This is a genomic window from Kosakonia sp. S57, assembly GCF_016516575.1.
Classification (GTDB): Bacteria; Pseudomonadota; Gammaproteobacteria; order Enterobacterales; family Enterobacteriaceae; genus Kosakonia; species Kosakonia cowanii.
The window spans coordinates 114,920-171,787 of the sequence record NZ_JACVUL010000009.1; the positions used below are offsets into that span (position 1 = coordinate 114,920).

The window sequence follows — 56,868 nt, forward strand, 5'->3', positions numbered from 1 at the left end:
AGCGTGCTGAGGCGTCCCGGATAAAGGCGCTAAGGGGGTATGTTTAATTTTTTTATACAGTAGCAAAAAAAAGGTCGCCACCGGGAGCGACCTATTTTAGATGTTTTTTCAGGCATCATTTCCTTCGATGCCGTTTACGCTTCAGGTATCCATGTATCTGCTTCGCTGTCATCCGGGTAATAATAGCCATTCGGTACTGATTGAAGCTCTATCAGGCTGCCCCATGGAGTCTGGAAGTATACGCTTGCATTATCTTCAGTATCTTCATGACGCGAGTTTCCGTGTATTTCTGAAAGAAATTTCCCTCCTGCTGCTTTTACCCTTTCCACCGCGTAATATATATCGTCCACGTAAAGTGAAATGTGGTTCCAGCCAATATCCTGCAGTCTTACGGGTTGTTCCTGCTCCCTGCTTACTATCTCAAAAAGCTCCAGATTTGGACCATTACCAATCCTTAGTAATCGTTGTCTGATAATCATTGAGTCAGGGCTTAAACCCAGCTGCCTCTCAGTATCCGTTCCTTTTCTTGGAGGATCGTTGTCTGTGAGACCGTTATAAACAAACCTGGCGTCCAGCGCCTTTTTCAAAAATTCAGTTGCTTGGTGTAAGTCTGGAACGGTCAGCCCTACATGGTTTATGCCCCTGCTTAGGGGGCGTTCCATTTTATTTCTCATGTTTACCCTCTGGTTAACAACCTGGATGACTCATACAGAGGGTAGTTCCTTCTCACTTAGATGCCACATCAGGTTGTTATGTTTAATGTAGAAGAGCTTCCCTGTTGCCATCATTTTACGTCCGCTTATCGCTCATAGCGGACAATAATCATTCTTTTATATAAGGTTACTTACTACCGGGAAAAGCACTTCAAAGTATAAGTAACCTTCTAACCAATTGGTTGGTTAGACGTGCGACTTCGGATTGCTTCAAGCCCAACCTGTTGCCCATAAGAAAGCTCCAGAGTATTACCATCAGGGTCAGCGAAGAAAACGTAATAACCCACAGGTTCTCCGATATCTTCAGGCTCTTTACGTAACACACCTTCATCCCGGGCCATACCTGTTTTCCTTTCAATTTCTTCGCGGTCGGCACAGGCAACGCCCAGATGGCCGAAATGACCCAAGGGGGTATCAGTCACATTGTCCGCCTGAACTAAAACCAGCGCAAATGGGCGGGTGTGGTCGCTTAGCCAAGCCACTTTACGGGCATCCGGAACATCAGGTTCGCGCCGGTGGACAACAGACATACCGGCATAGCGCTCATAGAATGCAATACTTTTATCTAATTCTCTTACGACAAAAGCAACGTGCGTAAAACCAATATCTATCTTTTTCATATCTATGATTTACCTATTCGGAGCCAAAAGCTTTACTCTAAAACCTTAAGTACACTTAAGGTCAAGATATTAAATTTTCCCCTATATATTAGATGTGAATGTCCGCTTTTCGCTGTGAGTTCAACCGATGGATGCAACACACTTATCAAACCGCTCTGCGGGTGAATCATAGTCTAGCGTTTTTCTCGGTCTTTCATTTAGCTGTCTGGCAACACAGTTAAGTCTTTGCTGGCTGTGAACGTTCCTTTTGGAGAATATTGTCTGAGTAGCCTGTTCGTATTTTCATTTGAGCCACGTTGCCATGTAGATTGAGGATCACAGAAATAAATCTGTATGTCTGTCGCTACAGTAAATCGAGTGTGGCTGGTCATTTCAGCGCCTCGATGAATCGCCACGGATTTAACAGACACCTCAGAGTCATTTAAGATGACTTACAGAGAGGTGCACATGAGCGGTAAGCGTTATCCTGAAGAGTTTAAAATTGAAGCAGTCAAACAAGTTGTTTATCGTGGTCATTCTGTTTCCAGCGTTGCAACACGCCTCGATGTCACCACCCACAGCCTTTACGCCTGGATAAAGAAGTACGGTCCGGATTCTTCCACAAATAATGACCAGTTAGATTCTCAGGCCGAGATCCGCCGCCTCCAGATAGAGCTGAAGCGGGTTACCGACGAACGAGACATATTAAAAAAAGCCGCGGCGTACTTCGCAAAGCTGTCCGACTGAGGTACGCCTTTATCCGCAACAACAGCTGTTGCTGGCCTGTTCGCTTGCTCTGCCGGGTCCTGGATGTCCATCCGAGTGGATTTTATTTCTGGCTTCAGCAGCCATATTCACAGCGTCACCAGGCAGACCAGTTGCTGACCGGGCAGATCAAACAGTTCTGGCTTGATTCTGGCTGCGTCTATGGTTATCGCAAGATCCATATTGATCTTCGTGATACCGGGGAGCAGTGCGGAGTGAACCGGGTCTGACGGCTGATGAAGCGTGCCGGAATTAAAGCTCAGGTTGGGTACCGTGGCCCACGGGCACGTAAAGGCGAAGCCAGCATCATTGCACCCAACAGGCTCCAGCGGCAGTTCAATCCGGACTCGCCGGATGTGAGTTGGGTAACGGACATAACCTACATCCGAACCCACGAAGGCTGGCTGTATCTGGCCGTGGTGGTTGACCTGTTCTCCCGAAAAGTTATCGGCTGGTCAATGCAACCCCGCATGACGAAAGAGATTGTCCTGAACGCATTACTTATGGCGGTGTGGAGGCGTAATCCTCAAAAACAGGTACTGGTTCACTCTGATCAGGGCAGTCAATACACTAGCCATGAGTGGCAGTCGTTCCTGAAATCACACGGTCTTGAAAGCAGCATGAGTCGTCGCGGTAACTGTCACGATAACGCGGTTGCGGAGAGCTTTTTTCAGGTACTGAAACGCGAACGGATTAAGAGAAAGATCTACGGAACGAGAGACGAAGCCAGAAGCGATATTTTTGATTACATCGAAATTTTTATAACAGTATGCGTCGGCATGATTCGAGCGAGCAGATGCCACCGACTGAATATGAGAATCTATATTATCAACGGCTCAGAAGTGTCTAGATTATCTGTGGCGATTCAATGCAGAGAATCACCTTGCTTGTATCTGTCCCAGATAATCGCCTTTTGTTCTGGCGTGTAGTAAATGCGAGTTCTTCGTTTCATGGCAACATCCCCCTTGATCAAGGATAGCGTTGCATCGACCCGTTGAACTCACAGCTCAAAGCAGACGCTGCTAATATTGGAATGTACTAATCTGTGGGGGGGCTGGTCACACGCCTCTGCGTTTATATTCTGTCTACGGTGCTGATACAGATTGAGGGAGTGATAAATGAGAACGGGTATACTCGGTGTAGGCGATTTGACTGAAAAAATTGTAGCCGGGTTTTACCGGGCGCAGACCGCTGCGGAAATCATCCTTTCACCGAGAAACGCTGCGCGGGCAGAAAAGTTGCGAGATGCTTATGGCTGCCAGGTGGCAAAGAGTAATCAGTCGGTGGTTGACCGGGCAGATAATCTGATCGTTGGCGTTCGGCCCGATGCTTTGCCGCAGCTGGCATCGGAGATTATTTTACGCCCCGGACAGACCGTCATTTCCCTTGTTGCCGGCGTCAGTATCCCGCATTTGCAGGCACTGTTCAGGCATGATCGTATTATCAGAATGATGCTCACCTACGCTGCTGAAATAAACCGCTCCACGGTGGTGCTTTCCGCCTATGAAAATGAGGTTGTGCGTTATTTCTCTGTGCTGGGAGAGGTTACCGTACTGGACACCGAGGATGCGTTTGAACTGGCAACGGTCAGTATGTGTATGAACGGCTGGTTTTACCATCTTGCTGACGGGCTGCAAAACTGGTTATTGGAAAAAGGGATGGCCCAAAATGACGCCCGCGCGCTGGTACTTGGTGCCATGCGCGATTGTGCAGAATATGCAGGCCACAATAGCCAAAAACCTCTAGGTACGATGCTGAAAGCTATCGCAACGGAGGGAACCTATACGGCGCAGGGGGTAGACATTCTTGAGCAGCAACGGTCGTTGCAACCCTGGATTGATGCTGCGAACAAGGTTTCAGAGTCACTAACTGCCTCTCAACTCTCGTCAAAAAAATAGTGTCAGATCCCACTTTGCGGGGGATTTATCCAGAGCCGGTGCCGGCGCTCCTCAGGGGAACAGGACAGGGCAGACGTATGGCTTTTTCAACGTCCGCTGTGTGCCAAGAGCGGACGTTAATGTCAGTGTTCTCAGGCAGAGACACATCAGAAATGACTGCCTCCTGATAAAACGGCGTTAATTTTTGCATGTTATTTTTTCATATCCGTATAAATTAATCCTACCCGACAAGTACTCACCTAAATATACCTCACTGATTTTACTAAAGCCTTTCTTTGTAACTTCAGTTTCTAACCATTCATTGTCTTTATTAAGGATTTCTAACAGATCATGATTGGCCAAACCGTCCACTATAATTGGGTAACGTATATTTTCATCGCCACTTTGTATGATGGTTAATTGCCCATTCTGTTCGAGGACGACGCGTTTTAGTTGTTCTATCTCGTAAATTCCATTTGCTCTTAATTTGAACATTAGGTCATTTGCAGAAACACCATTCCGTAAACACTCCTTAACATTAACACTGCCATTGTGTACTAAAGTAATCGGTTTTCCATCAATCATCCTTTTAATTAATCGATTGTTTTCTTTCAAGAATTTAAGAGCAAAGACCAAAAGAGTCCATATGATTAGGACCAGAATAAATTGAAGTACTGTTATAGATTCGTTGTAGATTACGCCTCCTATAATTCCCCCCAGCACATAGTTTTGAACCTGGTCCATTGCAGATGAGGGGGCCAGATTTCCTTTCCCCATAAGATTTATTTGAACAATTAAACACAGTATCCCCAGGCCCAACTTTATAATGATAGGTAAATAAATTATCACTTCCACACCTCAGTTTTTTATGATTTCTATTTCTGGGTTTACTAACGAAACTTCTACTAAGTTGTATGTTTTTTGATTCGGACTCAAATTGACGCGATAAAAAACATTACTAATTTTAACGATAATGCCATCAGAGAGTTGTACGGAACTGGAAAATATAGCATTTACATTCACATCATTTTTTTGTGCCAGCAGCCTAACAAAGTTAACCATTTGTGAGGATTGGGAATGTATATTTCGACTATCAGTATAATCAGCATACTGAACACCAGAAATGAAGAGCAAAAACAAGAAAACTATGATTGTTAAGTCACGATATTTAGTTTGCAGGCGATGACGCATATACAGGCTAAAAACAACGATCAAGATAAACAAAGTACTAAATATAACTATGTATTTTAAATAATCATTGATATTAGACTGCAGTTGTAGATAATCTATGCTATAAAATTTCATATAAGTTTAATCCCTAACCCCTCAAAACCACATTTTTATTATAGTAAAACACCGCCATTACTCGTTATGGTGTTACTTTGCAGCTAATTATTAGTTATCAGCTGAAATTTGTCATTATCCTTAAGCCAACTATAGTGACTTGTTTGTTATGACTCAAGGCATCTCAATATTATTAGGTCATGCGGTGTCCTGACGAAGTGTGAATACGCGGTACCGGTTGCGGTAATATCGGCGCGAGGCCTGGTGGCGTGTGTGCCGGGTGCGGTATAATGGCACCGGCGCTTGAGGCTTTTTGCCTGATGCCGCTGGCAGTGATGCTGGTTGTACTGAGGCAGAAAGAAGAAAGCCCCGAAGGTGTTTTTTCAATTAACCAACAGGGCCAACTCTATGTCTCGACAACATCAGAGTAGCCCTTTACCCCCCGTAAGGCAATGAGATGAGGCTATGAAGCTGACACCGAACTCTTTCATCTGGTGCGTGCTGATAGTGTGTATCACACTGCTGGTATTCACCTGGCTGACGCGTAAATCGCTCTGCGAAATTCGCTACAGGGACGGAAGCAGGGAGGTGGCCGCTTTAATGGCTTACGAATCCGGTAAGTAGCAACCTGGTGGCGGGGGAAACCCCGCCATTTCAGGGCTGATGGGTCGGGGGCCGAAAGCGCCTTTATAGTGGGGCTGTCAGTTCGCTGGCAGCCCCATTCTGTTTCTGCCACGGCGCTGAATACCAGGATGCTGGCATCAGCAACACGGATGTGCCCGACAAAAAAGACCCCTTACGGTGCAAAATCCGGTACACCGTAAGAGGGGCTAAACAGCCTTCATTACAGGAAAACCAGTGTAAATCAGTGCGTTTCGCTTGTCGCCGGAACAGGAACCATAACCGGAGAATATACTTTCAGGCGGCGTCTGGTACGCCCCGGACATTGTGGCAGAAATCAGGTGCCGGTCACACAGAACGGGTGAGGAGCAGCTATAGTCAGGGGACACGAGATCCGGATGGACACAATGCTCTGGTGAATACGCAGTTAAGGGACGGGAAGAGAGCTGCGGTGAATACCGGTACGGTGTGAAGCCAGGAGGCTTCCGGAAGGGTTCTGCGCCGGAGTGATTCGGTAAAGGGAAGAGTAACAATACCGGACAAAGTGTGAATCAGCTATTTGCTACTCCTGACCAGTCCCTGCCCGGACTGGTTTTTTTTGCCTCCCTCAGTTAACAACAACACGGAACACGCCACCTTCAGCTCCGTATCCTTACCGGCCGGGTCCTCCCCGGGCGGGGCAGTACGGTATCGGGGTCTGGAAAATCAAATGTGCAAATGGCTACCTGACCTACCACAACGGGATTTATCACACCGGGCATCGTGCATATAGAGGGGCACCTGACGACAGCCGATATAAAGGCGGCTGCTCACGCCGCTGGCGTGGATGAGCTGAACGCCGTAGGCAATGTCCCTGTTCTGGAAAAAAATGATGCGCTCACGCAGGTGCTGGAACTCACGGGTACGCCATGACTGATTATCATGCCGGTCAGGAATGCCTCGCCCGGAACCATCACTAGGCTTCACCGGTGCAGATTATGAATGCAATTTATAAAGCACATCACTGACGCGCCCGGTCCCGCCAGGCTTGCCCAACCCGGCAAAAGCAGGATGAATCCGTGCCTTTACCGGGTTACTGGTTATCTCAGATGTACTGTCATGTATCTATCGTCCGAATAGGTTCTGTTCCCATCAGGTAGCGTCTGCTTATCTGAGCCTGTTGCTCTCTGTCATGTATGACGTCCGCTGTTTGTTCCTATTGCTCTGCTTTCTGTCCGCTTCTTGTCAAAAGCGAACAATACCTGAGTCATCCTGATTTAGATGAACAAAGTCATGAATCATGGATCAGGTGTTTACCGTAGAACATCCACAGGCAAAGCTGAATGCGTAAACAGTAGTAAAATTTTTACTTTACTCATGCAATCTGTGACCTGGCCGATAACATATCTGCCACTTAATTATTACTAACAGGAAGCAATTATGTTGGGTAGATTTTTCAGAAAGCCACCGCCCATACCAGAGGTCACATTACCAGTGTTACCTGAAAAATCAGACGAAGAGTTCAGGCAACTCAGTACGTTACCTGACCGTCTGGAGAGTTTTTCAGCTCTGCTTCCAGAAATATTATGGGTATGTGAGAGTAAAGAAATAACAGACAATACTCCTTTATGGATTTCATCTGTAACACCATTTGGTTTGTCAGAAGAGAACAATGTTTCACTTACTCTCTCAGCGCTCTGCTCGCTTGTTCATGGAGAGGATAAAAGCCATTTCAGACAACTTTTACAAAACGCGCAGCGCCATATTTCTCCCGGCGCAATGCTTAAATGTCGTTTTAGAACAGCAGGCGGCAGTTATGAGTGGTTCCAGGTTACTGTAAGCCGTGAGCGCAGCCCGGACGGTCAGAATCATAGGCTGATGGGTATACTGGTGAACATCAGCGATAAGGTTGATTACGAGAGTGAGTATGACATTGTTATGACCCGCTTCAACCTGTCACGTGAAATGCTGAATGACGGGCTCTGGGATCTTCAGATTATCAATGGTGACCCTTTACATCAGAACAACGTATTCTGGTGGTCACCGCAGTTCAGGAAGCTGCTGGGGTTTGAAACCGTTGAAGAGTTTCCTGATGTTATTGATAGCTGGGCTTCGCGTCTCCATTCCGATGACAGTCAGCACACTCTGGACTCGTTTATAAAACACCTTAACGACCATTCAGGCTCAACAGGTTATGACGTTGAATACCGCATCAGGCTTAAGAACGGCAATTACCGATGGTTCCGTGCCCGCGGTCAGACCCGGCGGGACAAAAATGGTGTACCGCTGCGCGCAGTAGGAGCATTAATTGATATTCAGACGCTGAAAGACCAGGAAGTTCAGGCTACGCATGAACGTCAGCGTAAAGATGAGGCTGTAACCTCAGTCGGTGAAATTGCCGAGCTGGTCTCTGAAAATGCCAGTATAGCCGCCCAGATAAAACTCATCTCGCTGAACGCCAGCATTGAAGCCGCAAGAGCGGGCGTTCAGGGGCGAGGATTTTCAGTCATTGCCAGTGAAATACGCGTACTGGCGGACAGAACCGCTGAGATAACCGAAAACATAAGCCGCCTGCAGGTCCGGCTGGATGCTTCCTCACGCCTTTAACGATCATTGATACGCCTTTTGATTAAGTACGCACGCTTTCTGGTTTGTTCCCGGGAAGTGTGCTCTCTTGAAACCTGAATTTAATGTGCTCAGGTTTGATCGGTTGGCACACAGTCGGTAAAGTCCACTTTGTGCCAGGTGCGGACGTTGTGTGAAATACAGTGACTTATCAGATTCAGCCCCTGCATTACATTGTATGCAGGCCATGTCACAGCACTTCATGCGAATGCTATTTGTCAGACAGTAATGGCTTCATGAAGCTACGCTCGTAGCTAAGGATAAACTTTTTCTGGTTAGCTTCATTGAACAGTTCGACACATTCAGCCTTATTAAGAAGGGCTAGCCTGTACTCTTCGTACTGCGCCAGGCTATGGAAGCTGAATAAACAGTACGCTATGTTATTTGCTCCTTCTGATGGTAAGAAATAGCCGTGATGGATGCCCCCCATCAACTCCACAATTTCGATCCATTTCGAAGCATAATTCTCAAACTCATGTAATTGATAGGGATCGATAATATATTTGACGTGACAAGTGATCATTTTTTCCCTCATGTAAAAATAAGATCCTATTTTTATACACTATTCAAAGAGTAAGTAAAATTCCCATTTGCCGTGAAAACTACAACTGTCCTCTCCTCGCTCACAGCGGGCCGTAATCTCCACCGCGGTGAACCAGGAGCGGGCTCTATCCCTGCGGGTCTACCCGAGCATCCATGAGGATGTACTGCGCCGCTTTACGCGCGTACCGATCAATCAAAGGCACATGCCGGGTGAAATGCTCGCTGGCGCAGTGCGTATCAAGTGCTGCCCGATCGGGCCACTCTTCAATGAAAATAAAATGCCCCGGCTCCTTTTCATCCCGATACAAATCATAAGCAATACACAGAGGCTCTTTCTTCGTTGCTGCGACAAGTTCGCGGTAGAAAGGGAGAACGGTGTCAACGTACTCGGGTTTGATAAAATTCTCGGCGATGACCTTAAGCATACGGACTCCTTTATTCAAACAGGTAGCCATACCGGCAGGGTGTAAACAGCTCTTTGGTTTGTGTTTCAGCGTCTACCGCATGCCCGGCAGACGCCGGGCAGAGCAGGGTAGGACTTAGAATAGCAGGGAGTAGTTCAGACCAAAGGTGCGGCCACGCCCTTTGTAGTTGTACAGCGACTCAGGACCGTAGCCCGGGCTGTAGTACAGCGGCGCGCGCTGGCCCCAGACAGTGGTGTAGTCGCGATCGAAAACGTTCTCCACGCTGAAGCTGAGTTTACCCACCGGCAGCTCATAGCTACCGAGCAGATCAATCGTGGTGTAACCATCGATTTTGTAGCCCTGAGCGTCGCTGACGTCGAAGGACGTGGTGCTCTGTACGCGCAGGATCCACGGATCCGGCGCCCAGCCGATGTAGGCCGTCGCTTTCGACGGGCTCGCCACCTTCACATCATACTTTTCCCAGCTGCCGTTCACTTTAGACTCGGTTTTCAGCACGTTGAAGTTCGCGCCGGTGCTCCAGTCGGTGTCCGGGATAAAGTAGTCTACCGCGCCTTCCACGCCGTAGATACGGCGCTTGTCATCGACCACGCTGATGGTCAGATCTTTATTCGCCTGCACGCTCTTGTCGGAAATCGAGTAGTAGGCCGCGATTTGCGTACGCAGATTATCGCCGGAGTAGCGCCAGCCCAGCTCGTAGGAGTTGACCTTCACGCCTTCCAGCTGGCTGTCGTTCACATTCACGCTGTTGGTCAGCGGAAGGTGCCCGTTCACCGCTGCGCCATAGGTGCCGCGCCCGTAGTATTTACCCGGGTCCGGCAGCTCCACGCCCTGGGAGAAGTTGAACCACGTCTGCTGGCGTTCGGTCAGGTGAACCAGCAGACCGGCGTTAAACAAGAAGTTATCGTAATCGACCGACCCGCCCGGGATCGCATCGGCGGACTGCACCTTTCCGGCGGCAATCTGCTGTTGCTGTGCGTAGCCAATGAAATCATCAATCTTGTTCTCGGTGTACTGATAGCGCACGCCGCCGCTTAGGGTAAAGATATCGTTGATGTCATAGCTGGACTGCAGGAAGGCCGCCAGGTTAGTGATGTCGTACCCCGGATAGCGCCCGGTGGTGTAAATCCGCTGGTTATTCATCCCGCCGGAAGCGTTTGCGTTGGCCAGATCGAAGAACATCTGGTTAGAGGTAAAGCGCTCGTGATCCGCATCCAGCCCGTAGGTCAGCAGCAAGCCGTCCAGCGGTTTGCTGTTGAGGGTGAGCTTCGCGCCGTACTGGTCCGTGTCCTGCTGCGAGGAGGAGAACGCGCTAGCCTGCTTGTTCGCGTTGACTGTCGGGAACGGATAAAACAGCAGCGATTCGTCGCGGTAATATACCTGGCCGACCAGCTCGTGACCGAGAAAATCGCTGTTCGAGTATTGCAGGCTGATGAGATGACGCTCGGTGCCCGGAATACGGTCTGAATTCAGGCCGCTGCTGACGTATGGCCTGGTCGCGCCGCTGATTGCCGAAAAATCTTTCCCGAGGTTCAGCCCGTAATCGTCGTCACCCTTGCTTTTATAATATTGGGTCACCAACTGAAGCTGTTGGGTATCGTCGATATTCAGCATCCCGGTGCCCATCACGTCCAGACGGTCGGAATACTGTAGGCCGGTCTGGGTGTTATCGAGCAGCGTCGCGTCGCCGTTACCGTCAAACCAGCCGCCGAACTTCTGGTACGCTACCGATGCGCGCCCGGAGATATGGTCGTTGCCGCCGGAGATGGCGCTGGCAACGCGCTCATCGTGATCTTTGCTGCTGTTAAAACCGCTCTTAATCCCCGTCTCAAATTCCACCTGGGTATCCGGCTGGCCTTTTTTCGTCACAATATTGATCAGGCCGCCGGTGCTGCCGCCGCCGTACAGCGCGGTGGCCCCGGAGATCACTTCAACGTGGTCGATATTGAACGGGTCGATGGAATCGAGCTGGCGGCTGTCGGTGCGCGACGAGTTCAGACGCACGCCATCCACCAGCACGACCAGCGGACGGCCGCGCACGTTCATTCCGTAGTTGGTACGGCTCTGGCTGCTGACATCAAGTCCGGGGATCAGCTGGGCCAGCGCGTCTTTCAGCTCTTTACCGCCCTGGATCTGCTGCTCCAGTTCGGCTTTTTCAATCACCCAGGTGGTTTGCGCCATTTCCGCTACCGTACGGTTGGTGCGGTTGGCGGAAACCACCAGCGTGTCGTCGCTGCTCTGCTGCGCGACCGCGGGCGCCATCATGGCGAGCAGAAGCGGGTTAAGAGCCCAGAGCGTATGCTTTTTGGTTATCATTATCATTCCTTCACACGGGCGGAAAATGTCAGCCCAAAGATGCTGTGTAGCGAGTTAAAGGAGCAGCCTCCGGCTGCGGTTTTTCCCGGCTCCCGCTGCACCACTGAATCAGCGCGGGCGACGTACTGAGATCGAACAAATCACGCCCCATCGCGCGATTCAGAATACAGGCGGCGCGCCACGCCATCAGGCTAAGCTGCGGCTCGGCAATACCGTGGGTCTGCATGCTGGCGTTAACGGCGAACAGGTGATTCTCTTTCGGGCCGTCCCATTCAATGGTGAAATCGTCCCGCACGTTGAAATTGCATTCGTCGCGCAAAGCAATGCGCGACATCAGCGGCGACAGCATCTGCGGCAGCGCAGGGCGGTAGCCGGTGGCGAAAATCACCACGTCGCTCTCCAGCGTGTCGTAGCCTTTATCCAGATGATGCTCCAGAAGCAGCTGCCAGCCCTGGCTCCGGTTTTCAAGACCGGTGACCGACCGGCTCGGCATCAGACGGGCGTTACGCGGCAGGCCGAGCACCTCGAAGCGGTGGTACAGCTCGCGATAAATCGTCAGCAGCGACTCGGCAGTAATACCGTCAGAGGTCATTTTCTGCTCGTCAAGCATCTTCTGGCGCGCGGCGTGATCCAGCCCGACAAAGCCGGACACGTACTCCGGAGTGAAATACTCATTGGCGAACGCTGCTTCATCCAGCGCGTTAAAGTTATTGCGACGCGACACCCAGCTAATCTCTGCAATGTCGCCCCATTCCCCGCGCAGGGCGTTGAGGAACAGGTCCGCGCCGCTTTGCCCGCCACCGACCACCGTCACCCGCTTACCGCTCAGGTTGGGCTGGCGCAGGCTCATTTCGCTGGCGTGGAAGCAGGTCGGCGAGGCGCTTTTCACGCAGGCTGGCAGGTGCGGCTGCTTGCCAATGCCCAGGCAGACGTGGCGGGCGAAGGTTTCGCCCTGGCTGGTTCGCACGGAGAAAAGCTGGCGGCTATCGTCAAACGCGATGCGCTCCACCGTATTGTTGAAACGCAGGTTATCCATCCCTTCGGCGGCCCAGCGCAGATAGTCTGAGAACTCATCGCGGGAAACGGTGCGCAGCTCGGTGGTCAGGAAGCGATAAAATTTCTTGCGCTTCACCAGATAGTTCACAAAGCTGTACGGGCTGGTCGGCGCAACGGCGCTCACCAGATCTTTCAGGAACATGGTTTGCATATGGCAGTCCGGCACCAGCATACCCGGATGCCAGGCAAACTGCGTGCGGCCGTCGAAGAAGCAACTGCTGAAGTCTTCCGCTTCATGAGCTAACGCCGCGATGCTCAGGTTAAACGGACCGATGCCTACGCCAATGAAATCTACAGTGTTTGTCATGATTTAATCCTTTGTCGCCAGCCACAGCGGGTTTTGCAGATCCTCGAGGTAATTTGGCAGCATGCGGCTGCCGCCGTCCTGCTCAGGGAAGGTCAGTTTTACCGGGTTCAGCACGACGCGAATGATTTGTGGCTTGAAGAGTGAGAAAAGCGCGAAACGCGCCGACAGTTGTGGGTGCTCCTGCATGTAATCACTCAACACTGCCGCCAGCAGTTGATAAAAACGTCTCTCCGGCACGCCGAGGCGGGCCATAAGCGGCGAAACAAAGCGCAGCACCGTCACAAAGTGGCCGGTTTGCAAGTCATGAATCAGATAGTCGGCGCTCAGGCGGGCGGTTACATCCCGCACTTCCTGAGGCAGGGAGTCCATCTCCGGGAACTCATCCTTCACCAGCCGCATGTCGCCCTGAAAATCCTTCAACAGAACTCGCTGCGGCACGCCATTTCTCATGGCGAGGGTAATATTTTGTCCGTGAGCGATCAGCGCGACGCCGTAGCGGCACAGCAGGTGGTAGAGCGGCACCACCACCACGCGGAACATCTGCGACAGCCAGGCCTCCGCGTCCATTCCGGACTGGGCGATGTACGCGCCAATCAGCGGCCGGTTGTGCTCGTCGCACTCCATCAGGGTCGCCATCAGAATCGGGGTTTCATCAGGCTTCAGCCAGCGGCACGGATTCTCGCGCCAGATAACGCCGAGCATCTCCTGATAACGGTACGGGGCCTGCGCCAGCGCGGCGTAGCCCTCGTGGGAAACGTAGCCCGCCGCCGGTTCGCCGAGGATTACTGCGCCGCTTTGTTGCAGCGTCGGGTCAGCGGCAAACACCTGCTGAAGCCAGCGCGAGGCCAGCGGCCCGGCGGCGATATATTTGCCCGGGATGCCGCGATAGCAGGAGGTGTTGTAAATCGTCAGCGGCAGTTTGATATCCAGCCCGGCCTGGCGGCTGGCGTTGGTCAGGGTGCGCAGCGACTGCTGGGCGAGCCAGCGGTCGCCAAATTCTCCCAGCGACACCATGCGCCCCTCCGCCAGATCTGCGACGAAGTCGAGGGCGATTTTTTGCTGCCACTGCCACGGATGCACCGGCAAGGCGTGCCAACTCTTGTCCAGCCCGCGCGCCTGCCAGGCCTGATGGAAGCGGGCCCGCTCCTGCGGGTCCATCGCCGCCGTCAGCAGTTGCTCGCTGTCCAGCGCGCTGTCGCAGCGCCAGACCATGCTGTCGCGTTTCACCGCCAGCCAGTGAAGCTGGAAGGTACTGGCGTACTCTGGGGCATAGCGTGTCAGCGCATCCTGTCCCCAGCCGCGACGGCCCTTATTAAAGGCGAATTTTGGATGACCGCTGAGCAGGCACTGCAGCCGATCGGCATCCAGCGCGATAAGGTCTTCCGCGCTCAGGCCGCGACGCGCGTTGCGCAGCTGCAGGTCGCCCAGCAGCGTGGCGTAGAGATCCTGCATATGCTCGGCAACGGTGGCATCGCTCATCGACAACACCGACTTTAGCTGCATCAGCAACGTCTGTGCGACAACGGGCTCATCGGCACAGCGCAGCGTTGCAGGATCGATCCACAGCCAGCCCCAGATGCCGCGCTGTGCGCTGAAGTGCCACTCCGCGCCCGGCAGATTAATCGCATGACGGTCATCCCCCAGTGACTCGGCGTGAAAGACCTGTTCGTATTCCAGTTCAGCCAGCATTTTCGCCACCAGCTGGCGGTTAACAATTTCCCAGTCCGTACGATTCATCACAGACCCACCTCCGTAAAGAAGCGGGTGCGATCCGTCATCACCAGGCGCGAACGTTTATGCGGGAAGTCGAACTCTTTCAGCGTGCGGTAGCCCGCCGGATCGAAGTGGCGGAACAGGCGCTGGTTGTCGGCGCGCGGCTCCAGCACCGTGCGCTGCGTGCACGGTTCATCCAGCAGCAAATAGTGCGTCAGCCCGCGCAGCCAGCTTTGAACGTAGTGCGCGCCGCGCCAGGCCTGTTCGCCGACAAGCAGGTGCAGGCCGCGATCGTAGGGCTGCCAGGTATAGTGGCGGCCGATACGGTCTTCCGCAGCCCAGTAAATTTCAAAGTAGCTGAATGGTCGATCGTCAAAACAGCCAATCAACGGGAACGCATGTTTTCCAGTGAGCTGGCGTTCGAGATAGGCGGTCTGGAGCTCAAGGGAACCGCCTTGCTCCCAGAAATATTCCACGCGCGGATCGTTCATCCAGCGGGTAAAACGTTCGGCGTCCAGCGCCGGGTCTGCCACGCGGAAGCTCAGGGTTTTACGTACGCGCGGGTCGTAGCGACGATAAACTTCACCTTCCGGGCGCGCAGGGCGGGCAGGGAAGTAAATTTCCCGTTCTGCGTCAAAGATCATTTCGCCGGAGGCCTGTTTTGACGGCGCATTCAGCCAGAGCGGGAGCTGCCAGAACGCGGCGCGATGAATAATGTCGCTGTGCATATGCGCAAAAAGCGCCAGCGCCTGCGGCTCTTCGCGCCAGTCGGCGTAAGGCAAAATCAGCGCGGAGATGTGCGGTGCGGCGATGAAAATCTGGTCCAGCGCGTCGCGCAGCCAGCCTTCCGGCAGCGTACCCGGACAGCGCAGCACCGCGCTGTTATCCAGACCCCAGCTGAGAGTCAGCTGTGCGTCGAGTTTTTCACAGCACAGGCCGTGGCCGCTGTGAACGATATTGGCCATAGGCATTCAGGACTCCTGTGCCAGCAGCGGGTTGGTGAAATCGAAATATATAACCGATGGGTCGACGATGGTGTTTTCGTTGTGATCGTTCAGGTAACAGAAGAAGTTGCCTTTCACGTTCCAGAACGGGCTTTCCAGCACGTAGTCGAGACAGGTCTTGTGTGTCACCTGCTCGCGCACCGCGTTAAGCTGTATGCGTACCCGCGACATCAGGTTAACTTCGCTGTCCAACCCGGCGACACCCAGCGCGGCGGTAACGGCGAATGTGGAGTTCACCAGCAGGTAGTACGGGAAGTAGCGCAGTAATTGCTCGCGGGTGAAGATGTTTTCAGCCTGCGCTTCGCCGATAACATCGAGCCAGCCCGCCGCATGTGGCATAAACGCGCTGCCCTGGCAGTCGCGGTAGATAAGCCCAACGGGGAGATCCTGCTGCATCTCCACCAGGATATTTTGCTGATGCGCCAGCAGGACCAGACCGTAATCCGCTTCGGCGGTGAACAACGGCTTCAGTACCTGCTGGCAGTAGGCATCAACCCACGCGTGGGCGGCCTGCTGCGGCGCGATCCCCAGACGAGCGCTCAGGCGTTTGACAGCCGCGACCAGCAGCGAATCGCCGCCATCGGGTGCTGCCTGCGTCAAAGACACCAGGACGTTGGTCTGGCTTTGTGGCCGATCGACCAGCAGGTTTTCACGCAGGGCAAACAGGCTTTCAGCCATGATATTGCCGTGCAGATCGCGCAGCCCGCTCCAGCCGTCCTCCTGCATCACCTGAAACGTCGGGAAACGGGTTTGCAGCGTCTGCCAGCGTTCCGTTTGCGCCAGTCGCGCCAGGCGCATGCCGCGCGCCACTTCTTTCACCGACAGGGTGCGCACGGAGTTGGTCAGGCGCACGCTGAGCGAAAACTTGATCATGTCGCGGCTGGTGGCGCAGTAAAGCGAACGGGAAGAGGTGGTCGGCAGCCACAGCGTACCGGCCTCGCCCAGATCCCGCAGCAGACCCTGTTCCGCCAGATGCTGGCACCACGGCTGTTCCAGTAGATAGGTTGCCTGCCACGGATGCAGCGGGAAAAGCCACTGGCTATCGCTTAGCTCACTAAGCAGCTGCGGGGCGTTTTCGGCGGCAAAGCGCGTCAGGCGCTGTTGCAGATTCAGATGCAGGCTGTCGCCCGCAATGTGCGCTTTATCAACCGCAAACCAGCGCAGCGAGAAGTGAGGCGCGAAGTCCGGCAGGTAGCGCTCCGCCTCATGCTGGGTAAAGGGTTCATGCGATTTTGGTGCCGGATGGAACGCGTGGCCCACCAGCAGCGCCTGTTCCGCTTCGCCAAAGTTCAACGCGTGCTCGCGCAGGGCGGCCCAGTCGTGACGAGCGTCAATGGCCTGCTGCGTATGCATATGGCTTTGGGTGACGCGCTGGTAAAATGCGTCGGCGTGAGACGCGGGCAGCGACAGCGTGTGCTGGAGCGAGTCCACAATAAGACGGGAAAATGTCGGGAAATCGACAGGCTCGCGACGCGAAGCGCTCACTAACCGAGCCGGGAAGGCAAAACGGTGGTGCTGAGTCGGTGAGAAGTAGTCCACCGTGAAGTGAAGTGCCTGACGATTGTCGAGGGGGATAATCAGTTCAGCAGGCTGGCTTTCGCTCAGTCGCCAGGTTTTAGTTTCACGAATAAGCGCGTTCAGAAAGCATTGCGCAGCGACATCCCATTCCGGAGTTTTCTTTGGCAAAGTCATAATCAAACCGATCCCACTTGTTGTGATAATGCGAATTCTGACGATAATGTTTCTCATTATCAATAACAATTGTTAGAATCTATATAAATATTTTCACAAATAATCACAATTTATACATGGATTTGCAACATTGTGACTTCTCTTGAGATAGCGGACGTGCCGCAAAAATCCTTGTCCTGTTGGCCACTGGCGTTCAGCGCGGGGCTGCTTGGCGTAGGGCAAAATGGCCTGCTGGTGGCGATCCCGGTTCTGGTCATTCAGACAAACCTCAGCCTGTCGATTTGGGCGGTGCTGTTAACGCTTGGCTCAATGCTGTTCCTGCCGTCGTCGCCGTGGTGGGGAAAACAGATTGCGCGCCGGGGCAGCAAACCGGTGGTGCTCTGGGCGCTGGGGGGATACGGCGCGAGCTTTGCGCTGCTTGGCCTGGGCAGCGCGCTGCTGGCGACTCACGCCATCCCTCCGAGGGCGGGCATCGGGTTGTTAATTATCGCGCGGATTATTTACGGGCTTACTGTGTCGGCGATGGTTCCGGCCTGTCAGGTCTGGGCCTTACAGCGCGCCGGGGAAGGGAAACGAATGGCAGCGCTGGCGACCATCAGTTCGGGATTAAGCTGCGGTCGACTGTTCGGGCCGCTGTGCGCCGCGGCGATGCTGACGCTGCATCCGCTTGCACCGATGGCACTGTTGATGGTCACGCCGCTGCTGGCGCTTATTATGCTGCTACGTTTACCGGGCACGCCGCCGCAGCCCGCAGCCGATCGCAAAAGCGCGCGCCTCACACCTGCCTGCCTGCCGTATCTTCTCTGCGCGCTGCTGCTGTCGGCGACCGTCAGCCTGATGCAGCTTGGCCTGTCTCCCGCGCTCGCCCGTCAGTTCGCCACGGATACCGCAGCGATTAGCCATCAGGTGGCGTGGCTGCTCAGCGTGGCGGCGGTGGCATCGCTGATCGCCCAGTTTTGCGTGCTGCGCCCCCAGCGGCTAACTCCGATGGCGCTGCTGTTAAGCGCCGGTGCGCTCATGTTATGCGGTCTGGCGTTGATGATAGCCGTGCCGCTGTGGCTGTTTTATCCCGGCTGCGCGCTGCTTTCCTTCGGGGCTGCGCTGGCGACGCCCGCCTATCAGCTTCTGCTAAACGACAAACTTGCCGACGGCGCGGGTGCAGGCTGGGTCGCCACCAGCCACACGCTGGGCTATGGGCTTTGCGCCATGCTCGTGCCGCTGGTCTCGCAAACCGGCATCAGCGTAGCGCTGCTGGTCACGGCTTTTGTCGCCGCTACTCTCTTCACCGGGGGGGCTTGCGTTATCTGGTTCAGCCGCCGTCGTTCACCGTCTTCCGTAATCTAAGGGTAAGGAAAAGTTATGGCTGGAGTTCAGGGCTATCGCCTGTTTAACGTGCAGTTGGCGCGTAAAACCGAAATCTCACCGTCGCTGCTAAGCCTGGTGTTCAGCGGGCCGGAGGTGGCGCAGATGAAATCGGATTCGCCCGATCAGCGTATCAAAATGCTGTTTCCATCCGAAGACGGCACGCTGCCGTCGCTGTCGGGAGACGTGCAGTGGTATCAGGCGGTGCAGAGCATGGAAAAAGCCAGGCGACCGGTGGTTCGTACCTACACGCTGCGCCACGTCGACCCGGCAAGCCAGGAAGTGACCGTTGAGTTTGTCCGCCACGGCGTAGAGGGGCCCGCGTCGGCGTGGGCAATCAACGCAGCGCCGGGCGACGCGATTCAAATTGTCGCGCCGAACGCCGCCCATGAGGCGGACAGCGGCGGCTATGAATGGACGCCGCCGCTGGGGTTACGCAATGCACTGATCGTCGCAGATGAAACGGCACTGCCCGCCGCGCGCGGGATCCTTGAACGTCTGGCAGCACAGGCGAACCCGCCGCGCGTACAGGCGTTTTTCGAAGTGCCGGAAGCGGGCGACTGCGTTGATTTAAGCGCATTCTCCTTTGCGCAGATTACCTGGCTGCCGCGCAATCCTCATGGCGCAAGTCACGGCGAATGTCTGATTGATGCGGTGAAACACGCTGCCCGCGTGCCGGAAAGCGCGCATCACGTTCAGGTGCAGGAGGAAGGGGATGGCGAACTGCTGTGGGATAAAGCGACCAGCAATAGCACCGCGTTTTATGGCTGGGTAGCTGCGGAGTCCACGGTGGTGAAGCTGCTGCGACATCATCTTGTAAGCGAACGCGGCGTGGCGCACGAGGCGATTAACTTTATGGCGTACTGGGCAAAAGGACGGGATCGCTGAACGCGTTGCGCAGTGATACGGCCAGGATGACAAAACCTGAAAGAGATCGCGCAGCGAAAATTCGTTTCAATTTGGCTCGGAAGGACATAACTCCGGAACGGTGGGAACTCGACGCGCTGGCTCGTGGGGCAACGGTGATTTACGGCGATAATAAATTCAAATATCCGGCTGCTGATGAGTGGCCGGAAATTTAAATCCAAACGGAGTGGAATTGATGAACGTTTGTTTAATTCAAATGGATATTTACGGCAGGCATTAAGATATCAGTAATCCTAAAATATAGGTATCAAGCTCGGTCAAACTTCCGAAATTCCCTGCAAATATTTCACCGAAGCATACTGTATAAGTGTAACACCACCGGGGCTGAATTTCCGCTAAGCATTTATTTCTGAAGTCTGGCTGCTGCTTTTAAAGTAGCTTGCAGTCTCTTTTCAATAAATAGTGCAGCCTGTTTTTTTGCTTTTTTTAACTGTTCTTCAGAAGCTGTGCGGGGGGAGCCACATGTGAAGGGAGGCGCGGGGTCATATTCCATATGCAGCTGAATATTCTGAGCGATATAACTTCCATACATTTCTGACACGACGTTGAAAGCAAAATCTATACCTGAAGTCACGCCTGCGCCGGTTATACGGTTGCGGTCACGAACTACGCGTTCATTTATCGGTTCCGCACCTAATAATGCGAGCTGCTCCAGAGATGCCCAGTGTGTCGCTGCTTTATAACCCTCCTGAAGCCCTGTTGCGCCCAGAACAAGCAACACAGTACAGACCGAAGTTACCAACTTCCGAGTTCTTCGTTTGATGGCAGCGTCCCCCTTGATTAATGATAGCGTTGCATCGACCCATTGAACTCACAGTACAAACAGATCTTACTGTGCTTCTCTCTGGATCAATGTACTTCCTATTCCCAGTATCAGATTGCAACTGAAGAGCTTATCTTCGCGTATTGAACCAATAGCCAGCACGCTGTACTGGCAGCGGGCTCCCTGCCGCCCGCACCGGCGGCCTCCGCATTCACCGGGAACCCCGCCCGGCGAATACTGAGGAGATGGTTAAGTGCGTTTCACCGCATCGATTGCGTAGCGCAGATGTTCCTGACCAATATCCGCGTCATGACTGTCCTCTGCCATTTCCAACGCCTGCCCCACCGGCTCCTCCGTCAGTTGCTCGTCGACCGTGAGAAAATCTTCCTTCAGTCAGAACGTGCCACAGCACAGAGCGTCTGCCGGATACTGTGGCGGTGCAGGCATCGGGAAGGGGCTGCAGCCTTTCACCACGTCATCGAGTCCTCTTACGTGATCGCCGGCTTCTGTACTGGCCAGGTACCAGCCCTCTAGATAGATCGTCATTTCAGGGGTTTGAGGACCAACGGAACGAAAACGTACGCTAAGATCATAACTATATGATAAAGTTATATTTATCTATGAATCGTTACCCTGTTTTTTACATTGCTCGGTAGACAAATGTTCTGGTAGCATGACATGCATCGACAGAGGGTCTTGCCATGCCTGATAAATGTTTTCCCCATTTCCAGTCAGATTCCGATACTGTTATTCCCGTTTCTGTCGTTAGAGGGATACCTACCGGACAATGCCGTGCTGCTCTCCATCTTTTCTGGAACGCTTTTTCCAGAAAATTGCGTTTCACTCTCGGAACTGAGAAGAAGACCCTGCGATTTCTTGAGCGTTGTATCGATCCAGAGCAAACCGTATGTGCGATTGATTCTGCCGGCCAGCTTGCTGGTTTTGCTGCTATTAGGGGTTCTACGCCGGAACCGCCGAAATTTCCGTTACCCCAGTTTAAGTCCGGCAACCAGTGTATCCAGATCGATAAGTTCATTGCTGCTCTGGAAGGTGTAATGCCCGTTCAGCAAAATGTGCTGCCAGGCCACAGGTGATATCAGGGTCAGCGCCTCGACGCCTTTGGTATTATCTTCGGCTTCCAGTCTCTCCAGCAAACGTGACAGGATCGCGGAGTTGTAATAAATGATCGCGTTGGAGATCAATCGCCCACACTGGTTACTGATGTCCGTTTCAATATCATTTTTCCCTGTTAACTCTTTCTTACCGCCGACTTTGGCGACTGATGCACGTAACTGGTGATAAGATTCAACGCGGTTCTGAGAGCGACGGATATTGCGTTCCAGCTGCGGGTCACGCAGATACTTCAGCGTGTAAATACTGCGAACCAGCCGATCGTATTCAAATACCGCCTGTCTTGTCGGGCTGGCCGTAGTATATGTACATAACTTACGGATCAGCGTTCCCTGCGTCATTTCTTTCAGCCCCAGCGTGGCGACGATTCGATTTAGATTACTTTTTTCGCGGGTGATAAGGTCCAGATCAATCTGACCGGCAGGCTGGATCAGGCATTTTCTATAGGCCGATGGGGCTCGGGTACAGTACAGTTCCTGAAGTTGTTTGTTAAGGTCAGTAAAATGGGGTTCAAAGCGAAGGCCAAACCAGTGCAGGATCGCAAAGTTGGATTTGTTGATGCTGTGCATGTCACCGGTAATGGCCGTGGGTTTCACTGCTGAGGTGTTGCGGTACCAGATGTCAAATACATGATGGCCTTCGTAGTCGTTTGTGCCAATCAGGTATCCGTTGACTGGAATGTGGTTGCACAGCAGCGTGTAGGCCACCATGCCTTTACCACGACCAAAATATTTACGTGAATACCGTGCTTTCACTGTCGGACGCTCAACACCAAATTTTTGCCCGTCAACGGCTCCATAAAGCGTCTCCGGATCAAACGAATAGAGCGGAAAAACCGGTAGTGCTTCTATAGCATCAGTTATACAGTCATTGGCCGTGAGCAGAGACGCTAGACGAAGGTACTGTTCGTACGTGGTCTCCAGAACATGGAAAGGTATATCGCTGGTTCGTGCCATCACATGGTTACCATGATTCATCGCCTGGGCAACGATGACCGCCATCAGGCTGTCTGCATCAGCTTCTTTTTTGGCGTAACGGGGTTGCAGCGGTTTCATGGCGGGGAGGAACCGGCACTGCCCGTTAACAAAGCGGAAGACATCGGTTACATCGCAAAATGGCAGTTGCTCATAAAAACGCTTATTCTGCGCCTTATGACGGCTGACCACCGATTTATGCCAGGTCAGCTTCTGCGTTTCTTTATCGTATTCCAGATGTTTCAGTTTCCCCTGCTTCAGCTCGCGGTTAAATGCTTTCCACTGCCGGTGCAGCTCGGATGCCAGTACTTTTAGCTGTGTTTTAATGGACTTCTGCAGGAACGGGATGTTCATTTCAGCCAGCACCGCGGCCTGTTCCCCTTCCGGTACCAGTTCATCAGAAAGATGGCGGTGCCGGAGACTGTCATTAAGGTGGAAATCTCCCGACTGAAAACGCTTTCTTATCTGACGATAGAGCCAGAACTCATAGCGCCCGGCATTCAGGCCTGTGGGCTGACCATCCTCACCGAATTCCAGCAGGTACGGGCGCAGCCGCGCTGGTAACGTTTCCGGTGGGCACTCCTCAAGTGGCCGCTGCAAAAGCGTCTGCTTTTTGCTGAACACCGTTCTGAGCCAGTTAAGCGCCTCTGCCCACGGGCTGTCCCGGACCACGCTGGTGAGATCGAGTGAAAGATATAATGGTCGCAGGTGACGCCGTATTAATGCCGTCATGCCATCCACGGCCTGCCACTGCAGCGCCAGTCTGCTGACGGGCTTCACGCTCATGCGTTGTGCGGTGGTTTTCAGCGTCTCCCTGGGCATTATTTTCCAGGCCCGGCGGCGGACTTCACCAAAGGTGGTGGGGTCAGGAACGCTGTCATCAACATAAAGCGACAACAGTCGCCCGATTTTAGACGTTTCGCGCCGGTGTTTTTCCTGCATATCAGCCATGAGTTGTCTGGCCACGCTGCGGCTCTCATCCTCAAGCTGTTTCATATGGAAAAACATCGCATCCACCAGGTTGTCACTGAACTGGCGATAGCGAACCCATGCATAACACAGCAGGTAAAGGCGGGTCTGCTCCGGCTTCAGGTTGCGGAGATCGTAAACGGTATAGAAATTTGCCAGACTGGCGTAGTACAGCAGGTTTTGCTGCGAAATATTCAGTGCTGGCAAAATATCGCAGGCTTTATGGTGCAGCGGCTCCAGGATAACCCGCTTTTCCCGTTCGTGAGCCATCTGGCGCCAGCCAAAGTCACGCGCATCCTGCCTGAGGATCGCGAGCCGGGAAAGGGTATCATCACGTTCAGTCAGTCTGTCCAGGTCAGCAATAGTTGCATCATCAAGCTGTTCCGTCAGTATACGTCCCAGGCGCTGCCTTTCTTCAGAAAGAACCCGGCTCACCAGCTCCTGAAGCGTGGTATAACCGGGGCGGATAATTTTATGTTCGTTAAGCCAGATAATCAGCTCCGTAGCAACAAAGCCGGGGGTTACATCCCGGTGAACAATGCTGGCTGCCTGCTGTTCAAGCTGTGACGACAGAGAAGATGACCACGGTTGGTAACCGTACAGTGAGCAGATTTTTTCGCGCTGAGCATAGCGCTCGTGCTTAGTGAGAGTCAGCTCCGGAAGTGACTCCCCGTGAAAATAACGGTTCAGCACAAAGTTACTGTCGTCCTTAACATCACCCCATCCGAAGCGGAAAAACAGGTGTTTGGCTTTAAAGTAAGCGATCTGAAGGATGCAATAAATTTGAGCGTGAAGACCCTGACGACTACAGGCCAGCGCCAGTTCGGATTCATCCAGCGCCAGGAATTCCAGTCGCTGTACATCATCGAAATCAGGAAGACCATACAGCGCCTCCTGCTCGGCGCTACTTAAAACCGCCAGCCGTTCACTTTTGCCTGTCGCTTTGCCACGCGTTGTCATCCTGACCCCGATTAATCATGTCCGTAAGAGGATCGTTGAACGGACAGTAAACTTAATTTTTATACCTGCCATAAATCGCTGCTGAAGTTGTCTCATATAACTGGTACGGTATCAATCTCTTTCATGGTCCCTTAAACGTACACATTTATGACTGAAATACGGATCGGCTATGCACGTTGTTCTACTGATAAGCAGGATTTGACTGCCCAGCAAGAGGCGTTGGTAAAACTCGGCGTTTCCGCGGACAGAATTTATATTGATAAAGGCCTGACCGGTTCAAACCGGCAAAGGCCTGGCCTGGATCAGGCGCTGGCCGCTGTTCGTAGTGGTGACACGCTGGTTGTTCCCAAGCTTGACCGCCTGGCCCGTTCAGTTCCTGACGCCCGGGAAATCGCAGACGCACTGCAAGTCAGAGGTGTGAAGCTTGCTCTTGGAACCAGCATCTACGATCCGGCGGACCCGATGGGGAAAATGTTCTTTAACGTGCTGGCCACGTTCGCTGAGTTTGAGGGTGATCTGATACGCCTGCGCACCCGGGAAGGTATGGCTGTTGCCCGTGCGAAAGGGAAACTGCGGGGGAAACAACCCAAACTGTCTGATAAACAACAAAAAGAGCTATGCCGGATGCACGGAAGCGGTGAGTATTCAATCAGCGATCTTGCTGAATTATTTTCGGTCTCACGACCAACAGTCTACCGGACACTTTCACGAGAAAAGAATAATCGATTTAACCGCAAAACAGCGGTAACTGGCAAAGATGGTGGGTGACTACTGCCGAAGCCAGTATCGCACTGATGGCACCGCCCAAATAATTGATTGACGAATCCCACGCAATTAACACCGTGGCATCCTGAGCAATCGTTACATCACAAAGAGGAAATTTTTGATGGCTATACAACGAACCGGTCACCGTTATAGAGATACATATACTGGCAAGACAATCGACACCTGGTTTCCGGCCTCTGGCGTCGTAAGAAGGCGTAGCTGCCTCGCAGAGAAAGTTGGCCTCATCTCGGGTGACCTGGTTGAAGTTGTGATCGAATCACTTGAGGCTCCGCCGGTTTCTACTGAGGATGCCTACTTACGCCTGCACTTGCTCTCCGACAGAACAGTTGCACCCAACGAAATCAATCTCGATGGCATCTTTGGCCTGTTGCCTAATATCGCATGGACATCTGCAGGTCCTGTATTTCCAGGTCGCGTCGATGAACTAAGGGATCGAGCCGCCGATGAATGCCATCATGTCACAGTCTCGTCGGTCGATAAATTCCCCCGAATGACTGATTACCTTGTGCCAGAAGGCGTACGAATTGCTGATGCGGACCGGGTGCGACTCGGTGCCTACCTGGCCGCCGGCACAACTGTAATGCACGAGGGCTTCGTTAATTTCAATGCGGGCACTCTCGGAGAATCGATGGTTGAAGGTCGCGTGACGCCTGGTGTGACGGTTGGCAGGAATTCAGACGTGGGCGCTGGCTCATCCATCATGGGAACCCTTTCTGGCGGTGGCAAGAGCAAAAACTCTATTGGAGAGCGCAGCCTGCTCGGTGCTAACGCCGGTATCGGCATTTCGCTTGGCGATGAGTGTATTGTCGAGGCCGGTCTGTACGTTACGGCCGGTACCAAAGTGAAGATGCCAGATGGTCGTGTCATAGCAGCAAAACAGTTGTCCGGTCAGTCAGGCTTACTGTTTCGTCGGAACAGCCAAACCGGAGCAGTCGAGGTTCTATCGACCAACTCCTCGCGATGGGGCGGCCTGAATTCGAACCTGCACAGCAACGACTGACCGACGTTTTTGACGCCGTTACTGCTTACCGTCGAAAGGGCATTATTGGATTCAGAAGCACCACCGTTATTTCTATCTATTGACCTTGATGCACTGGTTACAGAGCTGAAACTGGGTTAACGGAAATTTCGGCGGTTCCGGCGTAGACCCCCATAAAGCTCTACCGGGTAATGTTTAAGCATCCGTCCACAGCTTTATTTGGGGTCCGTCTGATATAAAGTATTTTTTGTACGGTAAGCGGGGTTTAGGGTCCAGTGATGTAAAAAACCACGCTAAGCAGTCTCTTAAATTAATTTTGATAAGCTCTGGTGTCAAAATGACCAAAAGGCGATATCTGGAAGCACTTTTTGGGCCCGGATATGCAGGCTCAGAAGCCTTGATATTTCATACTGCTAATCCACTAACGTGGTTTTTTAGCTCGGTTGGCCTTCAAACCCCACGTACAACAATTTCCGATATCCAAATTGACCCCCTTCTTCATTCTCTACTACTGATAAGATGTTAAAAGGCGGGGAGTGGTCACCCCCCACCTTTAGCTTGCTACCGCAGAGATACGCCGCAACGGCGGCAAAGCCTGCGACCACTCCGACCGCGCACAGAAGCTCCTGGACTGGTTTAAGCGGGTTTTTGTCTTGCAGGGCAACGGGGTAATCGCTAATCAGTCGGCTTCGCCGGGCGCTCCGGCGGATGCCAGAACGGAGTCCTCTTAAGTCTGATTTCTGCCGGCATGTGCCTGCGGCACATTCATGGTCACGCTCACTGAGCAGGACAGGGACGGGCTCTGTAACCCGTGGCACGTTTGCGCTATCTTTTCGGGGAAGAATACTTAACACGGTGAGGTTTCAGGTGAGTAAAAAGAAAAAAGGCAGCAAAATTTCAGGGGATCCACGTAAACGCGCTGCTGCGGCTGCACTCAAAGAACAGCAGCTGCAGGTGCGTGTACTAAAAGTTCGAGAATTCATTGATATGAATAATCCTGACGATATTGCAGGTCTGCAAAGCGAAGCCCTGGACCTGAAATCTGAAGACATCACCGAAGATTTTCTGCACTGGTATCAGAGCAAAACGAACATTGATTATGAGTCCATGTCCGGTTTAAGTTTCCTGTGTATGCCCTTCTTTGACGCTCTCCTTGAAACAGGGGAAAAGGATATCAGTACCGGCGTCGTTAATCTGGATGAAATAGCGACATATCTCAAAGATCCTGCCAATACGCCATCACACATGCCTGCAACCTGGGACGAACAGACCCACCTGCATCTTATGAGTGTTATCAAAGAATTTCTTGAGTTGCGTGGATACCTGGATGATTTCGATGAATTCAGAAATATTGAGCCATATAAAGAGAAAGTTCTCGAGCAGGTATGCAGATTTTATGGTGATGAGCCTGCGGTTTTTTCTCTTCCCGGTAACGGTGACTGTGCTGTGTCTGAGCATCCGTAAAATATGCCGCGCCAGTTATCAGGGAAGGTAACATGTACACCAATTCAGCCCTGGCCGAACAAATGCGGGCAGAAAAGTTTCTGGCCATAGCCCTCGATCATGCGCTCACAGGTGTTAAAGGTGAGATGTTAAAGCAGGTTGATAACCTTCAGACAGGTGCGACAAGGATTGCCTTCTACGCCAGCTGCTTCACGCAAAACTATCAGGATGTCTGCGCCCGGCAGAAAGCAGAAGACATCCGGTTCGCAGAAAATCTTTTTGGCCTGATTAATAAGTGGAACGTTATTGAGCGGATGATCCGCATTTACGTCGATCTGTTACTGCAGAACCTGACCCCTGAACGTCTGAGGCGCATAGAAAGGACGTTATTCAGACAGGGCAGCAAACTTGTCACAGGCTCATTCACTAATCAGGCACTGGCAAGCGCGATCACAACCGCAGCCTGTTATTCGTTCGGTATGAAAGTCACGCTTAACAGTATGTTATTTAAAGTCAGTATCATTTCCCTGACACTGACAGGCTGGTATGCCTATGTTCAGAAGGCCGCTGATGCGTCTGCAAGATTAAAACAACATGATGGTATTTACTGGCAGGCGCTTTATGCAGAAAAACTGGAAATGCTGTATTTTCTTATAGAACCTGTTATCAGCAGAAATCCGCCCCTGAGCCGGATACTTTCTTCTGATGAAGAAATTGCTGCTGCCATCATGCGGATACTGAGATGAATTACATAAAAAAATGGCTGCGCCTGCAACTCAGGCTACTGGCCAGTATCGTCATCTGCGCCGTACTCATCGTTTCTTTTGCAGCGCTGGGCGGAAAATACTGGCCTGATTACGCATGGGGTTCGACGGTCATTTTCACCTTGCTGCTCATTCTGCTGGCTGCCCGCCTTACTTAACGATGAAGCGTTGCTAAGTACCGCTTTACCCCAGGAGCACTACCGAGATAATCACCCAGCTGGCCAGCCCCTGACGATGAAACCTGAGCGTGTCCCGGCGGACAGCATGCTCCAGCTCTTCTCTGGTAGGCTCATGATCACATTCCAGCAGAGTGTCTTCTGTCCGCGTTTCCCCGTCGCTGCTGTGCTCATACGTTATTTTATAGGTTGTCATCCTGGCTAACTCCCGCTTTTAAATATGTCTGTCGTTCCGGTGATAATGCTTCTTCCGGACATTCAGTTCCGCGTCTACATCAAGCATAGCCGGGTTATCAGTCCAAGAATAAAGAGATGACCGGCATAAGCCATGTAGAAGAACATCGCCGGCATGAATCGCCGTTCGTGGCCGTCTGTTAGTGTACGGACCAGACCGACAGCGGCGGCCGGCAGAAGACACGTGGGCAGGATGGACAGCATCAACACCACTGCCGGTACCTGCGTGACATGCTGACTGTTGACCATGAGGAGCGCGACAATCGCCATCAGGGCAGCTGCTCCGGACAGGCGTCCCGGTGGTGAATGCAGGAACGTTGCCAGCGAGAGAGCCAGAACCAGCCCGGACAGACCGTAACTGGCGAAAGACAGCGGCCAGACCATCAGGCTGAGCAGTGCCAGACCGGCAGCCAGGCCGCGCATCCGGAAGCGGTGATACCACGCCAGCAGCTGCGTCGCACCGGCGAAGACGAACAGAATATTGAGGGCATACCACGGGTCGTGCCCGGCAAAGGCGAAAGAAAAGACCGGCTGCGTGACGATCGCCCACAGCCACATCCTGTTTGCCCGCGTCTGGAGCCGGTGCGGATTGTGAAGCACGTTGCGCGCCCAGATGAGCACAAACAGGGGAAAGGCCATCCGTCCCAGCGCATACAGCTCCGGCTGCAGGTGTGGCAGCAGCAGTGTGTTCGTGTGATCGACCAGCATGGTCAGCAGGGCGAGCACTTTCAGCCAGTCCGCCGCAGCGGGGCTTAAATTCAGTCCGGCCCTGACCTGTTCCGGGAATGCCTGTATTTTCGCACTCAGTGTGAGCATGATATTTATCCCGTGATGAATCAGGCCTGCAGGCACGGATAATATAATCCTGTGCCCACTGCCAGAATACCCTGCCTTTATAAGGCGGAACAGCCGCGCCGGATTTCTCCAGTATTTTACGGGCAACGGATTCTGGCTTATCCCGCAGTATTAACATGGCCTTCATTTTATCTTTGTTATCAACTGCCATTCTCAGTAACCAGAAACTATTCATAATGCACTGTATAGAAAATTAATAATAACTGTTTTCGGCATTTAACTTAAAAACTTTAAAACAAATCACTACATATATAGGGTGGCGACGAAGCGGGTATTATGCTTATGAACTAATTTCCAGACTACAGATGATTATTGTTTGATGAGATTGATGAGTACTTCCATATTTGTATCAAACGAGAACACATGATACCTACGAACCCTACGGAGATGTGACGAGTGTACTGTTTAAGAGCGCCCACCCCGGCACGCCAGCTTTAAGAAAATTAAATGGGCACAGTACCAGTAAGTAATATGAAAAAACCGCAAACGAAGCGGTTTATGATACTTATGCCACACCTGTATTTAGATCCTTTTAATAGGAATCAAAAAGGCCATCTGCATATCCCAAAGCAAATGCAACATAAGGTGATTTATGCCTTACCGCGCTTGCTTGGCTATCTAACAAATCATCAAGTACGGATTCAACATCTATTGAGGTTACTTTACTGATTCCAAGCTCATAGCCGCGTTCATAAGCGCATCCTGCGCATACATGCCGACCAAAACTTCCTTGATCTTCAGGTAAGCGATCAAAAAAGGATCATGTCGATGGTCCAGCTGGCAAGTCTCTGTCATTTCCCTGCGTCCTCATAAAGATAACTTCTGGATGGCATAAGTTTTGTGCCAAGCCTGATTTGAAGCCGGTTCGCTTAAAAAAAACAGAGCAAACCTTAGTATTATAATACCTTTAATAGCCAGTATCACATTTTATAGAGCGCATTTTGGTACGTAGAATGAAGCATCTGGCGTAGTGGAATCTTTTACTTTCATGTTTCGCATAAGATAGTTCGTAGTCATTTAATCGGCCATCTAAATGGATTAATTTTCTACGTAACTTATGGTCAAGGTACACTCCGTTAGTACTTAAAACGGTAGCAATATCTTTCCGCACTGAAAATAGCTGATTTACGTGATGGACTGGCGGGCATCCATTAATACTTAATTTTCTGATAGAATTGGGGTTTTTTCTTGGCAGAGACCATTTTTTATATTCTTGAAAAGCTTGTTTCTTTTGTAAGGAAGTTGCCGAATCTAAGACCCTGTTAACCTTTGCAATGCCCCTTGTCATGTAAGTAGATATATCCATTTTTAGTTGTACGGTTGCTTTATAAGCAACTCGACCTGCTAAAAGGCCGTTGATACTAGAAGGTATTGTCAGAGCGGTCTTAATAAATTCTATGATCATCATTACATTCCGTGTTAGCTGTTCGATTACATATGCCCTTTGTGAGACATCACTAGTATTCTAACGTTTTTTTTCTCTTTGTCAGCGGACAGTACAAAACCTGTAGTCATACCTGGTCATGGGACTGTAACCCAACCGTCCAAATGCACGATTAGTACGTATTTTAACCATGATGTTGCTTTCACAACCTTGACACTGAAAAGAGTGACAGAGTTGGAAGAATTCTATCCCTTTATAGCATCCTGTTCTGGTAGAGGAAGACTTTTGTCTGTACGAAACCGACTGGTTTCGTACGCTGTTTATCGCACCTGTCCAAAACCTAGTGAAATTAGTTTCGTACATGCGTTATAATTCGTACATCCATTTCGTACAGAAAATAATGTCATGTCACGTGTTTTTGCCTACTGCCGGGTGTCCACCCTTGAGCAGACCACTGAAAACCAGCGACTGGAAATTGAAGCGGCCGGTTTTAACGTCAGACCCCAGCGACTGATTGAGGAACAGATCAGCGGTTCTGTGGCCGCCAGCGAACGGCCAGGTTTTGCCCGACTGCTTGATCGCATGGAAAATGGTGATGTACTGATCGTCACCAAAATGGACCGTCTGGGGCGTGATGCTATGGATGTAAGAAAAACAGTGGAGCAGCTTGCAGATTCACAAATCCGTGTTCACTGTCTTGCTTTGGGTGGAGTAGACCTCACCAGTCCGGCCGGAAAGATGACAATGCAGGTAATTTCAGCAGTAGCGGAATTCGAACGAGACCTGCTACTGGAAAGAACCCACTCAGGCATTGCCCGGGCCAGAGCTTCAGGAAAACGCTTTGGCCGTCCGCCTGTACTGGATGAAGAACAAAGAAAGGCTGTAATTGAACGAATTAAATCTGGAGCAAGTATAAGTTCCATTGCTCGGGAGTTCAGTACTACACGGCAGACAATACTCAGGGTCAAGGCAACCCAACGACCATTGGCTATTTAAAAAATTTCTAATCGAACGACTAACTTACCTAGTGGGGAATACTATGACGAGATCAATTGAGAAAATTGAGTGTGATCTGGAACGAGCACGTCGGGAACGTGATGCATGGGGGGCAGTAGTAAGGCAAAGAATAATAATCAGTTTGATTTAGCCAATGTTTATGTCGCTTCGTTAGAGAAGGAACTTGCAGACGCTATCAATGAGAAGAGCAATCAAATGAATCATAACTGATTGATATCTCTATATCCAAACTGTCCCTTTTAGTACTTCTGGCTTCAGGCGCCCACGTCAACAATCAGGCAATAGCTTCAAGATTGGGGCAATAAAAAAGCAGCCGAGGAATTTTTTTATTTTTTCGGACGTTTTGCCCAAGCGGCGCGCATAACTGGCATAAATTTCGGCGGGATAACGCCCATTTTGGGCAATGGGATTTTCACGGTTACGCCAGGCGATGTTTCAAACCACACGTCATTAAAGGGCAGCTTTTGAAGTCGGTTCAGGTCGAACTTTGTCGATGCATCAAGCCCAGCGGTATCTAGCTGAGCATCAATGACGAATTCCCCGTCGTAGACTTTACCGATCTGCGATGTTCCGTAAGTAATAAGTACAGCGTGAATATCGGTAAACGCATTCAAAACAAGCCCGGGGCGTGGGTATGGCCCCGGATTGCCTAAGTTCTCACTATGAGGAAACTTACACCAGAGAATGTCTCCGGGTTCTGGTAATGGTTTGAAGTCAGTGGCCATGCGCTTCCTGCTTATTTAAATAACGGAGAGTCCAGATCTTCTTCTGTAATTTCCATACCTGACATTTTGGTAATGGCAGCGTGTTGGGCATCGGTCAGTGGACCGTTATCCAGTTCGTAAGCTGGCAATACATCGCGCGCCAGGTAGCGCAGCGCTTTATGAACCAACTCAGTCTGGTTAAGAGCGAGTTGTTCCATAAGGCGAGTGAAAGTTTCTTCGCTTACACCGTATTCGTTGTCGAGTGCGCGTAGTTGGAACAGGAATTTCTTCGGCGCACTTTGAGCGCGACCTTCCACTTTGCTTTTAACGACGCGAGAACGGCGTTTTGCTATCGCGATGGTGTTAGTTGCAGCAATAGTAGTCATGATTTACCTCTCTGTCTTATGACTATATGGAAAGTATATAGTAAAAGAATACAATTTTCTATATAGATTACATATAGCATTAATCAAAACCGCGACAGCCAGTTGCTCATGGAGGCAGGTCAGACGGCAGAGTTTTTCCAGCGCGACAAGTAGTGCCTGTCACTTCCGCGAGTCGAAAAACTGATGTAACTCATCCAGCATAATCAGCACACGGCGACCAGTATTACGGGGAAACATTCGCCGCATCTCACCCGTCAGTTGCTTCTTCTCCCATCCGTAAGGGAAAATAATGCTGTAGTCCCTCCTCTCAGGGATGATATCAGGGCCAGCGACGATACGCGCAATGGAAAAACGTTTATCGGAGTGACGGGGGAAGAGTAACGTCCCGTCCTCATTTCATTTGACGCCAAACATATCCAGAGACTGTTCGATCACCACTGTTCGCGTGGGGAAATGCTCGCGCATCGTTTTCATCATATTTTCCATTCCAGACTCCTGAATTAATACCTGCAGCTGTCTGACCAGTCAGAGAGCAGCGTTATGCTGGCTCACTCCCGGCGACATCATTCATTTCACACTGGAGCCCGCGCCTGTATTCGGCAATATTGTAAACCACCCGTGCCGTCATAACGGCGTCAGTGAGGGCGGAATGTGCCTCCCCGGTCCAGCTCAGCCCGGCCTGACTGACAGCACCGGAAAGCGATATGGTACCGTAACGGTTTGTGGGACCGTAATAACCCGCAGCGAGCCGCATGGCGCAGTACACCGTCAGGGTGTCCAGCCAGCTGGCAGGGTCGTTATACGCTGCCGCTGTCTGCTTAAGGATCCGTGTATCAAAATCAGCATTGAAAATAACCAGCGGGCGCCGGCCGATATGGTGCTGCAGCTGCTGCGCAATATCAGGGCAGAATGGCGCACTAACCAGCTCATCGTCACTTATACCGTGTACTGCAGCCGCTGCCGGATCGATACTGACAGTCGGTTTCAGGCGGGTCTCAAATATCCTCTCACCGCGGGAATTAACCAGACCGATTTCCAGCGCCTGCGCGCCGGCATCAAGTCCGGTCGTTTCGGTATTGAGGAAGACGGGCACCGGCTACTGTGATTTTGTCTCTGATAGCATTGACGGTCTGCTTCGTGAAGGTGAAATGTCGTTATCTGAGTACATTAGCGATTGTGAGGAGGAAGGTATTTAACCCTTCCGTGCAGAAGAGGCAGAACGCTTAACAGTTCGTGTATCTGGTCGTTTAGGTTCACGCCTCACAACTGTTGCTAAACAACATTCGATCTCGAAGAATCAGCTTATTGTCGAAGTGCTGGAGCGTGAGTTTTCTCTTGTCTGATGGCGCGATTAATTATAAAAAGGCCGCAAAGCGGCCTTTTGTTGTTAAGATCACAAGATATTATCATGTGATCTTAATGGGTTTATGCGTGGTTATTGGAGTTTTGCTTGCTTAATCAGATCTGAACGTTCATCCGGACTAAGTTTTTCAAAACTCATGATTGCAGCTCTGACAACATCAGATCGGTTAACACGACTACCTGAGTTGTTCATTTCATCTCTTATGCAGTTATCAATTGATTCCAGATTCGACATAGCAAAAGAGATACTGACTGGTTTTGTTTTGCTCTTCTTTTCAGCTATTTTCTCTTGAGCTAATCCTAATCCAGCAGTACCACCATTAATGAATGCGCTCTCATCTCTTGGAGGGGTGTTAGCTCTGTTCCTCATCGGATTAACTCCTTCACTAGTGCAGTAATTTCTTCCTGCGCTTTTTCATTTTGAGTTTCGAAAATTGTAAGGGATTCAGCCCATGCGTCACGATGAGCTTTTCTGTCACAAATTCGGGTATCAGCTAGCTTCATCTGAGGATAGTCTTTGAGAACTTCAGCAGCTTGATGAGCCTCATTAACAAACATATTGGTGGGGGCCATATTCAGCACCAGATATCCTCTGACTTCCTCGTTGAAATCCTTGGCAGCGGTAAAAACTGCGCAGGTGTGAGGAACGACATCTAAATCCATCTGCGAAGGTCTCAAGGGCGAAATAAAGACATCAGCTGACATTAGACCGCTACGCATTTCTGCACTATCACGCCCAGCGCAGTCAGCTATCACGTAATCATAAGATTTATCATGCTCTTTGAGCATTGCTTTAATGTTCCCGGTGGCACCAGTAACTGGAATATGAGGCAGCGTTTCTGGTCTGTTGTTATACCAGGTGAGTACAGACTTTTGATCATCCGCATCGACAATGATAACTGTTTTACCGGCTGCTTTAAGGCATGAAGCTATTGAGACTGCTAACGTACTTTTACCTACACCACCTTTCTGACTTCCTAAAACTATGATCATAACAACCTCACAAGATAATAAGATGTGATCAAAGTATAATAACAAGATGTTATGTATGATTTAACGTAGAATAGTTCATTCTGCATAGTTACTATCTGTTTTATGAGTAAATTACTTAGATAACAAGATAACAAGATAACAAGATAACAAGATAACAAGATGTTAAGTTTAAGGCTTTAACTATGAGAGATGAAAACATCAGGGGTGAAAAGTATCTGGCTATCCATATCAGATAAAGCATTAGCGTTAGATTGCCAGCTAGTACTTATCTTGTTCTGCAAATCATGAGTTACCAGACAGTCTGGACAATACCGCCTGGCACTTTAGCAGGTGCATATGAAGAGTGAAGACAAACAGGAGCATCTACTTCATACACGCAGTATGTAAATTATTAACGATGGGGAACTGAGGAATTAAGTAAGTGCAAAATAACTACATCTTGAAAACATTATGTCCAGCCAATGTGACCCTGCCTATGCTGTTAATTCCTCAAACGAGGTTGATGCGCTGAAATCAGTCTTCATCTGATTCAGATTGCACTACGGAACGTCCGGGGGCGTTGAAAGTAATCGATATGTTCTTTCGGGCAAATCCGTCATCTGAAGTGTCGTCCCGGACGCTCAAATTACGGATCAACGGGCTGTTCTCTTCAATATGTTGGGCAATGTCCCGAAGCCATTCGGCAAACATTTTTTTATCCATGTCATTTACTCCGCGGTTAAAAATTAACCACCACACTGTACCACATACTGTGGAGATAGATATTGCTTCTGAGTAAAAAGTAACCATAGTTCAAATTATCCTGCCTGAACCTTATACGTGTGCTCAGCGGTTTGTCCGGGATGAATACAGCGTACATTAAATGCGTATTATAAAATTTGCTGCCGCATCCGGAATCCTCCGGGTTTGCCCAACCCGTCACACCCGGACTGAAAGGCCTGTCCGGGTGCACCGGGTTACCGGTTGTGGCCTGTGCGGTTACTCAGACCGGAGCTTCGCACGGCGTCCTGCCGTGCTTGTGAGAGCAGGGTGCCGGGGCCACCTGGCTTATCCAATCCGGGCCAGGGGGATCTCTTTCCAGCGTGTGGTGTAGGCAGGACTGAGCATTTCCCGTTTCATTTTCCACTGCGGGGCGATGCCACGGCCGGCAAACCATACCTGACCGGGGCCGGAACGGTTGATCCCGTCCAGAACGTTCATCAGCTCCTGGCTGTGCGGGCGGGGCTGCTGCTCATCAAACAGGTTCAGCTGGGCCACGCCGGTGGTAAAGTCATTCAGCATGACGCCGGCTTTGGCATACCGGTGGCCGTCCCGCCAGATACGCGCCAGCCCGCGCATGGCAGCCGCAATGATATCGCGGGTGTCCTGGGTGGACGTCACGAGCTTTTCAACCGCCACGTTGCCGTAGTAAGGCTCAGAAGCGGCATAGGGTGAGGTCTTGATGAAAACCGCGATATGCCGGCAGTACTGGCGCTCACCGCGCAGTTTTTCGGCGGCGCGCTCAGCATACTGGCAGACTGCCTGCCGCATGTCTTCCGGGGTGACAATTCTCTCCCCGAATGAGCGGGAGCAGACAATCTGCTGCTTCGCCGGCGGCGCTTCTTCCAGCGGGATACAGCTTTCGCCGTTAAGCTCCCGTACGGTGCGCTCGAGCACCACACTGAAATTCTTCCGGATGAAGGCCGGGGATGTGCGGGCCAGCTGCAGGGCCGTGGTGATCCCCATTGTGTTCAGGGTGCGGGCAATACGGCTGCCGACGCCCCAGAGCTCCTGGACAGGCTGCAGGGAAAGCAGTTTTTCCGTCCTGGCGGAGTTGCCCGGTGTCAGGGCAAGGACGCCCCGGAAAGCGGGCCATTCCCTGGAGGCCCACTGCGCGGATTTGGCCAGCGTTTTGGTTGGTCCCATCCCGACGCCGATGGTGAGCCGGGTACATGCCTGAAGCCCAGACTCAGCCTGCAGAAGTCAGGTGTTCGCTGCACTGGGTGTAGCCATGGGGGAAATGACGTTATGTTACTTTGGATCTGTTCAGCATGTCCCTTTGGGACTGACAGTCGCGATGACCGATAACGGCAGTGCTACTTAGCGGACTCAACAAGAACGTTCGCTGCCTTACTTGGGTTCATCGTATGCACGACGCCAGTACGCAGTCCGGAGAGCAATGGGATGGCTGAATCGCTCGTGAAAACGTTCGAGCGCGACTACGTGTATGTAAATGATTTACCGAATGCCATCACTGTAATGGGAAAACTGCCGGAATGGATGGAGGACTATAATAACTGGCATACACATAAAGGTCTGAAAATGCAGTCGCCGGGAGAGTACAGAAGTTCACTATTCGCTATAAATTAACCGTGTCCGTTTATGCCGGGGCAACTCCAGGGTTTAAGTGCTATACCCCGTCACAAAGAGAGATATAAAGTCATGATTGAGACGATGAGAATCGCAGAGATTAGTGATGCAGAGGCCGTTACGGCACTGACAAGAATGGCTTACGCTAAGTGGATACCTGTGATTGGCCGGGAACCTCTTCCAGTGAAGGCCGATCACGCCGCGTTCATTAAAGAGCACAGAGTCGACCTTTTGTTCTGTGGCGCAGAGCTGGTCGCGCTCGTCGAAACAATTCAGTGCAAGGAAGATATTCTCATTGAAAACGTCGCCGTTGATCCACGTTTCCAGAAACGCGGTTATGGAAGAAAAATGCTGATTCATGCAGAGCAATTAGCAGTTCAAGCCGGTTTAGATGTCGTCCGGCTCTATACGAACTCGCTTTTTGAAGAGAATATTCGCTTTTACAACTCACTCGGCTATGAATTTGAATACAGTGAGGAACGAAACGGCGGAGTAATTATCCACATGCGTAAACGCGTGACCTGGACGATATCGGATGTGAAAAATGACAACTGAGTCAGGTAAACAGCACTACCTAAGACGGTTCCAGTCTACAGGTCATGCGCTCGTAGCGGACCTTAATGTACTAACAATTTCTGAAGATTTTCAATTCCACATAAGTGAGTTCAGTGAAATGGAACATTCACTGGATGAAATTCAAGCATCAGTGCTGGTGCCAGAAGTGAACACAATACTCACTCCTTTTCACTTCTGCGCACGCCTTTCTGAGTGCCGCCGGCGCGCAGTCCTGTCAATCGCATCCGATACGGTTTGATACAACGCGCAGGGAAAATCGTGACCCATGCCCTCGACTGGCATGAATTCGGCTCCGGCTATGGATGCGGCTGTATCCCTGCCACAGTCCAGAGGTATCAGTGGATCATCAACTCCGTGCACCACCAAAGTCGGCGCTACTATCCGCGCGAGCCGTGAACGGATATCGCCGGTTGCAGCTATCGCGGCAATCTGCCTTCCCAGTGCAGCCGGATCACAGGCACGCCGGGTTTCTTCCAAAACCAGGGCCCTGTGTGCTTCTTCATTGAAAGGGTAATCCGGACTGGAGATGCGCTTTGCAAATGCCATGCTGTGTGCCAGAAAGCCGGCCTCATCCTTCAAAGGATGAGGTGCAGGTTTCGTTAACATGTCCAGGATGTCCGGGGCCGCAGAGGGAAGATTCGGATTTCCCGTACTGGACATGATGGATGTCAAAGACAGCATGCGCTCCGGATGCTCACTGCACATCAGTTGAGCGATCATTCCACCCATTGATCTTCCAACAACATGTGCCTTTTCGATTTTCAGAGCATCGAGCAATCCCATCGCATCTTCTGCCATGTCGTAGAGCGTGTATGGCACGGCCGGTGGTCGGCCAGCCATGAGTGCGCTCACCAGATCTGAAAAATCCGGTGTCGGGGAGTTCGTAAAGTGTGTCGAATAACCTGCATCGCGATTATCAAACCGAATGACCCGAAACCCCTTAGCCACTAAACTCTTGCAGAACACTTCTGGCCATCGGAGCATTTGAGAACCGAGACCAGATATCAAAAGGATTGATCCGGCATCTCCGTACCCAAAACTTTCGTAGCTCAGGGTAATGCCGTTTGACTCAACGGATACCATCATTTTGCCCCTTCTTAAACCCGGGCCCATTAAAAGGAGTCAGAGGCAGAAGGCGTGAGTCTTCAAGCGCAGCCGTCCTGTGGCCAATACCTGCGAGATAATCTTTGTTGTTCGCTGAAGCGAAAAAAGACTGAACGCTGCTCTGGCGGACCATCATGATTAAATCCCAGCGCTCCTGCTCCGGACCAATGAGGAAAGATCCGCCCGATCCGAGAAACAAAAGTTCTCCCCCGCTTTGATGGAGAAAGGGAAGCGCGTGGTGAATGTAGCGATAAAAAGCGTCGGCACCGCAGACAGGGGCCTCCGGTGCCAACTCTGGGCTGGCGGAATAATCGGCGATATCACGGAATCGCAACATATTCAGCATAGTAATGCTGCCCTGTATTCGACGCTTGCTCAGCGCGCGCCCCGATTCCTGCGTGGGTTCCAGGTAGCGAGCATATGCAGATAAAGAAATCATTGGTTTTGTACTCTTTCGTCAATTAATGAGTGATCCACACGACTAGTCAGCGAATGCCAGTTGCATAGCGTGCTCCCGTATATCGCTGGGCCATGCGGCGATGAGCCCCTGAAATTTCACTGGCTCACTGGCAAAAAGCGCCCGCGTTGCTTCTTCAAATCCGGGCAGGTCACCTGCTATAGCAAGCATGAAGTAGTAGGCCCGTTCGAGCGCCTTGCGAACTTTTTCTTTCTCGCTGTTGGCTCGTCGTGCTTCCTCGACCAGCTTTCTCAGCGCCACAGAGGCCCCGCCGGGTTGACCGGCAAGCCACTCCCAGTGACGCGGAAGCAAGGTCACTTCACGCGCAGTCACGCCTAATTTCGGCCGGCCACGGCCTCTTGAGCGGCAAGGTTCTGACGTGTCGCTCTGGCTGACCCCCTCTGTCTGGGCGGAGGCTGCGGAGGTTAGTTTTGCAACGACCTCTTCCTCTGAACCTCTGATATCAATATCGACCGGACGACCTGTCGCATTATCGATTATCAGAAAAGGCCCTGCGGCCGTATTCTCACTTGCCCGCCTGACTGCCAGAGCATTGGTTTGCAGAGACCCCGTTGCGAGGCGTCTGTGGCCATCGAAACTCGTATAGGAGTCTGAATGCGATTCTTTCATAGACAGGTCTCTTCAGTGATGGCCACTGTGCAGACTATGTACACAGGAGCCTGGAAAAATCGGGAAGCAGAACATCAAAGGTATGAACCTGATGAACCAGGGGGAACTTTGCCTTGCCAGTGCTCCAGGCACTTGTCCAGCTCGGATGTGTAATCAAAGCCCGATTCTGGACGCTCCTTAATCAGCTCAAGAATTTCAAACACAAAGTGATCTTCCCCGAGCGAACGCCAGTCTTCCATCAACTCCGGATTCCGGTGAACACCCATGCGCAGCTCCATTCGGTGGCGATTCAGTGCACCGTTTAAATTGGTGCTTTTCCCTACCAGTTGTTTTCCTGTGATTTTGTTTGTGACGGAGAAAATCCCCATCGACGGGAACGTATGCTTGTATATGCTGGCGAGCTCTTTACGTCTGGCCTTTTCCATCAGTGTTTCTCCTTATCTGAAGCAATCGTACGGCCGGCGCATGTCTGCGAAGCCTGCAATGCTTTTACCTTCAACTAGGAGAGCGCATGTGCCGGCCAGCTCTTTCAGAGACCCGAAGGCGCCCGCAAAGAAGACTCAGGTTGCACCTTCAAAAAAGGTCTGTCGCCAGCCATATCGCACCTCAGTAAGTGACATTCTTTTTTAAATTCCTGCTCCCGGACTGCCCATCAGGAATTTCATCCTCAACCAGCCGGCGCTGAGCCGCGCTAATTTTTCACAGCTGGTCAGAAATCCATTCCCGGTAACGTCTGAATAAAGCGATGCCCCAACCGTTCATTAAGCAGGCTAATTCAGGCTCTGACTCACCCGGCTTAAAAAAAGACAGGCAATGGGTTCATGAGTACCCAGCCGTACTGGCCCATCATCCGACGCACATCCTGAGCAATTAGTCACGAAATGGAAGTTCATTCTTAGACGATGGCTTAATATTACCCGGGTAAAAAATAATGTCAATAACATCCGGGTATAAATACCTGTCGAAACTTTTATGAAAACGCCGGGAAGCCAGACAGGTATACATCAGCAGACGGAAGAGGCTCGCTACCGACTTATCAGCCCGGCCTGCGGCAGACTTCCGACCAGGCCTGTAGCTATGTGACAATCCGACACATTGGCCTGTATTTATACGGACAGCCTGCGTCGTGCAGCTCCGGTAACCTGATGAAGATGAGTGATTATGTTCATTGAGATGAACACCCCGTTGAAATATTCGTTCAGGGCAGGGTCAGATGGGACCGATTCTGGCAGGATGCGTCAGCACTGAGATCGGTTACGTGCAAAAACACGTACAGGTTTATACTGAGCTGCTGGCAACGACCTGACATATAAATATGCTTCTACAGTGAGGTTAACTATGGAACTAATATCTTATATTCTGTTTGCTGGCGCGTTATTTCTGAATGCAGGTGTTCCCGGACCCAGTATCACGGCGCTTGTTTCCAGAGTAATCACGAATGGCTGGCGCAATGTCATCCCTTTCATCGCTGCAATGTGGATCGGTGAAGTTATCTGGCTCACTATGGCAATGGCAGGTCTGACGACACTCGCGCAAACATTCCAGACAGGATTTCATATACTTAAGTGGGGCAGCATCGCTTATCTTTGCTGGCTTGCGATTAAAATGTGGCATAAGCCGGTTAATGAGGGGGCAGAGGAACTTCCCCGGCGTTCCTCTTCCTGGTCAATGTTCAGTGCAGGAATGGCATTAACGTTGAGCAACCCCAAAATCATGGTGTTCTATCTTGCCCTTCTTCCGTCTTTTATCGATTTGCCAAAAGCAGGTGCCAGTGAGTGGGCAATTCTTGCCAGCATTACTCTGGTTACACTGGCTGGCATAGATCTTACTTGGACATTCCTCGCCCACAAAGCACGGGCTTTATTACGTACTCCTGAAGCGGTGAGACTGGCAAATCGTATTAGCACTATTGCTATGGGCTGTGCAGTTGCTGCTATTGCGGTACGAAACTAATATTCTGATGAGTCTGCCGGAAGACTAAATATCCGGCAGTTTAACTTCAGAAAGGCGCAGAGGACGCTGACTTGCAGGTAAGCATAAATCCGTGCAGCTCAGTCTGAAAGATTGTTAAGAACCGAGCGCGCAAATACGTCTGGCCGCTCAATCATCATAAGGTGGCCGGTCTCAGGGATAACCGTATACGTAGTTGCGCACTCTTTGAGCCAGGCAGGAACATGCCACCCAGTTTGTGAGCGTTCGCCCGATATCAGATGAACCGGCATTAAAGACGACAGAATGTGACGCAGTCCTTCGAGATAACTTTCTTCACCTGTTGCAGCAACCACCGCCTGCGCCTGCGTCCGTATGGTGGAAACGGGCTGGTTATCGAGCCAGGCTGTGGCAGTCTCAATCGCAAAATCCGTAGGTGTTACGCCCGCACCTGCAATCCAGGCGGCAACGTCTGCGCGAAAAACACTGACCTCAGTCTGTATTTCTTCCAGACTCTGCTTTGATATTATCTGGGACCAGAACGCATCGCTTAGCGTGAGGTTACCTTCAATGAGAGTCAGGGAACTGACCAAGTCAGTATGGCGTACGGCCATCAGTACAGCAACCGCTCCGCCAACTGAATGACCTGCCAGATGAACCGGCCCGCACTTACATGCGTGAATAAAGCCTGCAAGATGGTCGGCCTGGTGGTTCAGTGTCCATCCGTTTTCTCCTTGCTTCTGGCACTGACCATATCCGATCAGGTCGGGAGCATAGATACATTGTTTGCCGAAAGGGGCAAGGATCCCGGGAGAACTGAGTGAACCAAAAAGACCATGTACGAGCAGAACCGGAGCCCTCATTTTAAACCTCACTTTACACTTTGCGCCACAACTGCGTGGCGGAGACCTGGAAAGGCCGCGCTGGCATCAGCGTGCGTCAACGCAGCCATGGTTATAACGACAACAATATCTCACGGGCTTTTCGCAGGTTGCACGGAACCGATTTTAACACCCGAAACACCCTCACCGGGAGGCTGGGCAGATAATCAATTAATTCTTCACAAGAATATCCTGAGAAAAATACCGTAATCAGGGGTATAAAATTACTCCTGTCTATTATGACTGGCAAAAGACAGCGATATTGGCGATAAAACTCTGCCAATCGGCTCCACTTAATCAACCAGTGTCATGACCGGAATGCGCGTCCAATACGGATATTTTTAAGTTTCTTATTATTACTGCGCACTAGAGCTTTATTGTTGAATGGCAATCAACATTAACGTGAACGATGTCGGCTATTAGAAAATTAGTCTCCGGAATCATTTATTTTATACATAAACGTTGTAGAGTGTAAGCGGTTTTCAGTTGACTTAGCATAATAAGGTATTTCCCCCGCTATCTGCCACCCTTGGGAAATATATAAGTCACTGGCCACATCTCCACTCCGTGTATCAAGGACAAGTAAAGAGATTCCTTTTTCCCAAGTTCTTTTTTCTGCCCGATGCATTAATTCCCGGGCAATGCCCTGTCGACGAGCCTGTGGATGGACGAGAAGTTTGGATATCTCAGCGCGATGGCGCCCATTAGGAATGCCACAATAGTTAATGATGACGGTTGCGGCTAAAAAGCCATTGTCACGGGCTATTAATAACTCGCAATCATGACTGGCAAGGCTGTAAATTTTATCTTTCCAGAACCTATCTATTGCCCGACGATCGTAGGGATCAGTAAAACCTACGCTTGCCCCATCTTTTACACACGACTGTAGCACGTCACCTAATTCCGGTAAGCATTGATGCGCCTGTGTAGCACTGATAATTTCATATTCAATCATGATTTACATATCACCAATATATAATTTGCACCGAGGCTCTCATGAGCTCTAAATGATGAGGATCCTGATAAATGAAAACGCAAACTGTTACCTTCTTTCAAGGTCCATTTTTCACGGTTCATCGTAATTGTTAATTCACCGGAATATAACCATATATAGTGTTCAAGCCCCTGAATCGGAGGGTTTGAATATTCAATGAAAGAACCCGGACGCAATTTACCATCGACCATCTCGCATCTGAACTGATTAGAAGGCGGTAATAACATGCGTCGCTCAAATCCATTAAGCTCATCCTGCCACAGGGTTTGCTGATCAACCCTGAACAAATTATCTGCGGCCTGTTCAACCTCACTAATAAGCCGGGACATCGTCATCCTGTATACCATACAGAGTTGGTTGAGGACCTCGGCTGTCGGGCTGACTTCACTTCGTTCAATGCGTGACAAGGATGCCCTGCTGATGCCTGATGCAGCGGAAAGATCCTCGAGCGACCAGTTATGTTGTAAGCGCAGCGCTGCCAGGCGTGTGGCTAATCGCGCTCTGTAATCTTTATTGTTCATGCTAAATCTCTTTTATGAGAATATATTCCCACAAAAGAGAATACAGATTACTGGAATCCTGTCAAGCACTATTGCAATGCTTCGCGCATCAGCCAGGCCACACTCTCAGACTTACCGCTACCATACTCATCAATCGGGCAGCCCAGTTCGGTTTCAGCAGACGCGACCGTAACATAATGGCCATACACGGGGTTTGAGGACCAACGGAACGAAAACGTACGCTAAGATCATAACTATATGATAAAGTTATATTTATCTATGAATCGTTACCCTGTTTTTTACATTGCTCGGTAGACAAATGTTCTGGTAGCATGACATGCATCGACAGAGGGTCTTGCCATGCCTGATAAATGTTTTCCCCATTTCCAGTCAGATTCCGATACTGTTATTCCCGTTTCTGTCGTTAGAGGGATACCTACCGGACAATGCCGTGCTGCTCTCCATCTTTTCTGGAACGCTTTTTCCAGAAAATTGCGTTTCACTCTCGGAACTGAGAAGAAGACCCTGTGATTTCTTGAGCGTTGTATCGATCCAGAGCAAACCGTATGTGCGATTGATTCTGCCGGCCAGCTTGCTGGTTTTGCTGCTATTAAAAGTAGCCAGTGTGCGTTTATTAATCCAACACTTGCCACTTTTTTCAATGAATACGGTATCCCGGCAGGTTTTGTTCGCGCATTAATAATGAATAAGCTGGATTATAAGCCTGCCGTTAATGAATTAATGATAGAAAGTATATGTGTAAATGAGTGTTATCGGGGAATGGGGATTGGACAAATCCTTCTTTCACATATTAAATATTTAGCTGTTCAGCAGGATAAAAACCTTACTCTGGATGTTATTGCTGAGAATAACGGGGCAAGGAGACTTTATGAACGTACCGGGTTTTATGAAACTGGGCGAAAAAAACTCTTTTTTTCCGCCCCTCTGTTTGGCTTTCGGCAAGTAATAAGAATGCAGTTCAGTCCACACAGTCCTGATTCAGGATCCATGATGAGACAGTCCTGAGTGCCCCGGGCGAATATGCGTATCTCCCTGACAGCAGAAACCATCCCTGTTTCCAGTAAGGCCACTGAGAGGACAGCTGATAATCAAACCATTCGCTGCGTAAAAGCCCGTGAGTTGCCCCCGGCAATTTCCTGATACAGCGGGGAGTGCCCGCTGGTAGAGCTTTGGCCCAGACCGCGGCTGTTTCATCAGCGTCTACATTCCGGTCATCCTTGCCCATCAGAATTAATACCGGAGTATGTGTGCCGGAAATATCTTTCGTAGCATCAGCCAGGGAATTCCTGCGTTCGAAGTCCTGTCGAGCACATCGGGAGTTGCAGGGAAGAACAGCTGCTTCTTCTGTAAACTGGCGGTCAAAAGCCACTGCTTCTTGTTTTTTAGCATCCTGAATATCATTCAGGGAGCGACCTTCGACTTTAAGTCGTTGTCCTGTATAGTATATGCTCTGATCCCGCCAGTTTATCGCCGCACCTATCAGTACAGTAAATTCAGTTGTTGTCAGTTGGCTTGCCTGCGGTACAACCCAACCTGCCTGCGAGAAGCCAAGATAACCTCCGCGACTTTTTTTCAGCTCTGGCTGTTCTCTCAGTTTTTTTAACGCTAAAACCGCCTCCTCTGCGCGATCTGACATTGTCTGTGCCAGCCAGTTACCTGTACTATTACCCACACCAGGTTTATCCCATGAAAAAACAGCAATTCCCTGTGAGACAAAGAATTTAACCAATGGAATATATCCACCTTCTGACCAGCGGTCCTGAGGTCCGTCTCCATGAACTAAAAGCACAAATGGAGGAGAAACCTTACCGGGAGGAAGAACCAACGTCCCCACCAGAAAATCGTCTTTATGCTTAAAAGATACAGTATATTGTTGCCTGAACCCTGAAAGATCGAAATCAGATAATCGGGTAAGTATAAAAATAATAAGAATGACAATCATAATTGAAAATGACACAATATATTTAATCATGTATAACTCTTTATAATTTGCAAAAATTAAATATCAGCTGACTCTTTTAATACTTTATAAACAGTCGAGCGTGCAACATTGAGTTCCCGTGATATTTTTGTTGCACTGTATCCATTGTTTATAAGGGTTATTATTTTTGACCGATCCACAGTTCGTTTACGTCCAAAACGAACGCCATTCAGCCTGGCTTCCTGTCGACCTTCATTCGTGCGCTCCAGTATTCTTCTTCTCTCAGCCTGCGCCACGGCAGACAAAATCGTCACCACCATTTTCCCCATTTCACCGTCGGTACTAATCCCGTCGTCGATAAAACGGATAGCCACTCCCTGGGCGTCGAATTCCTTTATCAGTTGGATCATATCGGCGGTATCGCGACCAAGACGGTCGAGTTTCTTCACCAGAACAACATCACCGTCTTCCACTTTCATACGCAGCAGGTCCAACCCCTCCTTGCAGATTGAACTGCCGGATGCCTTATCCGTAAATATACGGTTTGCTTTCACACCTGCGTCTTTGAGTGCTTTGACCTGAAGATCAAGAGACTGCTGACTGGTTGAGACCCGAGCATAACCAAAAAGTCGCATAAAAATGTACCTTAAATCGAATATCGGACAACTACTGTCTATTATTACAAATTTACGATTTAATAGACATATAAATGTAGCCGTTTTACGATGTCCGATAATTTATAATATTTCGGACGGTTGCGAAATTGTTAATATATAACCGTCAGGCAGGGAGGCCGATATGCCCGTCGATTTTCTGACCACTGAGCAGGAACTGAATTATGGTCGCTATGTTGCAGAACCCAATGACGTGCAGCTGGCGCGCTATTTTCATCTTGATGAGCGGGATCTTGCCTTCATTAACCAGCGACGGGGAAGGCATAACCGGCTGGGAATTGCGCTTCAGCTCACCACCGCCCGTTTTCTGGGGACCTTTCTGACAGATTTAACCCGGGTTCTGCCGGGTGTTCAGCAATTTGTCGCGGTGCAGCTTAATATCCACCGTCCGGAAGTCCTTTCCCGCTACGCAGAACGGGATACCACCCTCAGAGAGCATACTGCGCTGATTAAGGAATATTACGGTTACCATGAATTTGGCGATTTCCCCTGGTCTTTCCGCCTGAAGCGCCTGCTATACACCCGCGCATGGCTCAGTAATGAGCGACCCGGCCTGATGTTTGATTTTGCCACCGCCTGGCTGCTTCAGAATAAAGTCCTGCTGCCCGGAGCAACCACACTTGTACGTCTCGTCAGTGAAATACGTGAACGGGCAAATCAGCAGCTGTGGAAGAAACTGGCCGCGTTGCCGGACAGCTGGCAGACCGCCCGCGTGACGGAGCTGTTGGACATTCCTGAGGGGCAGCGAATTTCACCGCTGGAGCAACTGAAAAAGGGACCTGTCACCGTCAGCGGACCGGCATTTACCGAAGCGCTGGAGCGGTATATCCGGCTGCGAAACCTGGAGTTTTCCCGAATGAGTTTTACCGGTCTGCCCGCTATTCAACTACGTAATCTGGCACGTTACGCAGGCATGGCGTCGGTAAAATATATCGCGCGAATGCCACAGCAGAGAAAGCTGGCCGTACTCACCGCATTCGTTAAAGCACAGGAGACTGCGGCGCTGGATGAAGCCGTTGATGTGCTCGATATGCTGATACTGGATATCACTCGTGCGGCGAAGAAAACGGGGCAGAAAAAACGGCTCAGGACGCTGAAAGACCTTGACCGTGCTGCGCTACTGCTGGCGCGGGCATGTTCATTGTTGCTAGATGAGCAGGCTGACGATGCTGAACTGAGGGAGACCATATTCAGCAGCATACCGAAAAGCAGGCTAGCAGAATCTGTCAGCAAGGTAAATGAGCTGGCCCGGCCTCAGAACAACAATTTCCATGACGAAATGGTGGAACAGTACGGGCGGGTAAAGCGTTTTCTTCCGGCGGTATTGCGCGACCTGCATTTCCAGGCAGCGCCAGCCGGAGAACATACGCTGTCCGCCATTCATTATCTGACCGAACTGAACGGCTCGAAAAAGCGCATCCTGGACGATGCGCCTGAACATATTATTACCGGTCCCTGGAAACGCCTGATATACGATGCGGAGGGCCGGATACAGCGTGCCGGTTACTCGCTTTGTCTGCTCGAGCGCCTTCAGGATGCACTACGCCGACGGGACATCTGGCTCGAAAACAGCGATCGCTGGGGCAATCCCCGCGAGAAGCTGTTGCAGGGGGAAGAATGGCAGGCTCAGCGGGTCCCCGTCTGCCGGGCGCTGGGACATCCCACTGATGGACATAAAGGCGTGCAACAGCTGGGGGTCCAACTGGATGAAACCTGGAAAGCCGTCGCATCCCGCTTTGAAGGAAATGCGGAGGTTAATATCTGCCATGACGGTAAATATCCTTCCCTGACTATCAGCAGCCTGGAGAAACTAGAGGAGCCACCATCGTTGCATCGTCTCAACAGTCGGGTAAGGCAGCTACTCCCGCCGGTAGATTTGACGGAACTGTTGCTTGAGATAGATGCCAGAACGGGCTTTACACGTGAGTTTACGCATGTCAGTGAATCCGGGGCCCGGGCGCAGGATCTGCACATCAGCCTATGCGCGGTCCTGATGGCTGAGGCCTGCAATATCGGGCTGGAACCGCTGATAAAGCACAATATACCGGCGCTGACGCGCTACCGGCTCAGCTGGGTGAAACAGAATTACCTCCGGGCAGAAACGCTGGTCAGCGCCAATGTCCGCCTGGTTAATTTTCAGTCCACACTGGAGCTTGCTGGCCGCTGGGGTGGCGGCGAAGTGGCTTCAGCTGACGGCATGCGCTTTGTCACGCCGGTGAAAACCGTCAATTCAGGACCTAACAGAAAATATTTTGGTTCCGGGCGTGGCATCACCTGGTACAACTTCGTCTCTGATCAGTATTCTGGATTCCACGGCATCGTTGTCCCCGGCACATTACGTGATTCCATTTTTGTGCTGGAAGGCCTTCTGGAGCAGCAGACAGGGCTGAATCCGGTTGAGATCATGACAGACACAGCCGGTACCAGCGACATTATTTTTGGTCTTTTCTGGCTGCTCGGATACCAGTTTTCTCCTCGGCTTGCCGATGCCGGTGAAGCAGTATTCTGGCGGGTGGATAAATCGGCAAATTACGGTGCACTGGACGAACTGGCTCGTGGTTGTGCCGATCTGTCGAAAGCCGAGGATCAGTGGGATGAGATGATGCGAACCGCCGGTTCGCTGAAACTGGGCACCATTCATGCTTCAGAACTCATTCGCTCTTTGCTGAAAAGCTCGCGCCCATCAGGGCTGGCACAGGCGATCATGGAGGTGGGGCGCGTCAACAAGACGCTGTACCTTCTAAATTATATTGATGATGAAGATTATCGTCGGCGGATCCTGACGCAGCTAAACCGGGGAGAAGGCCGCCATGCTGTGGCGAGGGCGATCTGCTACGGGCAGCGCGGTGAGATCAGAAAGCGCTATCGTGAAGGTCAGGAAGATCAACTTGGTGCACTGGGCCTGGTCACTAACGCAGTGGTACTGTGGAACACACTTTATATGCAGGAAGCCCTGAGCTGGATGCGCAGGAATGGAGAAGAAACCGGGGTTGAAGATATCGCCCGGTTATCCCCACTGATGCACGGGCATATCAATATGCTGGGGCATTATACGTTCACGCTACCGGAGGATATTTTGAAGGGGGAATTAAGAGAATTAAATTTTAATTTAAACAATGAATTACCTTCTTAGCGTACGTTTTCGTTCCATTGGCCCTCAAACCCCTTTCACCGGTATCGGGCGTAACGTACGTTAATTTCTGCATGTTGTATCACCTCTGATGCTGCACCCGTTGCGCAGTGCCGACACAACATACTGGCGAAATTTGGATGACGAAGTATACCCTTCAGGACGCAGCGACCGGGCTACGGTGTGGTTGCTTTGTCAGGGAAAACCGATTTTTGAAATTCAGCTTTGCGACAGAAGCGGAAGTTGTTACAGACAATTTGTCTAGGTCAATTGAGGGGCGGTTCAAGGTTCTAATATCCCCTAATGCTATTTAAAATATGCACTAAGGGACGTGTTGTGATGTCTAGAAAAGTTACTCTTAATATGTAATTATATTCACGAGTTCGGATAGGGCAACGCGCTTAGAAAGGCAAAATGGACAAATATGCGGAACGACTTTCAGGATTTATGCGCGCTGTAGGCTGTATGAATGATGCGGCAAACCGCGTGTCTGACTATTTTGTGATTAGACTTGAGGAAAGTGACAGCATGCTGACGTCTTTGGCGATGTATCACTCGTCCATCACAGATAAGTTTCCGGCTGCATACTGGCACCCGCATCTTAATGCATGCTCTCAAAAAACATTTATGAAGACAGTGGCTTTATGGTTCTTTGAGCATGAAGACATGCAACTTCTGCCTTTCTCACTCAAGCAGAATCTCCTCGCCAATTTTACAGATCACCTCAATGAAATGACAGGTAATGCACTGTTCTTTAATCTCATCACCAGCCCGCCAGTGTGGTATGGCTCCCTGTACGAAGAGTTTGTCATTGAAGCACAGTATGGCAGATACCTCGTCCACTTCAGCTGTCACGACTGACTATTTTGTCACAAAATCACCTGAATAACCTTGCAGTCCGGTTAGCGCGGTCGGACTATAGGCCTGCTTACTGGAGGGCAAGGGGAAGTCATAAATCTTAAACTGCTAATATTTGCTATCCGCGCGCGCGAAATTTAGTCCAGTCAGCTTGCCCCTTACGTATTCGAGCGGAGAACCAAAAACTAATAAGCTCAAATGAGCCGCTATTAGTTTTATTAATGATTGAAAGCCACTTAACGCTCCTAAGAGATAGTAACGTGAATTCAGCATTAGCGTTGCCAGTCCAACGAAAGCAAACCCCGTGAAGGTAATAAAAAGAGCTTTAAACCAGAACTGGGCAGGTGATTTGTAACGTTGGACATAATAAATTTCACGGGCATAAGTAATGCCAGGCGTGAAAAATACCGGTCTTACCGCTGTGGCTGAATGCCAGTTAATACCTACGCCGAAGCAGTAAACATAATCATCCAGATTATGTTCTTAAGCCTGTCTTATTTTTGATGTTCATCTTTATGATACAAATTTGCATCCAGGTTTTAAAAGTATTTTCTGTGTCCGGAACAAACCGGAGAGCCGGATGTTGTTTTCTGCTTGTCGCTAGTAGCTAGTTTAATGGCATCAGTTTGTTTTTTATTAGCGCCAGAGCACATTATGAATTCAATTTACTATGGTTATGTTTAGCAACTGACAGTGGTTCACACGGGGGAGGTTCTATGCTATCTTACTGGGATAATTAATCATCCAGCCCGGAGAATAGGCAGGTAATTTATGTCAGTAGAAGACCTTAAAACAATTGACTGTATTGGTATACCGATAGAAGCTCCTTATGAAGTGACCCTTGGGATTTCTGATCATCTGGACTGGGGGGCGTTTGATGAGCACCTGTATATGCTTCAGGAAAAAATAAACACATATCTGCGCTTTATCGAATCAGAAGAAATCTATCAAAGTTTTCCACCTGCCGTGCATACGACAAAAAAGGCCATCGAAATTTTTTTCAAATATGAACCTCCATCTCAGGCAGTCCTTTTTTTAAATCATGTCACTAATATCCTGAAAGAATTATGCATTGAACTCAAAATAAGAGTAGATGAATAAAAAACTGACATGCAAGCAATGGTAGTACGTTACTCATTGATTTGTAACTGACTTCGTTGGTGAAGCCTTAAATTTTCTGTCAAAAAAACACAAATGCTCGCTCAAAGCGGACGTTACTAATATTGGAATGTAAAAATCTGTGGGGACAGGCCATGCACTCACGTAATAACGCGCCACACGATTAAGATGCTCACCAGCCAGTTGCGCAACTCAAAACTCCCCTGACTGACTGACTGACTGACTGACTGACTGACAGCACCCAGCATACTACTACAGGATCAATAACAAGCTTACGCTAACATGCTCTGCATGTGACTATGGTAACTGAGAAGAGATTTGGGTCGTTTCTTTTGTGATTTAATTCTTAATTTATTTATTTCACTATGATATAAAAAGACTGGATAAATATTATATTTAATAACAGTAATGGTGGATGTATGGATTGGCAGTTGTGGGGATTCTTTAGTGGTAGCATGTTTGAGTTTTATGTTGCAATGAAGGGCTTCAGGACAGGAACTGTAACTATGTACATAAACAGGAAAAAGAGAATATTCAATCAGAATGATCGTCATTTTAAATTTGTTATTGCCATGCATTTTTGTTTTTCTTTTCTGGCTTTCGCCGGAGGAATTTGTTTGTTTTTGGTGAGATATGTTTTTAAATGAATCAATATTATTGGAGGTAACAATAAATCAGCCTCCTGACTTATTTTTAAAACAGCACGCTTGATAAATTAAGCGACTTGCTTCTGTTTCATCTATCTATCAAATCTGTTTCTACCTTCAACCTAATCCGATATTCGAAGGTCTGCGTGTGGTGAACAATGATGTCGACCTTACGCAGCTTGCGCGAGGTGGTATTTAATACTCTGCAACCCATTCGTTATCTATATAGGTTTTCTGAGTAGCAACTAGTAGCAGGAGGCAATGTACAGTTCGGGATAATGAGGATGTATGACCGCTTCGTGCGAGAAGCTGACATTAACAGAGATATTATGCACAATAATGATTAAACATGCACTGTTTAATCGGACATTATCATGTAAAGAATGACCATAGCAGCCCGGGAAAGAAGCAGTTACTCCAGTAACATGCTATTATCTGTTACAATTATTTGTTTACTAATAAAGCGGCTTCAGTTTATCTCTATGACAAAATCATTAATCAATACACCCGGGGGCATCGCCCTTATGCAATATGATGATGGAAGGTCTTTTCAATTCAGCGAGGGCGTTGAAGATACACCAACTAACTCACCAATAGATCGAAATAGTATATTTGATATTGCATCTGTATCAAAACAATTTACAGCATTCAGTATTCTTCTTCTTGAAAAAAAAGGGGGGCGCTAAAATCAAACGATCTGCTTTCTCAATACATTCCTGAAGCTGCTGTAATTGAAGATGATATAAGTCTTGAGATTCTCATTTATCATACATCAGGACTTCCATGCCTGTTTGATATAGCTAAGAAAAAAAGGGGTAGATTATTTTTCTGAATTTAAATCAGAAAGAATAATTGCTGGAGTTTTCGAAGAGAGGCACCTTCATTTTACTCCGGGCACGAAGCATGAATATAGCAACACTGGATATATATTTCTTGCTCAGGTGGTTGAAAATGTTTCCGGAACAAGCTTTGCTGATTTTGTGAAAAAAGAGATATTCTACACTTTAAGGATGCATAACTCTTTTGATTCTGATGGGTTAGCCAGGATGGAAGTAGCAGTAAGTGGTTATCATAAAAATGAAAATAACGTATTTTCTCCTGTATTCAGCCCATGGGGAGTGATGGGGGCAGGCCTTGTCCATTCATCTGCTGGTGACTGAATGTAATGGGGGCTAAATTTTTCCTTTGGTCTGGTAGGGGGCGATGTATTAATAAGGAAAATGCTTACTCCGCTTCCCGGACTTACTGATGCAGGTATTATGGTTGAAGAGCATAACTCTTACTGTTTTGGCATTGAGTTGGATAAAAATGCTTCAGGTGAAATCTATTGCCACCTTGGCTCTACTTTTGGTAGAGAAAGCTATTTTATACGTTCGCAACATGAAACTTTACTCTTGCAATATTATCCAACATTGAAGATTACGATGTATCTGCGACTGCCCTTAAACTATTTAATGGCATGATGGCAATGAATATATAGAGCAAAAACTTCATTTTCTCTTGGTATACATCAAACACGTGTCAAGACCTAAGGCCGGCTTCTAGCTCAAGCAAGCACCATGTAATGCGTACCCGTTGCAAGCAAGTTTGATTTTAGGGTGAATTTAAAAGTTCGATAAATCATATATGATAAATGGTACAATCTGCATCTTTCATCATCTGAACCAGAAAAAAGATGATATATAAAATTCTTATAAGTGCTTGCCTGATGGGCTTCAAGGTTCGTTACAACGGAAGTGATAAAGCTAAGGTGACAGATAAACTGTCTCAGTGGCAACAGGAAAAGCGGTTAGTGGTGCACTGCCCTGAACTGGCGGCCGGGTTGACGATACCTCGCCCACCAGCTGAAATCATGTCTGGTGACGGGAACGAGGTAATGCGTGGTCGTGCCAGAATAATTGAGAATTCCGGGCGAGATGTTACTGAACATTATCAGCTTGCAGCCTGGCTGGCTCTGCGTGCGGCCCAGGAATCTGGTTGTCGCGCTGCTTTGTTAACTGACGGAAGCCCAACATGTGGTAGTCGTCATATCTATGACGGGTCTTTTAACAATATCCGAAAAAGTGGTATGGGTGTAGCCGCATCACTACTTGCCAGTAATGGTATAGTTGTATTCTCAGAAGAACAGCTCTCGGAGCTAATTCTATGGGTTGAAGAAAGAGAAGGGAACTTAACCTCTGGCTGAGTGTATGAGAAGCCGTTCCGCTTCTGACCTTTAACAGACGTTAAGGCAGAGATGGCATGGCTGGCCAGGTGATACTTTTTTAAAAATCCAAAACAAACAGTTATACCCGCCCCATTAGGGGCGGGTTTGGTATCAGAATCGTTTCCAGTTTTCCGACTGATCTTCTTTAGCATTTTCGGCAGTTAACAAACTAACCGGCTTATTTCTTGTTTTTTCCTTATCATGGTTTGTTATCTCAGATTTGACTATCACAAACGCCGAAACCAGCTGTTTAAGACCATCGGCTTGATCCATCAATGAGCGTGATGCTGCTGAGGCCTCTTCAACAAGAGCCGCATTCTGTTGCGTCACATCATCCATCTGGTTCACAGCCTGGTGAACCTGCCCAATGCCCTGCATTTGTTCCTGAGCGGCAATGGAAATTTCATCTATCAAATCGGCAACCTGGCGAACTGCATCATTCATATCAACCATGTTGCGACCTACATCCTCTGCCTGATTTGCCCCGGCTTCAACATACCCCATAGATGATTCGATTAGTTCTTTTATCTCTTTAGCGGAAGATGATGAACGTTGAGCAAGGTTACGGACCTCACCTGCCACGACGGCAAATCCCCGACCCTGTTCGCCTGCACGAGCCGCTTCAACCGCTGCGTTAAGTGCGAGAATATTGGTCTGAAAAGCTATCCCTTCGATCAGCGCAATGATGTCTGTAATCTTTGCTGAGCTGTTCCGAATGTCGGTCATTGTATCCTGCAGATTTTTAACCCTGACTGAACTGTTATCCGAAATCGCGCGCGCGTTTCTAGCCAGCTGACTTGCAACCTGAGTATTTTCTGCCGTTTGTCGTACTGTTTCAGACAGCTCAGCCATGCTCGCCGCCGTTTGCTCCAGTGAGGCAGCCTGCTCTTCCGTGCGTGAAGACAGATCTTCATTACCGGCAGATATTTGTGCGGAAGCCGCGCTTACCGAATAAGAAGAATGACTGACTTCTGACAGAGAAGTAGCGAAGCGCTCTACCAGATGATTGAATGACAATGCCGTCAGCCCAATTTCGTCCCTGCGTGCTGAATCTGCCCGTATTGTGAGATCTAAAGAGGAACTGGTCTTTTCCATGGTGAGACGCATTGCTTCCAGGCTCCTTCGAATACTGATGATAGTTTTAATCACCACAGCACCAAGGATAAGTATTACAGCAGCAGAGCCCA

At 50.1% G+C, this 56,868-nt stretch carries 51 protein-coding genes and 9 pseudogenes (1 of these 60 running past the window's edge); 26 read left to right on the plus strand and 34 right to left on the minus strand.

What is annotated here, in order from left to right:
• Nucleotides 1-134 precede the first annotated feature (134 nt).
• The 3 genes and pseudogenes from IAE48_RS11010 to IAE48_RS11020 form a co-directional block, all read right to left on the minus strand.
• Nucleotides 135-662 carry a VOC family protein gene (locus IAE48_RS11010; protein ID WP_233631548.1) on the minus strand — a complete coding sequence of 176 codons (528 nt, stop codon included), beginning with the start codon at nt 660-662 and terminating at the stop codon, nt 135-137.
• A gap of 221 nt (nt 663-883) precedes the next feature.
• On the minus strand, nt 884-1,333 hold the full coding sequence (locus IAE48_RS11015) for a VOC family protein (RefSeq protein WP_200134374.1): 450 nt from the start codon (nt 1,331-1,333) through the stop codon (nt 884-886).
• A gap of 120 nt (nt 1,334-1,453) precedes the next feature.
• Nucleotides 1,454-1,734: pseudogene (locus IAE48_RS11020) on the minus strand (IS30 family transposase); the annotation flags it as partial.
• Nucleotides 1,735-1,780: 46 nt separating this feature from the next.
• On the opposite strand from IAE48_RS11020, the pseudogene IAE48_RS11025 reads away from it, so the two are divergent.
• Together IAE48_RS11025 and IAE48_RS11030 are read left to right on the plus strand one after the other, a co-directional pair.
• Nucleotides 1,781-2,927, plus strand: a pseudogene (locus IAE48_RS11025) (IS3 family transposase).
• A 268-nt stretch (nt 2,928-3,195) separates the two neighbouring features.
• On the plus strand, nt 3,196-3,975 hold the full coding sequence (locus tag IAE48_RS11030) for an NAD(P)-binding domain-containing protein (RefSeq protein WP_200134375.1): 780 nt from the start codon (nt 3,196-3,198) through the stop codon (nt 3,973-3,975).
• 177 nt (nt 3,976-4,152) lie between these two features.
• Here IAE48_RS11030 and IAE48_RS11035 read toward each other — a convergent pair whose 3' ends face one another.
• Together IAE48_RS11035 and IAE48_RS11040 are read right to left on the minus strand one after the other, a co-directional pair.
• A complete protein-coding gene (locus IAE48_RS11035; RefSeq protein WP_200134376.1) occupies nt 4,153-4,803 on the minus strand; it encodes a DUF421 domain-containing protein in 651 nt (216 codons plus the stop codon).
• Between the two features lie 9 nt (nt 4,804-4,812).
• Nucleotides 4,813-5,259 (minus strand): DUF3290 domain-containing protein, encoded by a 447-nt coding sequence (locus IAE48_RS11040; protein WP_200134377.1) that lies wholly within the window; start codon nt 5,257-5,259, stop codon nt 4,813-4,815.
• A gap of 269 nt (nt 5,260-5,528) precedes the next feature.
• On the opposite strand from IAE48_RS11040, the gene IAE48_RS11045 reads away from it, so the two are divergent.
• The 3 genes from IAE48_RS11045 to IAE48_RS11055 all read left to right on the plus strand — a co-directional run bounded on the left by IAE48_RS11045 (nt 5,529) and on the right by IAE48_RS11055 (nt 8,445).
• Nucleotides 5,529-5,669, plus strand: coding sequence for a hypothetical protein (locus IAE48_RS11045; RefSeq protein ID WP_200134378.1), 141 nt, complete (start codon nt 5,529-5,531; stop codon nt 5,667-5,669).
• 34 nt (nt 5,670-5,703) lie between these two features.
• Nucleotides 5,704-5,862 (plus strand): type I toxin-antitoxin system Hok family toxin, encoded by a 159-nt coding sequence (locus IAE48_RS11050; RefSeq protein ID WP_200134379.1) that lies wholly within the window; start codon nt 5,704-5,706, stop codon nt 5,860-5,862.
• Between the two features lie 1,416 nt (nt 5,863-7,278).
• Nucleotides 7,279-8,445 carry a PAS domain-containing protein gene (locus IAE48_RS11055; RefSeq protein WP_200134380.1) on the plus strand — a complete coding sequence of 389 codons (1,167 nt, stop codon included), beginning with the start codon at nt 7,279-7,281 and terminating at the stop codon, nt 8,443-8,445.
• A 229-nt stretch (nt 8,446-8,674) separates the two neighbouring features.
• On the opposite strand, the gene IAE48_RS11060 is transcribed toward IAE48_RS11055, so the two are convergent.
• The 7 genes from IAE48_RS11060 to iucA form a co-directional block, all read right to left on the minus strand.
• Entirely contained in the window at nt 8,675-8,998 is a 324-nt protein-coding gene (locus IAE48_RS11060) for an NIPSNAP family protein (protein ID WP_370569015.1), read from the minus strand.
• 133 nt (nt 8,999-9,131) lie between these two features.
• Complete coding sequence (locus IAE48_RS11065; RefSeq protein ID WP_200134382.1) at nt 9,132-9,431, minus strand: putative quinol monooxygenase; 300 nt, start codon at nt 9,429-9,431, stop codon at nt 9,132-9,134.
• A 114-nt stretch (nt 9,432-9,545) separates the two neighbouring features.
• Nucleotides 9,546-11,744: a ferric aerobactin receptor IutA gene (gene iutA, locus IAE48_RS11070; RefSeq protein WP_233631549.1), complete on the minus strand. Its 2,199-nt coding sequence runs from the start codon at nt 11,742-11,744 to the stop codon at nt 9,546-9,548.
• Between the two features lie 28 nt (nt 11,745-11,772).
• Nucleotides 11,773-13,107, minus strand: a complete 1,335-nt coding sequence (iucD, locus tag IAE48_RS11075; protein ID WP_200134383.1) for an NADPH-dependent L-lysine N(6)-monooxygenase — start codon at nt 13,105-13,107, stop codon at nt 11,773-11,775.
• Between the two features lie 3 nt (nt 13,108-13,110).
• Complete coding sequence (gene iucC / locus IAE48_RS11080) at nt 13,111-14,844, minus strand: aerobactin synthase IucC (RefSeq protein ID WP_200134464.1); 1,734 nt, start codon at nt 14,842-14,844, stop codon at nt 13,111-13,113.
• On the minus strand, nt 14,844-15,791 hold the full coding sequence (iucB, locus tag IAE48_RS11085; RefSeq protein ID WP_200134384.1) for a N(6)-hydroxylysine O-acetyltransferase: 948 nt from the start codon (nt 15,789-15,791) through the stop codon (nt 14,844-14,846). The genes iucC and iucB overlap by 1 nt, the downstream gene beginning before the upstream one ends.
• Complete coding sequence (gene iucA, locus IAE48_RS11090; protein WP_200134385.1) at nt 15,792-17,516, minus strand: aerobactin synthase IucA; 1,725 nt, start codon at nt 17,514-17,516, stop codon at nt 15,792-15,794.
• Nucleotides 17,517-17,648: 132 nt separating this feature from the next.
• Here iucA and IAE48_RS11095 point away from each other — a divergent pair, with 132 nt between their 5' ends.
• The 3 genes and pseudogenes from IAE48_RS11095 to IAE48_RS11105 form a co-directional block, all read left to right on the plus strand.
• Nucleotides 17,649-18,860 (plus strand): MFS transporter, encoded by a 1,212-nt coding sequence (locus IAE48_RS11095; RefSeq protein WP_370569016.1) that lies wholly within the window; start codon nt 17,649-17,651, stop codon nt 18,858-18,860.
• 15 nt (nt 18,861-18,875) lie between these two features.
• A complete protein-coding gene (locus IAE48_RS11100) occupies nt 18,876-19,766 on the plus strand; it encodes a siderophore-interacting protein (protein WP_200134386.1) in 891 nt (296 codons plus the stop codon).
• Between the two features lie 8 nt (nt 19,767-19,774).
• Nucleotides 19,775-19,960: pseudogene (locus tag IAE48_RS11105) on the plus strand (replication endonuclease); the annotation flags it as partial.
• A gap of 188 nt (nt 19,961-20,148) precedes the next feature.
• On the opposite strand, the pseudogene IAE48_RS11110 reads toward IAE48_RS11105, so the two are convergent.
• Together IAE48_RS11110 and IAE48_RS11115 are read right to left on the minus strand one after the other, a co-directional pair.
• A pseudogene (locus IAE48_RS11110) lies at nt 20,149-20,550 on the minus strand (DJ-1/PfpI family protein); the annotation flags it as partial.
• A 1,004-nt stretch (nt 20,551-21,554) separates the two neighbouring features.
• Nucleotides 21,555-24,602, minus strand: coding sequence for a Tn3 family transposase (locus IAE48_RS11115; protein ID WP_200134387.1), 3,048 nt, complete (start codon nt 24,600-24,602; stop codon nt 21,555-21,557).
• Nucleotides 24,603-24,749: 147 nt separating this feature from the next.
• Between IAE48_RS11115 and IAE48_RS11120 the strand changes: the two genes are divergently transcribed.
• The 5 genes from IAE48_RS11120 (at nt 24,750) to IAE48_RS11140 (ending at nt 28,732) form a co-directional block, all read left to right on the plus strand.
• Entirely contained in the window at nt 24,750-25,370 is a 621-nt protein-coding gene (locus IAE48_RS11120; protein WP_200134388.1) for a recombinase family protein, read from the plus strand.
• A 118-nt stretch (nt 25,371-25,488) separates the two neighbouring features.
• A complete protein-coding gene (locus IAE48_RS11125) occupies nt 25,489-26,388 on the plus strand; it encodes a DapH/DapD/GlmU-related protein (protein ID WP_200134389.1) in 900 nt (299 codons plus the stop codon).
• Between the two features lie 846 nt (nt 26,389-27,234).
• Nucleotides 27,235-27,831 (plus strand): hypothetical protein, encoded by a 597-nt coding sequence (locus tag IAE48_RS11130; RefSeq protein ID WP_200134390.1) that lies wholly within the window; start codon nt 27,235-27,237, stop codon nt 27,829-27,831.
• Nucleotides 27,832-27,863: 32 nt separating this feature from the next.
• Nucleotides 27,864-28,556 carry a hypothetical protein gene (locus tag IAE48_RS11135; RefSeq protein ID WP_200134391.1) on the plus strand — a complete coding sequence of 231 codons (693 nt, stop codon included), beginning with the start codon at nt 27,864-27,866 and terminating at the stop codon, nt 28,554-28,556.
• Nucleotides 28,553-28,732 carry a hypothetical protein gene (locus IAE48_RS11140; protein ID WP_200134392.1) on the plus strand — a complete coding sequence of 60 codons (180 nt, stop codon included), beginning with the start codon at nt 28,553-28,555 and terminating at the stop codon, nt 28,730-28,732. The genes IAE48_RS11135 and IAE48_RS11140 overlap by 4 nt, the downstream gene beginning before the upstream one ends.
• Nucleotides 28,733-29,020: 288 nt before the next feature.
• Here IAE48_RS11140 and IAE48_RS11145 read toward each other — a convergent pair whose 3' ends face one another.
• Together IAE48_RS11145 and IAE48_RS11150 are read right to left on the minus strand one after the other, a co-directional pair.
• Nucleotides 29,021-29,800 carry a TraX family protein gene (locus tag IAE48_RS11145; RefSeq protein ID WP_200134393.1) on the minus strand — a complete coding sequence of 260 codons (780 nt, stop codon included), beginning with the start codon at nt 29,798-29,800 and terminating at the stop codon, nt 29,021-29,023.
• A gap of 946 nt (nt 29,801-30,746) precedes the next feature.
• On the minus strand, nt 30,747-31,247 hold the full coding sequence (locus tag IAE48_RS11150) for a hypothetical protein (protein ID WP_200134394.1): 501 nt from the start codon (nt 31,245-31,247) through the stop codon (nt 30,747-30,749).
• Between the two features lie 381 nt (nt 31,248-31,628).
• Between IAE48_RS11150 and IAE48_RS11155 the strand changes: the two genes are divergently transcribed.
• Nucleotides 31,629-32,219, plus strand: a complete 591-nt coding sequence (locus IAE48_RS11155) for a recombinase family protein (protein WP_200134395.1) — start codon at nt 31,629-31,631, stop codon at nt 32,217-32,219.
• A gap of 347 nt (nt 32,220-32,566) precedes the next feature.
• On the opposite strand, the gene IAE48_RS11160 is transcribed toward IAE48_RS11155, so the two are convergent.
• The 4 genes and pseudogenes from IAE48_RS11160 to IAE48_RS11175 all read right to left on the minus strand — a co-directional run.
• Nucleotides 32,567-32,965: a hypothetical protein gene (locus IAE48_RS11160; protein WP_200134396.1), complete on the minus strand. Its 399-nt coding sequence runs from the start codon at nt 32,963-32,965 to the stop codon at nt 32,567-32,569.
• Nucleotides 32,966-32,976: 11 nt separating this feature from the next.
• A complete protein-coding gene (locus IAE48_RS11165; RefSeq protein ID WP_200134397.1) occupies nt 32,977-33,330 on the minus strand; it encodes a hypothetical protein in 354 nt (117 codons plus the stop codon).
• A gap of 159 nt (nt 33,331-33,489) precedes the next feature.
• A pseudogene (locus IAE48_RS24320) lies at nt 33,490-33,855 on the minus strand (hypothetical protein).
• A 13-nt stretch (nt 33,856-33,868) separates the two neighbouring features.
• Nucleotides 33,869-34,420, minus strand: a pseudogene (locus IAE48_RS11175) (exonuclease domain-containing protein); the annotation flags it as partial.
• On the opposite strand from IAE48_RS11175, the pseudogene IAE48_RS11180 reads away from it, so the two are divergent.
• Nucleotides 34,407-34,673: pseudogene (locus IAE48_RS11180) on the plus strand (toxin-antitoxin system HicB family antitoxin). The pseudogenes IAE48_RS11175 and IAE48_RS11180 overlap by 14 nt on opposite strands.
• Before the next feature lie 92 nt (nt 34,674-34,765).
• Here IAE48_RS11180 and IAE48_RS11185 read toward each other — a convergent pair.
• The 4 genes and pseudogenes from IAE48_RS11185 to umuC form a co-directional block, all read right to left on the minus strand.
• Nucleotides 34,766-35,062 carry a hypothetical protein gene (locus IAE48_RS11185; protein WP_200134399.1) on the minus strand — a complete coding sequence of 99 codons (297 nt, stop codon included), beginning with the start codon at nt 35,060-35,062 and terminating at the stop codon, nt 34,766-34,768.
• Nucleotides 35,059-35,685, minus strand: coding sequence for a ParA family plasmid-partitioning AAA ATPase (locus tag IAE48_RS11190; protein ID WP_200134400.1), 627 nt, complete (start codon nt 35,683-35,685; stop codon nt 35,059-35,061). The genes IAE48_RS11185 and IAE48_RS11190 overlap by 4 nt, the downstream gene beginning before the upstream one ends.
• 513 nt (nt 35,686-36,198) lie before the next feature.
• The gene (locus IAE48_RS11195; protein WP_200134401.1) at nt 36,199-36,387 is read right to left on the minus strand and encodes a hypothetical protein; all 189 of its coding nucleotides are present in this window, start codon (nt 36,385-36,387) and stop codon (nt 36,199-36,201) included.
• Nucleotides 36,388-36,732: 345 nt separating this feature from the next.
• Nucleotides 36,733-37,617, minus strand: a pseudogene (gene umuC, locus IAE48_RS11200) (translesion error-prone DNA polymerase V subunit UmuC); the annotation flags it as partial.
• A gap of 141 nt (nt 37,618-37,758) precedes the next feature.
• Between umuC and IAE48_RS11205 the strand changes: the two are divergent.
• Both IAE48_RS11205 and IAE48_RS11210 read left to right on the plus strand, forming a co-directional pair.
• Nucleotides 37,759-38,034, plus strand: a pseudogene (locus tag IAE48_RS11205) (integrase core domain-containing protein); the annotation flags it as partial.
• A 72-nt stretch (nt 38,035-38,106) separates the two neighbouring features.
• Nucleotides 38,107-38,589 carry an N-acetyltransferase gene (locus IAE48_RS11210; RefSeq protein WP_200134402.1) on the plus strand — a complete coding sequence of 161 codons (483 nt, stop codon included), beginning with the start codon at nt 38,107-38,109 and terminating at the stop codon, nt 38,587-38,589.
• A gap of 189 nt (nt 38,590-38,778) precedes the next feature.
• Here the strand turns inward: IAE48_RS11210 and IAE48_RS11215 are convergent, their stop codons facing one another.
• From IAE48_RS11215 to IAE48_RS11230, 4 genes are all read right to left on the minus strand, one after another.
• Complete coding sequence (locus IAE48_RS11215; RefSeq protein WP_200134403.1) at nt 38,779-39,696, minus strand: alpha/beta fold hydrolase; 918 nt, start codon at nt 39,694-39,696, stop codon at nt 38,779-38,781.
• Nucleotides 39,680-40,153 (minus strand): DUF1330 domain-containing protein, encoded by a 474-nt coding sequence (locus IAE48_RS11220; RefSeq protein ID WP_200134404.1) that lies wholly within the window; start codon nt 40,151-40,153, stop codon nt 39,680-39,682. The genes IAE48_RS11215 and IAE48_RS11220 overlap by 17 nt, the downstream gene beginning before the upstream one ends.
• Before the next feature lie 42 nt (nt 40,154-40,195).
• Nucleotides 40,196-40,801, minus strand: coding sequence for a DUF2239 family protein (locus IAE48_RS11225; RefSeq protein WP_200134405.1), 606 nt, complete (start codon nt 40,799-40,801; stop codon nt 40,196-40,198).
• A gap of 74 nt (nt 40,802-40,875) precedes the next feature.
• The gene (locus IAE48_RS11230; RefSeq protein WP_200134406.1) at nt 40,876-41,226 is read right to left on the minus strand and encodes a GIY-YIG nuclease family protein; all 351 of its coding nucleotides are present in this window, start codon (nt 41,224-41,226) and stop codon (nt 40,876-40,878) included.
• Nucleotides 41,227-42,139: 913 nt separating this feature from the next.
• Here IAE48_RS11230 and IAE48_RS11235 point away from each other — a divergent pair.
• Complete coding sequence (locus tag IAE48_RS11235; RefSeq protein WP_200134407.1) at nt 42,140-42,754, plus strand: LysE family translocator; 615 nt, start codon at nt 42,140-42,142, stop codon at nt 42,752-42,754.
• 98 nt (nt 42,755-42,852) lie between these two features.
• Here IAE48_RS11235 and IAE48_RS11240 read toward each other — a convergent pair whose 3' ends face one another.
• From IAE48_RS11240 to IAE48_RS11250, 3 genes are all read right to left on the minus strand, one after another.
• The gene (locus IAE48_RS11240; RefSeq protein WP_200134408.1) at nt 42,853-43,593 is read right to left on the minus strand and encodes an alpha/beta fold hydrolase; all 741 of its coding nucleotides are present in this window, start codon (nt 43,591-43,593) and stop codon (nt 42,853-42,855) included.
• Between the two features lie 445 nt (nt 43,594-44,038).
• On the minus strand, nt 44,039-44,566 hold the full coding sequence (locus IAE48_RS11245; protein WP_200134409.1) for a GNAT family N-acetyltransferase: 528 nt from the start codon (nt 44,564-44,566) through the stop codon (nt 44,039-44,041).
• Nucleotides 44,563-45,126, minus strand: coding sequence for a helix-turn-helix domain-containing protein (locus tag IAE48_RS11250; protein WP_200134410.1), 564 nt, complete (start codon nt 45,124-45,126; stop codon nt 44,563-44,565). The genes IAE48_RS11245 and IAE48_RS11250 overlap by 4 nt, the downstream gene beginning before the upstream one ends.
• A 651-nt stretch (nt 45,127-45,777) precedes the next feature.
• Here IAE48_RS11250 and IAE48_RS24325 point away from each other — a divergent pair.
• Entirely contained in the window at nt 45,778-46,131 is a 354-nt protein-coding gene (locus IAE48_RS24325; protein WP_370569023.1) for a GNAT family N-acetyltransferase, read from the plus strand.
• Here the strand turns inward: IAE48_RS24325 and IAE48_RS11260 are convergent.
• Together IAE48_RS11260 and IAE48_RS11265 are read right to left on the minus strand one after the other, a co-directional pair.
• Nucleotides 46,085-47,098, minus strand: a complete 1,014-nt coding sequence (locus IAE48_RS11260) for a S9 family peptidase (protein ID WP_200134411.1) — start codon at nt 47,096-47,098, stop codon at nt 46,085-46,087. The two genes, IAE48_RS24325 and IAE48_RS11260, sit on opposite strands and share 47 nt — an antisense overlap.
• A 26-nt stretch (nt 47,099-47,124) precedes the next feature.
• The gene (locus IAE48_RS11265) at nt 47,125-47,682 is read right to left on the minus strand and encodes a recombinase family protein (RefSeq protein ID WP_200134412.1); all 558 of its coding nucleotides are present in this window, start codon (nt 47,680-47,682) and stop codon (nt 47,125-47,127) included.
• 163 nt (nt 47,683-47,845) lie between these two features.
• Here IAE48_RS11265 and IAE48_RS11270 point away from each other — a divergent pair, with 163 nt between their 5' ends.
• The 7 genes from IAE48_RS11270 (at nt 47,846) to IAE48_RS11300 (ending at nt 55,660) form a co-directional block, all read left to right on the plus strand.
• A complete protein-coding gene (locus IAE48_RS11270) occupies nt 47,846-50,854 on the plus strand; it encodes a Tn3 family transposase (protein ID WP_200134413.1) in 3,009 nt (1,002 codons plus the stop codon).
• Between the two features lie 411 nt (nt 50,855-51,265).
• A complete protein-coding gene (locus IAE48_RS11275) occupies nt 51,266-51,712 on the plus strand; it encodes a hypothetical protein (RefSeq protein ID WP_200134414.1) in 447 nt (148 codons plus the stop codon).
• Nucleotides 51,713-52,480: 768 nt separating this feature from the next.
• Nucleotides 52,481-52,810, plus strand: coding sequence for a DUF6572 domain-containing protein (locus IAE48_RS11280; RefSeq protein ID WP_200134415.1), 330 nt, complete (start codon nt 52,481-52,483; stop codon nt 52,808-52,810).
• A 1,147-nt stretch (nt 52,811-53,957) separates the two neighbouring features.
• Entirely contained in the window at nt 53,958-54,161 is a 204-nt protein-coding gene (locus tag IAE48_RS11285) for a serine hydrolase (RefSeq protein WP_200134416.1), read from the plus strand.
• Nucleotides 54,162-54,326: 165 nt separating this feature from the next.
• Entirely contained in the window at nt 54,327-54,635 is a 309-nt protein-coding gene (locus tag IAE48_RS11290; RefSeq protein WP_370569024.1) for a serine hydrolase, read from the plus strand.
• 60 nt (nt 54,636-54,695) lie between these two features.
• Nucleotides 54,696-54,938 carry a hypothetical protein gene (locus IAE48_RS11295; RefSeq protein WP_200134417.1) on the plus strand — a complete coding sequence of 81 codons (243 nt, stop codon included), beginning with the start codon at nt 54,696-54,698 and terminating at the stop codon, nt 54,936-54,938.
• A gap of 212 nt (nt 54,939-55,150) precedes the next feature.
• Nucleotides 55,151-55,660 carry a DUF523 domain-containing protein gene (locus IAE48_RS11300; RefSeq protein WP_200134418.1) on the plus strand — a complete coding sequence of 170 codons (510 nt, stop codon included), beginning with the start codon at nt 55,151-55,153 and terminating at the stop codon, nt 55,658-55,660.
• A gap of 132 nt (nt 55,661-55,792) precedes the next feature.
• Here the strand turns inward: IAE48_RS11300 and IAE48_RS11305 are convergent, their stop codons facing one another.
• On the minus strand, nt 55,793-56,868 hold the 3' portion of the coding sequence (locus tag IAE48_RS11305; RefSeq protein WP_200134419.1) for a methyl-accepting chemotaxis protein. It continues 574 nt past the right edge of the window; the window shows 1,076 of its 1,650 coding nt (coding positions 575-1,650); its start codon lies beyond the right edge, outside the window; it ends in the stop codon at nt 55,793-55,795.

What these genes read in the sequence shown, in the direction of transcription:
- IAE48_RS11010 (WP_233631548.1), bottom strand. Translation starts at nt 662, where the DNA reads ATGGAACGCCCCCTAAGCAGGGGCATAAACCATGTAGGGCTGACCGTT.
- IAE48_RS11015 (WP_200134374.1), bottom strand. Translation starts at nt 1,333, where the DNA reads ATGAAAAAGATAGATATTGGTTTTACGCACGTTGCTTTTGTCGTAAGA.
- IAE48_RS11030 (WP_200134375.1), top strand. Translation starts at nt 3,196, where the DNA reads ATGAGAACGGGTATACTCGGTGTAGGCGATTTGACTGAAAAAATTGTA.
- IAE48_RS11040 (WP_200134377.1), bottom strand. Translation starts at nt 5,259, where the DNA reads ATGAAATTTTATAGCATAGATTATCTACAACTGCAGTCTAATATCAAT.
- IAE48_RS11045 (WP_200134378.1), top strand. Translation starts at nt 5,529, where the DNA reads ATGGCACCGGCGCTTGAGGCTTTTTGCCTGATGCCGCTGGCAGTGATG.
- IAE48_RS11050 (WP_200134379.1), top strand. Translation starts at nt 5,704, where the DNA reads ATGAAGCTGACACCGAACTCTTTCATCTGGTGCGTGCTGATAGTGTGT.
- IAE48_RS11055 (WP_200134380.1), top strand. Translation starts at nt 7,279, where the DNA reads ATGTTGGGTAGATTTTTCAGAAAGCCACCGCCCATACCAGAGGTCACA.
- IAE48_RS11060 (WP_370569015.1), bottom strand. Translation starts at nt 8,998, where the DNA reads ATGAGGGAAAAAATGATCACTTGTCACGTCAAATATATTATCGATCCC.
- IAE48_RS11065 (WP_200134382.1), bottom strand. Translation starts at nt 9,431, where the DNA reads ATGCTTAAGGTCATCGCCGAGAATTTTATCAAACCCGAGTACGTTGAC.
- iutA (WP_233631549.1), bottom strand. Translation starts at nt 11,744, where the DNA reads ATGATAACCAAAAAGCATACGCTCTGGGCTCTTAACCCGCTTCTGCTC.
- iucD (WP_200134383.1), bottom strand. Translation starts at nt 13,107, where the DNA reads ATGACAAACACTGTAGATTTCATTGGCGTAGGCATCGGTCCGTTTAAC.
- iucC (WP_200134464.1), bottom strand. Translation starts at nt 14,844, where the DNA reads ATGAATCGTACGGACTGGGAAATTGTTAACCGCCAGCTGGTGGCGAAA.
- iucB (WP_200134384.1), bottom strand. Translation starts at nt 15,791, where the DNA reads ATGCCTATGGCCAATATCGTTCACAGCGGCCACGGCCTGTGCTGTGAA.
- iucA (WP_200134385.1), bottom strand. Translation starts at nt 17,516, where the DNA reads ATGACTTTGCCAAAGAAAACTCCGGAATGGGATGTCGCTGCGCAATGC.
- IAE48_RS11100 (WP_200134386.1), top strand. Translation starts at nt 18,876, where the DNA reads ATGGCTGGAGTTCAGGGCTATCGCCTGTTTAACGTGCAGTTGGCGCGT.
- IAE48_RS11115 (WP_200134387.1), bottom strand. Translation starts at nt 24,602, where the DNA reads ATGACAACGCGTGGCAAAGCGACAGGCAAAAGTGAACGGCTGGCGGTT.
- IAE48_RS11120 (WP_200134388.1), top strand. Translation starts at nt 24,750, where the DNA reads ATGACTGAAATACGGATCGGCTATGCACGTTGTTCTACTGATAAGCAG.
- IAE48_RS11125 (WP_200134389.1), top strand. Translation starts at nt 25,489, where the DNA reads ATGGCTATACAACGAACCGGTCACCGTTATAGAGATACATATACTGGC.
- IAE48_RS11135 (WP_200134391.1), top strand. Translation starts at nt 27,864, where the DNA reads ATGTACACCAATTCAGCCCTGGCCGAACAAATGCGGGCAGAAAAGTTT.
- IAE48_RS11140 (WP_200134392.1), top strand. Translation starts at nt 28,553, where the DNA reads ATGAATTACATAAAAAAATGGCTGCGCCTGCAACTCAGGCTACTGGCC.
- IAE48_RS11145 (WP_200134393.1), bottom strand. Translation starts at nt 29,800, where the DNA reads ATGCTCACACTGAGTGCGAAAATACAGGCATTCCCGGAACAGGTCAGG.
- IAE48_RS11150 (WP_200134394.1), bottom strand. Translation starts at nt 31,247, where the DNA reads ATGATGATCATAGAATTTATTAAGACCGCTCTGACAATACCTTCTAGT.
- IAE48_RS11155 (WP_200134395.1), top strand. Translation starts at nt 31,629, where the DNA reads ATGTCACGTGTTTTTGCCTACTGCCGGGTGTCCACCCTTGAGCAGACC.
- IAE48_RS11160 (WP_200134396.1), bottom strand. Translation starts at nt 32,965, where the DNA reads ATGGCCACTGACTTCAAACCATTACCAGAACCCGGAGACATTCTCTGG.
- IAE48_RS11165 (WP_200134397.1), bottom strand. Translation starts at nt 33,330, where the DNA reads ATGACTACTATTGCTGCAACTAACACCATCGCGATAGCAAAACGCCGT.
- IAE48_RS11185 (WP_200134399.1), bottom strand. Translation starts at nt 35,062, where the DNA reads ATGAGGAACAGAGCTAACACCCCTCCAAGAGATGAGAGCGCATTCATT.
- IAE48_RS11190 (WP_200134400.1), bottom strand. Translation starts at nt 35,685, where the DNA reads ATGATCATAGTTTTAGGAAGTCAGAAAGGTGGTGTAGGTAAAAGTACG.
- IAE48_RS11195 (WP_200134401.1), bottom strand. Translation starts at nt 36,387, where the DNA reads ATGGATAAAAAAATGTTTGCCGAATGGCTTCGGGACATTGCCCAACAT.
- IAE48_RS11210 (WP_200134402.1), top strand. Translation starts at nt 38,107, where the DNA reads ATGATTGAGACGATGAGAATCGCAGAGATTAGTGATGCAGAGGCCGTT.
- IAE48_RS11215 (WP_200134403.1), bottom strand. Translation starts at nt 39,696, where the DNA reads ATGATGGTATCCGTTGAGTCAAACGGCATTACCCTGAGCTACGAAAGT.
- IAE48_RS11220 (WP_200134404.1), bottom strand. Translation starts at nt 40,153, where the DNA reads ATGATTTCTTTATCTGCATATGCTCGCTACCTGGAACCCACGCAGGAA.
- IAE48_RS11225 (WP_200134405.1), bottom strand. Translation starts at nt 40,801, where the DNA reads ATGAAAGAATCGCATTCAGACTCCTATACGAGTTTCGATGGCCACAGA.
- IAE48_RS11230 (WP_200134406.1), bottom strand. Translation starts at nt 41,226, where the DNA reads ATGGAAAAGGCCAGACGTAAAGAGCTCGCCAGCATATACAAGCATACG.
- IAE48_RS11235 (WP_200134407.1), top strand. Translation starts at nt 42,140, where the DNA reads ATGGAACTAATATCTTATATTCTGTTTGCTGGCGCGTTATTTCTGAAT.
- IAE48_RS11240 (WP_200134408.1), bottom strand. Translation starts at nt 43,593, where the DNA reads ATGAGGGCTCCGGTTCTGCTCGTACATGGTCTTTTTGGTTCACTCAGT.
- IAE48_RS11245 (WP_200134409.1), bottom strand. Translation starts at nt 44,566, where the DNA reads ATGATTGAATATGAAATTATCAGTGCTACACAGGCGCATCAATGCTTA.
- IAE48_RS11250 (WP_200134410.1), bottom strand. Translation starts at nt 45,126, where the DNA reads ATGAACAATAAAGATTACAGAGCGCGATTAGCCACACGCCTGGCAGCG.
- IAE48_RS11260 (WP_200134411.1), bottom strand. Translation starts at nt 47,098, where the DNA reads ATGATTAAATATATTGTGTCATTTTCAATTATGATTGTCATTCTTATT.
- IAE48_RS11265 (WP_200134412.1), bottom strand. Translation starts at nt 47,682, where the DNA reads ATGCGACTTTTTGGTTATGCTCGGGTCTCAACCAGTCAGCAGTCTCTT.
- IAE48_RS11270 (WP_200134413.1), top strand. Translation starts at nt 47,846, where the DNA reads ATGCCCGTCGATTTTCTGACCACTGAGCAGGAACTGAATTATGGTCGC.
- IAE48_RS11275 (WP_200134414.1), top strand. Translation starts at nt 51,266, where the DNA reads ATGGACAAATATGCGGAACGACTTTCAGGATTTATGCGCGCTGTAGGC.
- IAE48_RS11280 (WP_200134415.1), top strand. Translation starts at nt 52,481, where the DNA reads ATGTCAGTAGAAGACCTTAAAACAATTGACTGTATTGGTATACCGATA.
- IAE48_RS11285 (WP_200134416.1), top strand. Translation starts at nt 53,958, where the DNA reads ATGACAAAATCATTAATCAATACACCCGGGGGCATCGCCCTTATGCAA.
- IAE48_RS11295 (WP_200134417.1), top strand. Translation starts at nt 54,696, where the DNA reads ATGCTTACTCCGCTTCCCGGACTTACTGATGCAGGTATTATGGTTGAA.
- IAE48_RS11300 (WP_200134418.1), top strand. Translation starts at nt 55,151, where the DNA reads ATGATATATAAAATTCTTATAAGTGCTTGCCTGATGGGCTTCAAGGTT.